40 protein-coding genes and 1 pseudogene (1 of these 41 running past the window's edge) are annotated in these 57,671 nt (G+C 58.7%); 24 read left to right on the forward strand and 17 right to left on the reverse strand.

Annotation, left to right across the window (positions count from 1 at the left end):
- Positions 1-176: 176 nt before the first annotated feature.
- The 6 genes from recC to BZL43_RS04295 all read left to right on the forward strand — a co-directional run bounded on the left by recC (position 177) and on the right by BZL43_RS04295 (position 11,888).
- The gene (gene recC, locus BZL43_RS04270) at positions 177-3,629 is read left to right on the forward strand and encodes an exodeoxyribonuclease V subunit gamma (RefSeq protein WP_095631158.1); all 3,453 of its coding nucleotides are present in this window, start codon (positions 177-179) and stop codon (positions 3,627-3,629) included.
- Positions 3,626-7,315 (forward strand): exodeoxyribonuclease V subunit beta, encoded by a 3,690-nt coding sequence (gene recB / locus BZL43_RS04275; RefSeq protein WP_095631159.1) that lies wholly within the window; start codon positions 3,626-3,628, stop codon positions 7,313-7,315. The genes recC and recB overlap by 4 nt, the downstream gene beginning before the upstream one ends.
- Positions 7,312-9,420, forward strand: coding sequence for an exodeoxyribonuclease V subunit alpha (gene recD / locus BZL43_RS04280; RefSeq protein WP_095631160.1), 2,109 nt, complete (start codon positions 7,312-7,314; stop codon positions 9,418-9,420). The genes recB and recD overlap by 4 nt, the downstream gene beginning before the upstream one ends.
- 118 nt (positions 9,421-9,538) lie before the next feature.
- The gene (locus tag BZL43_RS04285) at positions 9,539-10,114 is read left to right on the forward strand and encodes a YfiR family protein (RefSeq protein ID WP_095631161.1); all 576 of its coding nucleotides are present in this window, start codon (positions 9,539-9,541) and stop codon (positions 10,112-10,114) included.
- The gene (locus tag BZL43_RS04290) at positions 10,111-11,379 is read left to right on the forward strand and encodes a diguanylate cyclase domain-containing protein (RefSeq protein WP_095631162.1); all 1,269 of its coding nucleotides are present in this window, start codon (positions 10,111-10,113) and stop codon (positions 11,377-11,379) included. Before BZL43_RS04285 ends, BZL43_RS04290 begins: the two co-directional genes overlap by 4 nt.
- 5 nt (positions 11,380-11,384) lie before the next feature.
- Positions 11,385-11,888 carry an OmpA family protein gene (locus tag BZL43_RS04295; RefSeq protein ID WP_095631163.1) on the forward strand — a complete coding sequence of 168 codons (504 nt, stop codon included), beginning with the start codon at positions 11,385-11,387 and terminating at the stop codon, positions 11,886-11,888.
- On the opposite strand, the gene BZL43_RS04300 is transcribed toward BZL43_RS04295, so the two are convergent.
- The gene (locus BZL43_RS04300) at positions 11,885-12,832 is read right to left on the reverse strand and encodes a LysR family transcriptional regulator (protein WP_095631164.1); all 948 of its coding nucleotides are present in this window, start codon (positions 12,830-12,832) and stop codon (positions 11,885-11,887) included. The two genes, BZL43_RS04295 and BZL43_RS04300, sit on opposite strands and share 4 nt — an antisense overlap.
- Before the next feature lie 160 nt (positions 12,833-12,992).
- Between BZL43_RS04300 and BZL43_RS04305 the strand changes: the two genes are divergently transcribed.
- Together BZL43_RS04305 and mmsB are read left to right on the forward strand one after the other, a co-directional pair.
- The gene (locus tag BZL43_RS04305; RefSeq protein ID WP_095631165.1) at positions 12,993-14,510 is read left to right on the forward strand and encodes a CoA-acylating methylmalonate-semialdehyde dehydrogenase; all 1,518 of its coding nucleotides are present in this window, start codon (positions 12,993-12,995) and stop codon (positions 14,508-14,510) included.
- A gap of 10 nt (positions 14,511-14,520) precedes the next feature.
- The gene (gene mmsB, locus BZL43_RS04310; protein WP_095631166.1) at positions 14,521-15,408 is read left to right on the forward strand and encodes a 3-hydroxyisobutyrate dehydrogenase; all 888 of its coding nucleotides are present in this window, start codon (positions 14,521-14,523) and stop codon (positions 15,406-15,408) included.
- A gap of 207 nt (positions 15,409-15,615) precedes the next feature.
- On the opposite strand, the gene BZL43_RS04315 is transcribed toward mmsB, so the two are convergent.
- The gene (locus tag BZL43_RS04315) at positions 15,616-15,960 is read right to left on the reverse strand and encodes a cupin domain-containing protein (RefSeq protein WP_095631167.1); all 345 of its coding nucleotides are present in this window, start codon (positions 15,958-15,960) and stop codon (positions 15,616-15,618) included.
- A 212-nt stretch (positions 15,961-16,172) separates the two neighbouring features.
- Complete coding sequence (locus BZL43_RS04320; protein ID WP_095631168.1) at positions 16,173-17,057, reverse strand: LysR substrate-binding domain-containing protein; 885 nt, start codon at positions 17,055-17,057, stop codon at positions 16,173-16,175.
- Between the two features lie 217 nt (positions 17,058-17,274).
- Here BZL43_RS04320 and BZL43_RS04325 point away from each other — a divergent pair, with 217 nt between their 5' ends.
- Positions 17,275-18,039, forward strand: a complete 765-nt coding sequence (locus BZL43_RS04325) for a sulfite exporter TauE/SafE family protein (RefSeq protein WP_095631169.1) — start codon at positions 17,275-17,277, stop codon at positions 18,037-18,039.
- Here BZL43_RS04325 and BZL43_RS04330 read toward each other — a convergent pair.
- A complete protein-coding gene (locus BZL43_RS04330; protein ID WP_095631170.1) occupies positions 18,029-18,343 on the reverse strand; it encodes a putative quinol monooxygenase in 315 nt (104 codons plus the stop codon). The two genes, BZL43_RS04325 and BZL43_RS04330, sit on opposite strands and share 11 nt — an antisense overlap.
- 160 nt (positions 18,344-18,503) lie before the next feature.
- Here BZL43_RS04330 and BZL43_RS04335 point away from each other — a divergent pair, with 160 nt between their 5' ends.
- From BZL43_RS04335 to BZL43_RS04345, 3 genes are all read left to right on the forward strand, one after another.
- A complete protein-coding gene (locus BZL43_RS04335; RefSeq protein WP_095631171.1) occupies positions 18,504-19,094 on the forward strand; it encodes an NAD(P)H-dependent oxidoreductase in 591 nt (196 codons plus the stop codon).
- 223 nt (positions 19,095-19,317) lie between these two features.
- On the forward strand, positions 19,318-20,229 hold the full coding sequence (locus BZL43_RS04340; RefSeq protein WP_095631172.1) for a LysR family transcriptional regulator: 912 nt from the start codon (positions 19,318-19,320) through the stop codon (positions 20,227-20,229).
- Positions 20,230-20,440: 211 nt separating this feature from the next.
- Positions 20,441-21,886, forward strand: coding sequence for a SulP family inorganic anion transporter (locus BZL43_RS04345; protein WP_095631173.1), 1,446 nt, complete (start codon positions 20,441-20,443; stop codon positions 21,884-21,886).
- A 252-nt stretch (positions 21,887-22,138) separates the two neighbouring features.
- Here the strand turns inward: BZL43_RS04345 and BZL43_RS04350 are convergent, their stop codons facing one another.
- Positions 22,139-24,058, reverse strand: coding sequence for a methyl-accepting chemotaxis protein (locus tag BZL43_RS04350; protein WP_095631174.1), 1,920 nt, complete (start codon positions 24,056-24,058; stop codon positions 22,139-22,141).
- Between the two features lie 332 nt (positions 24,059-24,390).
- Between BZL43_RS04350 and BZL43_RS04355 the strand changes: the two genes are divergently transcribed.
- The gene (locus tag BZL43_RS04355) at positions 24,391-24,918 is read left to right on the forward strand and encodes a GNAT family N-acetyltransferase (RefSeq protein WP_095631269.1); all 528 of its coding nucleotides are present in this window, start codon (positions 24,391-24,393) and stop codon (positions 24,916-24,918) included.
- 337 nt (positions 24,919-25,255) lie between these two features.
- Here BZL43_RS04355 and BZL43_RS04360 read toward each other — a convergent pair whose 3' ends face one another.
- A complete protein-coding gene (locus BZL43_RS04360; RefSeq protein WP_095631175.1) occupies positions 25,256-25,621 on the reverse strand; it encodes a DUF6124 family protein in 366 nt (121 codons plus the stop codon).
- A gap of 405 nt (positions 25,622-26,026) precedes the next feature.
- Between BZL43_RS04360 and BZL43_RS04365 the strand changes: the two genes are divergently transcribed.
- Positions 26,027-26,494: a MarR family winged helix-turn-helix transcriptional regulator gene (locus BZL43_RS04365; RefSeq protein ID WP_095631176.1), complete on the forward strand. Its 468-nt coding sequence runs from the start codon at positions 26,027-26,029 to the stop codon at positions 26,492-26,494.
- A gap of 5 nt (positions 26,495-26,499) precedes the next feature.
- On the opposite strand, the gene BZL43_RS04370 is transcribed toward BZL43_RS04365, so the two are convergent.
- The 4 genes from BZL43_RS04370 to BZL43_RS04380 all read right to left on the reverse strand — a co-directional run bounded on the left by BZL43_RS04370 (position 26,500) and on the right by BZL43_RS04380 (position 28,853).
- Positions 26,500-27,513, reverse strand: coding sequence for a zinc-binding dehydrogenase (locus BZL43_RS04370; RefSeq protein WP_095631177.1), 1,014 nt, complete (start codon positions 27,511-27,513; stop codon positions 26,500-26,502).
- Positions 27,514-27,517: 4 nt separating this feature from the next.
- Positions 27,518-27,751 (reverse strand): PaaI family thioesterase, encoded by a 234-nt coding sequence (locus BZL43_RS28460; protein ID WP_256582805.1) that lies wholly within the window; start codon positions 27,749-27,751, stop codon positions 27,518-27,520.
- Positions 27,711-28,280, reverse strand: coding sequence for a nuclear transport factor 2 family protein (locus tag BZL43_RS28465; protein WP_256582802.1), 570 nt, complete (start codon positions 28,278-28,280; stop codon positions 27,711-27,713). Before BZL43_RS28465 ends, BZL43_RS28460 begins: the two co-directional genes overlap by 41 nt.
- Before the next feature lie 135 nt (positions 28,281-28,415).
- Positions 28,416-28,853 carry a GFA family protein gene (locus tag BZL43_RS04380; protein WP_095631178.1) on the reverse strand — a complete coding sequence of 146 codons (438 nt, stop codon included), beginning with the start codon at positions 28,851-28,853 and terminating at the stop codon, positions 28,416-28,418.
- Between the two features lie 97 nt (positions 28,854-28,950).
- Here BZL43_RS04380 and BZL43_RS04385 point away from each other — a divergent pair, with 97 nt between their 5' ends.
- On the forward strand, positions 28,951-29,865 hold the full coding sequence (locus BZL43_RS04385) for a LysR family transcriptional regulator (protein WP_095631179.1): 915 nt from the start codon (positions 28,951-28,953) through the stop codon (positions 29,863-29,865).
- Here BZL43_RS04385 and BZL43_RS04390 read toward each other — a convergent pair.
- The 7 genes and pseudogenes from BZL43_RS04390 to BZL43_RS04420 all read right to left on the reverse strand — a co-directional run.
- Positions 29,862-30,442: pseudogene (locus BZL43_RS04390) on the reverse strand (transposase); the annotation flags it as partial. The gene BZL43_RS04385 and the pseudogene BZL43_RS04390 sit on opposite strands and share 4 nt — an antisense overlap.
- A gap of 178 nt (positions 30,443-30,620) precedes the next feature.
- Entirely contained in the window at positions 30,621-31,436 is an 816-nt protein-coding gene (locus BZL43_RS04395) for an alpha/beta fold hydrolase (RefSeq protein ID WP_095631180.1), read from the reverse strand.
- A 102-nt stretch (positions 31,437-31,538) separates the two neighbouring features.
- Positions 31,539-32,417, reverse strand: a complete 879-nt coding sequence (locus BZL43_RS04400) for an alpha/beta fold hydrolase (RefSeq protein WP_095631181.1) — start codon at positions 32,415-32,417, stop codon at positions 31,539-31,541.
- A gap of 115 nt (positions 32,418-32,532) precedes the next feature.
- Entirely contained in the window at positions 32,533-33,180 is a 648-nt protein-coding gene (locus tag BZL43_RS04405; protein ID WP_095631182.1) for a ferric reductase-like transmembrane domain-containing protein, read from the reverse strand.
- 213 nt (positions 33,181-33,393) lie between these two features.
- Positions 33,394-34,707: an ATP-binding protein gene (locus tag BZL43_RS04410; RefSeq protein WP_095631183.1), complete on the reverse strand. Its 1,314-nt coding sequence runs from the start codon at positions 34,705-34,707 to the stop codon at positions 33,394-33,396.
- On the reverse strand, positions 34,704-35,444 hold the full coding sequence (locus tag BZL43_RS04415) for a response regulator (protein WP_095631184.1): 741 nt from the start codon (positions 35,442-35,444) through the stop codon (positions 34,704-34,706). The genes BZL43_RS04410 and BZL43_RS04415 overlap by 4 nt, the downstream gene beginning before the upstream one ends.
- 1,085 nt (positions 35,445-36,529) lie before the next feature.
- The gene (locus BZL43_RS04420; protein ID WP_095631185.1) at positions 36,530-37,255 is read right to left on the reverse strand and encodes a hypothetical protein; all 726 of its coding nucleotides are present in this window, start codon (positions 37,253-37,255) and stop codon (positions 36,530-36,532) included.
- 385 nt (positions 37,256-37,640) lie between these two features.
- Here BZL43_RS04420 and BZL43_RS04425 point away from each other — a divergent pair, with 385 nt between their 5' ends.
- From BZL43_RS04425 to drmA, 9 genes are all read left to right on the forward strand, one after another.
- Complete coding sequence (locus BZL43_RS04425) at positions 37,641-37,847, forward strand: AlpA family transcriptional regulator (RefSeq protein WP_095631186.1); 207 nt, start codon at positions 37,641-37,643, stop codon at positions 37,845-37,847.
- Positions 37,848-38,202: 355 nt separating this feature from the next.
- Positions 38,203-38,862: an inovirus Gp2 family protein gene (locus tag BZL43_RS04430; RefSeq protein ID WP_095631187.1), complete on the forward strand. Its 660-nt coding sequence runs from the start codon at positions 38,203-38,205 to the stop codon at positions 38,860-38,862.
- A gap of 750 nt (positions 38,863-39,612) precedes the next feature.
- On the forward strand, positions 39,613-42,744 hold the full coding sequence (gene drmD, locus BZL43_RS04435) for a DISARM system SNF2-like helicase DrmD (RefSeq protein WP_095631188.1): 3,132 nt from the start codon (positions 39,613-39,615) through the stop codon (positions 42,742-42,744).
- Between the two features lie 479 nt (positions 42,745-43,223).
- Entirely contained in the window at positions 43,224-44,486 is a 1,263-nt protein-coding gene (locus BZL43_RS04440) for a hypothetical protein (RefSeq protein ID WP_095631189.1), read from the forward strand.
- A gap of 393 nt (positions 44,487-44,879) precedes the next feature.
- Entirely contained in the window at positions 44,880-48,005 is a 3,126-nt protein-coding gene (gene drmD / locus BZL43_RS04445) for a DISARM system SNF2-like helicase DrmD (protein WP_095631190.1), read from the forward strand.
- The gene (locus BZL43_RS04450; protein WP_095631191.1) at positions 48,002-52,345 is read left to right on the forward strand and encodes an Eco57I restriction-modification methylase domain-containing protein; all 4,344 of its coding nucleotides are present in this window, start codon (positions 48,002-48,004) and stop codon (positions 52,343-52,345) included. Before drmD (BZL43_RS04445) ends, BZL43_RS04450 begins: the two co-directional genes overlap by 4 nt.
- A gap of 75 nt (positions 52,346-52,420) precedes the next feature.
- On the forward strand, positions 52,421-53,836 hold the full coding sequence (locus BZL43_RS04455; protein ID WP_095631192.1) for an ATP-binding protein: 1,416 nt from the start codon (positions 52,421-52,423) through the stop codon (positions 53,834-53,836).
- A gap of 3 nt (positions 53,837-53,839) precedes the next feature.
- Positions 53,840-54,835 carry an O-methyltransferase gene (locus tag BZL43_RS04460; RefSeq protein ID WP_095631193.1) on the forward strand — a complete coding sequence of 332 codons (996 nt, stop codon included), beginning with the start codon at positions 53,840-53,842 and terminating at the stop codon, positions 54,833-54,835.
- Between the two features lie 138 nt (positions 54,836-54,973).
- Positions 54,974-57,671, forward strand: partial view of a DISARM system helicase DrmA gene (gene drmA, locus BZL43_RS04465; protein WP_095631194.1) — the 5' portion only. The gene runs 1,337 nt beyond the window's last position; the window shows 2,698 of its 4,035 coding nt (coding positions 1-2,698); the start codon lies at positions 54,974-54,976; its stop codon lies off the right edge, out of view.

The following is a 57,671-nucleotide window of genomic DNA, read 5'->3' on the forward strand; positions in this document are numbered from 1 at the left end:
AGAGTAGGTCATCGTCAAGATCAAATTCCGAAACCCCTATCTGCATCTGCAGGTAGGGGTTTTGTTTTGTCCGCAGGAAAGTTCGTACGGCATTATCGGACTGCTCCTGGCTGTCACAGTCTGACGACAGTGCTAAGGTTCGGCCCTAGCTTTTGTATTTTTCCAAGGAAGCCTTTATGCCGGACGCTACGTCCCTCAGTGCTGGTTTTATGGTGGTTCACGGCAACCGCCTGGATGAGTTACGCAGTCTGGTGGTCAGCTGGATGCGGCGCTACCCGCTGGCTCCCTTGGAAAATGAAATCGCCCTGGTACAGAGCAATGGTATCGCCCAATGGCTGAAGCTGGCATTGGCTGAAGACCCTGAAGATGACGACACGGGCGGCTGCGGAATCGCGGCAGCCATCGACGTGCAATTACCGGGCAGCTTCATGTGGCAGCTCTATCGCATGGTGCTGGGACGTGACGAAATCCCGGTCAAATCCCTGCTCGATAAAGCTCCGCTGACCTGGCGTCTGATGCGCCTGCTACCGCAGTTGATCGACCAACCGCACTTCGAACCCCTGCAACGCTTTCTTACCAATGACACCGACTTACGTAAGCGCTATCAATTGGCGGAGCGTCTGGCTGACCTGTTTGACCAATATCAGGTCTACCGCGCCGATTGGCTCGAAGACTGGGCAGAAGGCCGTCATCAGTTACGAAATGGCAGAGGCGAAGCCAAAGTCCTGACCTCGGCCAACTGCTGGCAGGCAGAACTGTGGCGTGCGCTGTTGCTGGATGTCGGTGAACAAGGCATGGCGCAAAGCCGCGCAGGCGTCCATCAACGCTTTATCGAGCGCATCACTAGCCTCGATGTAGCGCCCAGTGGATTGCCTTCGCGGGTGATCGTTTTCGGCATTTCTTCATTGCCTGCTCAAGCCCTGGAAGCGCTTGCCGGGCTTGCTCGATTCAGCCAGGTCTTGCTGTGCGTACACAATCCATGTCGTCACCATTGGGCGGACATCGTCGCCGATAAAGATCTGTTGCGACATCAATACAAGCGTCAGGCTCGCAAGAGCGGCATGCCAGTTGTGCTCGACTTGCAAACGCTCCATCAGCATGCCCATCCACTATTGGCTGCGTGGGGCAAGCAGGGGCGGGATTACATTAATCTTCTCGATAGCTACGACGATCCCAATAGCTATCGCTCGGCATTTCGCGACGGTCGCATCGATCTTTTCAGCGAAAGCCAGCCACAGAACATGCTCAATCAGTTGCAGGACGATATCCTGGAATTGCGTCCCCTGAACGAGACACGCGAGCGTTGGCCTGCTGTCGATCTGAAAAACGACGAATCGATCCGTTTTCACATCGCCCACAGCGCTCAACGTGAAGTGGAAATACTTCACGATCAGTTGCTCGCGCGATTCAGTGCTAACACAGACCTGAGGCCTCGCGACGTAATCGTGATGGTCCCGGACATCGACAGTTATGCGCCGCATATACGTGCTGTTTTTGGTCAGATCGATCGCTTTGATCCGCGCTTCATTCCTTTCACACTGGCGGATCAAGGCCAGCGCGGGCGTGACCCATTATTGATCGCTGTCGAACATCTGCTCAAATTGCCCGATAGCCGCTTCCCCGTCAGCGAAATTCTCGATCTGCTCGACGTTCCGGCGTTACGCGCCCGGTTTGGTGTAGAGGAACGAGATCTGCCGACCTTACATCGCTGGATCGAAGGCGCAGGTATTCGCTGGGGGATGAACGCCGAGCAGCGCGCGCGCCTGGGTCTGCCTGACGAACTGGAGCAAAACAGCTGGCGTTTCGGTCTGCGACGGATGTTGCTGGGTTATGCCGTGGGCAGTGCCGGTGCCTGCGAGGGGATCGAACCCTACGACGAAATTGGTGGCCTGGATGCCGCGCTCATAGGCCCTTTGGTGGCGTTGTTGGATGCGTTGGAAGTGGCCCATCAGGAACTCACTCAACCCGCAGCGCCTAAACAATGGGGAGCGCGGCTGCAAGCGTTGGTGCAGCTATTCTTCCTGGCCAGCAACGAACATGACGATTATTTGTTGGCTCAACTTGAAGAGCTACGTGAGACCTGGCTTGAGACCTGTGAGTCTGTAGGTTTGCACGATGAATTACCGCTGACCGTCGTCCGTGAAGCCTGGCTTGCAGGTCTTGACCAAGGTCGCCTGTCTCAGCGTTTTCTTGCCGGGGCCGTTAACTTCTGTACCTTGATGCCCATGCGAGCGATCCCCTTCAAACTGGTCTGCCTGCTTGGGATGAATGACGGCGATTACCCTCGCGCGCAGCCACCGCTGGATTTCGACTTGATGGGCAGTGACTATCGCCCCGGTGATCGCTCTCGACGTGAAGATGATCGCTATCTGTTGCTGGAAGCATTGTTGTCGGCACGTGATCAACTCTATATCAGCTGGGTCGGCCGCAGCATTCGGGACAATAGCGAGCGCCCTGCTTCGGTATTGATAGGGCAGTTGCGTGATCATCTAGGCAGCGGCTGGCGACTGCACGATGATAATGATGACCTGCTTGAGTCCATGACTGAGGAACACCCGCTGCAACCTTTCAGCGCTCGTTACTTTCATGAAGGCGACGATCTATTCAGCTACGCCAGCGAGTGGCAGGTTCTTCATCAAGCCAATGATCTGGCAACTGATATCGAAGTGCTTGAGCCCTATATCCAGGACGAGCCGCTGAGCCTGGCTCAGCTACAGGATTTTCTGCGCAACCCTGTACGGCATTTTTTCAGTCAGCGGCTCAAAGTATTCTTCGAGGCTGCCGAAGTCCCTTTGGCTGATGAAGAGCCATTTGTACTCGACGCGCTGCAACGCTATAGCCTCAGCGACAGCTTGCTTGAAGCGGCACTGGGGCAACTGGATCAAACCGATCAGGTACTGGAGGCGCAGGCAAAACGACTGCAAAACAGCGGGCTCTTGCCCATGGCCGGTTTCGGTGAATGTCTTCAGCGAGAGTTGATCGAGCCGCTGCCGGATCTGCTGCTGCGCTATCAGCAACTTCTGGCGTTATGGCCGACCCCGCTCACCAGCGCGTTGCCGGTGAGTCTGGAACTACAAGGATTGCGTCTGGAAGGCTGGCTCAGTGGCCTGCATCAACGCGCAGATGGCGGGTTGTTGTCGGTGACTACGATTCCCAACAGCATCGGTTCGATCAAGGCCCGCAAATGGCATCGCCTGACCCGACCTTGGGTCAATCACCTGGTTGCCTGTGCCAGCGGCATGCCGATGACCACTGCGTTGGTGGCCAGCGACGACAGCTTGTTGCTCGGTCCGATGGAGGAGGCCGCCGCATCCCGGGTTCTGGGCGACCTGTTGTTGGCTTGGCAAACGGGCATGCGCCAGCCGCTGCCGATTGCAGTAAAAACAGCGTTCGCCTGGCTCGCTCAAACCGACCCGGTCAAAGCTGACGCCGCTGCCCACAAGACCTATGAAGGCGACGGCCAGACCACTGAAGGCGAGCGCAGCGAAAGCCCGGCACTCACTCGGCAATATGCCGATTACGATGCACTGATTGCCGACGAGACCTTCCCCGATTGGTGCAACGCTTTGTATCGGCCACTGTTTGAGGCCCCCTGGCGTTCATCGACCAGCGAGGAGGCGCGCTCATGACCACGAAAACACCGCTGGCCCTGGCATTTCCCCTGCGTGGCAGCCAACTGATCGAAGCCAGCGCCGGTACCGGCAAGACCTTCACCATTTCAGCGCTGTACTTGCGTCTGGTCCTTGGCCACGGCGGCGAATCGAATGGTTTTGGTCGTGAATTGCTGCCGCCGCAAATCCTCGTGGTGACCTTCACCGATGCGGCGACCAAGGAGCTGCGCGAACGTATTCGTACCCGACTGGCTGAAGCCGCTCGGTTTTTCCGCGATGAGACGCCGGCACCGGATGGCCTCATTGCCGAATTGCGCGAGCAGTACTTCCCTGAACAGTGGTCCGGCTGTGCAAACCGCCTGGACATCGCCGCCCAGTGGATGGATGAAGCGGCCGTTTCGACCATTCACGGCTGGTGCCAGCGCATGTTGCGCGAACATGCATTCGACAGTGGGAGCCTGTTCACCCAGACCCTGGAAACCGATCACAGCGATTTGCTCGGCGAAGTCCTGCGCGACTACTGGCGACTGTTCTGCTACCCGATGCAAGGCGATGCGTTGAACTGGGTTCGCGGCAATTGGGGAGGGCCAGCGGCGTTGCTGCCGCGAGTGCGTGGGTTGTTCGCCAGCGAGCGTGACAGCGTTCAAGGTAAAGAGCCTGCCGAGTTGATTGCCGAGTGCCTGCAAGAGCGACGGGCTGCTTTGCTGGAGCTCAAGATGCCATGGCGCCAATGGGCGGATGAGTTGCTTGCCATCTGTCACCAGGGTGTCGTGAACAAAAGCGTCGATGGCCGCAAGATGCAGCCGCGCTACTTCGAACCCTGGTTCGAAAAGCTACGGGCCTGGGCCGAAGATGAGTCTATCGAGCAACTGGACCTTGGCACCGGTTTCACTCGCCTGACCCCCAATGGCATCGCTGAAGCCTGGAAGGGTGAGGCACCTTGTCATCCCGGTCTCGATGCGATGGCCAGCCTCAAGCGCAGTCTTGATGGTTTGCCGACCCCCGATGCCGCGGTGCTGCAACACGCCGCTCATTGGGTCGGTGCACGGTTCGAGGAAGAGAAGCGTCGCCGCGCGGAAATGGGCTTCGATGACATGCTCCTGCGTCTCGATACGGCTTTGCAATCCGAAGGCGGTGAGCGCCTGGCAACCCTGATCCGCGAGCAATTCCCGGTCGCGTTGATTGACGAATTCCAGGACACCGACCCGGTGCAGTATCGAATCTTCGAGAGCATTTATCGCATCGAAGACAACAATCCTCAAACCGGCCTGTTTCTGATTGGCGACCCGAAGCAGGCGATCTATGCCTTCCGCGGGGCCGACATCTATACCTACTTGCGTGCTCGTCAGGCCACCACTGGCCGCTTGCATACCCTGGGCACCAACTTCCGTTCCAGTCATGGCATGGTCAGTGCGGTGAACCATGTATTCGAGCGCGCCGAATCTCGTGAGCAGGGGCGCGGAGCGTTTCTGTTTCGTGAGAAAAACGGGGAGAACCCGGTACCGTTTCTATCCGTCGAATCCCAGGGGCGCAAAGAAGTTCTGCACATTAATGGTCAGGTTGTACCTGCCCTGAATATCTGGCATCTGTCCGCCGATCAGCCATTGTCTGGCGCGGTGTATCGACAACAACTGGCTGCCGCCTGCGCCAGTGAAATCACCGCGCTGCTCAATAGTGGTCAGCAAGGCCGCACGGGTTTCATCCAGGATGGCAAGGACTTCAAAGGTCTGCTGCCATCGGATATCGCAATTCTGGTGCGTGACGGCAAAGAGGCCCAGTCCGTGCGTGGCGAACTTTCGGCCCGCGGTGTGCGCAGTGTCTACCTCTCAGACAAGGATTCCGTGTTCGCCTCACAGGAGGCCCATGACTTGCTGACCTGGCTCAAGGCGTGTGCCGAGCCGGATGTCGAGCGTCCCCTCCGTGCCGCGCTGGCCTGCATCACGCTGAACCTTTCCCTGGCTGAGCTGGAGCGGCTGAATCAGGACGAACTGGCCTGGGAAGCACGGGTCATGCAGTTCCGCGGTTATCGCGAGCTCTGGCGCAAACAGGGTGTGCTGCCGATGCTGCGACGTTTGCTGCACGACTTCCAGCTGCCCCAGGCGCTGATCACGCGCAACGATGGCGAGCGGGTGCTGACCAACTTGCTGCACCTGTCCGAGCTGTTACAGCAGGCCGCCGCCGAGCTTGATGGCGAGCAAGCGCTGATCCGGCATTTGGCCGAACATCTGGCATTGTCCGGTCAGGCTGGCGAAGAACAGATCCTGCGCCTGGAAAGCGACGAACAGCTGGTCAAGGTCGTGACCATTCACAAATCCAAAGGGCTTGAATATCCGTTGGTGTTTTTGCCATTCGTCTGCTCGGCAAAACCGGTGGATGGCAGCCGTTTGCCGTTGTATTACCACGATGCAATGGGCAACGCTCAAGTGAGCTTGAAGCCGACGCCGGAGTTGATCGTCCAAGCCGATGATGAGCGCTTGGCCGAGGATCTTCGCCTGCTCTATGTCGCATTGACCCGGGCACAGCATGCCTGCTGGCTTGGTGTGACTGACCTCAAGCGCGGCAATAACAATGGCTCGACGCTGCATCTTTCCGCGTTGGGTTACCTGTTGGGCGGTGGTGCGCCATTGGCCGAGTCGGCAGGGTTGCGGCATTGGCTGGAAGATCTGCAGCAAGATTGCCCGGCGCTGAACTACGGTGAAATGCCTGAAGCGAACGCCGAGCATTACCATCCACCGCGCAATGGCGCGACCTTGCTTGCGCCGCTGATACCCAAGCGCAAGGCCAGCGAAAATTGGTGGATCGCTTCCTACAGCGCTTTGCGCATTGGCGACCATCTGAGCAGGGGCAGTGACGAAGCGCCGGAGAGTCCGCAAGCACAAAAGCTTTTTGACGACGAACGTCTCGATCCGCAAGCGCCGCGGGAAGTGATTGCCGGCGGCGCGGATATCCATCGATTCCCTCGCGGGCCGCACCCCGGCACTTTTCTCCATGGATTGCTCGAGTGGGCCGGTGATGAAGGTTTTGCCGCTGCACCACAAACTGTGGAAGACGCCATCGCTCGCCGCTGCAATCGCCGTGGCTGGGAAGGCTGGATCACGACGTTGAGTGACTGGCTACAGCACTTGCTCAAATCCCCGCTGCACATCGGTGGCGGGCAAGCACCGGTGGTGTTCGAGCAACTGACCCAATACCGGGTCGAGATGGAATTCTGGTTCGCGAGCCATAAAGTCGATGTGCTTAAACTCGATGAACTGGTGCGCCAGTACACCCACAACGGCGTGGCCAGGGTGGCCGCCGAACCGGTGCTCCTCAATGGTATGTTCAAAGGCTTTATCGACCTGACGTTCGAGCACGACGGTCGTTATTACGTCGCTGACTACAAATCCAACTGGCTGGGCGTCGATGATGCGGCCTATACCGAGCAGGCCATGGAGCAGTCGATTCTGGATAATCGTTACGACCTGCAATATGTGTTGTACCTGCTCGCCTTGCATCGCCAGCTCAAGGCGCGGCTGGTCGATTACGATTACGACCGGCATGTCGGCGGGGCGTTGTACCTGTTCCTTCGCGGTACTCGCGCGATCAGCCAAGGCGTGTACTTCGCCCGTCCGCCACGGGAGCTGATCGAGCGTCTGGACCGCTTGTTCCAGGGCAAGCCAGAGCCCAAGGCCGAACCCGCCTGGGAACAGGGAGTACTGCTATGACTCGTTCCTTCGCCGATTTGCTACCCATGCCATTGGTGGCCGAAACTCTGGCGGATCTGGCCCCGCTGAGTCGCGCAGATGACTTGTTGCTGCTGCTCACGCGCTGGGTCGAACGCGGTTGGCTGCGGGCGCTGGACAAGGCCTTCGTCGCCTTTCTCCACGAGCTCGCCCCCGACGATGATCCACTGGTGCTGCTGGCCGCGGCGTTGACCAGTCACCAGTTGGGGCACGGCCATGTTTGCCTGGATCTGTTCGAAACGCTGAAAGAACCGGACTTCGCCCTGTCGCTGCCGCCGGAAGGTGATCTGCAAAGTAATACGATGTTGCTGCCGTCGCAATTGCTTGAGGCGCTGGAGGGAACTCATTGGTGCAAGGTGCTGGCGTCCAGCCGTCTGGTAGCGCTGGCCGTCGACGGGCGTGAGGCCGCGCAGCACCGGCCGTTGGTATTGTCGGGTAAACGCCTGTACCTGCGCCGCTACTGGGCTTACGAACGGCGCATCGACAACGCCCTGCGTCAGCGTCTGGCGGCACACGAAACAACACCGAATGATTTGCCCCAACGCCTGACCGGCCTGTTTGGTCCAGCCCGGCCTGATGAAATGATCGACTGGCAGAAGCTGGCTTGCGCCCTCGCTGCTCGTAGCGCATTCAGCATCGTCACCGGCGGCCCGGGGACCGGCAAAACCACCACGGTCGTGCGCTTGCTCGCGTTACTCCAGGCGCCCGCGGTGGAAGCCGGAAAACCGCTACGCATTCGTCTCGCGGCACCCACTGGCAAAGCTGCCGCACGATTGACCGAGTCCATCAGCCAACAGGTTCAAACCCTGAAAGTTGCTGAAACGGTGCGGCAGAAGATCCCGTCGGATGTGACCACTGTGCACCGTTTGCTAGGCAGCCGTCCCGGCACCCGGCATTTCCGGCACCACGTCGGCAATCGCTTGCCACTGGATGTATTGGTGGTGGACGAAGCCTCGATGATCGACCTGGAAATGATGGCCAATCTGCTGGACGCATTGCCGGCCCATGCTCGTCTGGTGCTGCTCGGTGACAAGGATCAATTGGCGTCGGTTGAGGCCGGTGCCGTTCTGGGTGATCTGTGTCGCGATGCCGAAGCCGGTTGGTACAGTCCGCAGACGCGCCAGTGGCTGGAGTCAGTCAGCGGAGAAAACCTTGGTGCCAGCGATTTGCACGAAGACCTCAACGGAGCGCATCCCTTGGCTCAGCAAGTGGTGATGTTGCGTCACTCACGGCGCTTCGGCGAGGGCAGCGGCATTGGCCAGTTGGCCCGTTGGGTCAACCGGCAGCAACCGGACGAAGCTCGCAAGTTATTGGCGGCTGGAAGCCATGACGACGTATTTTCCCTGCCTCTCAAGGGTGAGCAGGATCGGGCGCTGGAGCGGTTGTTGCTCGAAGGCCATGGCGAGGGACCACAAGGTTATCGTCATTACCTGAATCTTTTGCGCAGCCAGCGGCCGCCGTTCGACAGCCCGCTGGATGATCCATGCTGGACCCACTGGGCTCGCGTGGTGCTGCAAGCCTTCGATGCTTTCCAGTTGTTGTGCGCGGTACGCAAAGGGCCTTGGGGTGTGGAAGGCTTGAATCAGCGAGTGACCGACGCGCTGCTCAAGGCTCGGCTGATCGACAGCGATCACCAGTGGTATGAAGGTCGGCCCGTGCTGATGACCCGCAACGACTATGGCCTGGGTTTGATGAACGGCGATATTGGTATTGCCCTCAAGCTGCCGGAGCGTGATGGCCCCGACGCGGGACGGCAAGTGTTGCGTGTGGCCTTTCCGCGCAACGATGGTCAGGGCGGTGTGCGCTTTGTCCTGCCAAGTCGGCTGAACGATGTCGACACCGTGTACGCCATGACTGTACACAAATCCCAAGGCTCGGAATTTGCCCATACGGCGTTGATTCTGCCGGACGCCTTGAACCCGGTGCTTACCAAGGAATTGATTTATACCGGCATAACCCGGGCCAAACACTGGTTTACCCTGATTGAACCGCGTGCCGGCGTCTTCGAAGAGGCCGTGCGGCGCAAGGTAAAACGCTTGAGCGGGTTGATGCTGGAGCTGGAGGAGGGGATCGAGCCGGGTCACTGAACAGAAGCGGGCAGACGCCGGAATCTGTCGGAGCTGCCGCGGTCCGTGGCCTCGCTGGTGTTTCGGTGCTGTGCTATCGTTGCGGCATCATTTCGTTGCGATCGTAGAGAATCCGTTCATGAAGGTGGCTGTCTGGACGACAGAGCGCGTAGTTGGCTGCAAGCAAGTGCTGCTTGCCGGCCTTCTCTGTTTGTTGACGGGCGTTGCCTTCGCTCAGCCGGCAACCGATGTGAGCAAGGCCGACCAACGTGCCAGATCGGTCACTCAGGTGGTACTCGGGATCCTCAGCTATGCCCGGTGGCCTGTTGAGCCTCAACAGTTGCGTCTGTGCGTGGTCGGCCCTACCGAGTACACCGACGATCTGGTCAAAGGCACAACACAGGCCACTGGTCGGCCAGTCACCGTGCGACGGCTTTTGGCCGACAACCCGGCGATTGCCGGCGAATGCGACGCGGTGTACATCGGCAAGCTGACCCGCGATGAACGCAGTCGATTATTCGCCTCGCTGACAGGACGGCCGGTGGTGAGCATCAGCGAGGATGGCGATCAATGTACCGTCGGCAGCCTGTTCTGCCTGCGGGTCGGCGATGAACAAGTGTCCTTCGAGGTCAACCTCGACTCGGTCGCCCGCAGCGGTGTGCGTATTCATCCCAGTGTGCTGCAACTGTCGCGCCGCAAGCCGGCGGCATCATGAGTCTATTCAAATCCCGCATGCGTCCGACGCTGGGGTCTATTATCGGCCGTGGACATTTGACCGTCGCCCTGGTGGGCGTGGCCATGGCCAGTGTTTCGTTGACCCTGCTGGGTGTGCTGGCCTTGCGGGTTTACGCCGATCACAACCTGCATCTGATCGCCCGCTCGATCAACTACACCGTAGAAGCTGCGGTAGTGTTCAACGATAAGGTCGCCGCCACCGAAGCGCTGGCACTGATCGCGTCGACCGAAGAAGTGGCCGATGCGCAGGTGATCGATAAGCAAGGCGAGTTACTCGCACGGTGGCAACGACCGGAAACGGGATTGCTCTCCGATCTTGAAATGCAGATCGCCCGGGCGATTCTGGAAAAACCCATCAGCATGCCGATCGTCCATCAAGGTCAGGCAGTCGGCAGCATCGTGCTCACCGGTCACGGCGGCAGCCTGATGCGTTTTTTGCTCAGCGGCCTGATGGGGATTGTGTTGTGTACCGCTGTCAGTGCCTGGGTGGCGCTCTATCTGGCGCGCCAACAATTGCGCGGGATCATCGGCCCGTTGCGCAGCCTGGCTACTGTGGCTCACGCGGCCCGCAGCGAGCGAGCTTTCGATCAACGCGTGCCACCGGCCGACATTGCCGAGCTGGACAACCTGGGCAATGACTTCAATGCCTTGCTCGATGAACTCGAATCCTGGCAGACCCACCTGCAAAGCGAAAACGAGACCCTGGCCCACCAGGCCAGTCATGACAGCCTTACCGGACTACCGAATCGGGCGTTTTTCGAAGGCCGCTTGATGCGTGCCTTGCGCAATGCCGGCAAGTTGGACGAGCGAGTGGCCGTGCTGTTTCTCGACAGTGACCGGTTCAAGGAGATCAACGACAATTTCGGCCACGCCGCCGGCGATGCGGTGCTGATCGCCGTCGCAACCCGGGTTCGTGCACAACTGCGTGAAGAGGATCTGGTCGCGCGTCTGGGCGGCGACGAGTTTGCAATCCTGCTTTCACCACTGCACAAAACTGAAGACGCAGAACGGATTGCCGACCAGATCATTGCCAGCATGGAAGCACCAATCCCCTTGCCGGGCACTTCTCAAGTGCTGACTTCACTCAGTATTGGCATCGCCGTGTACCCGGATCATGGGGTCACACCGGGCGCATTGCTCGATGCTGCCGACGCTGCGATGTACCAGGCCAAACGCCTTTCCCGAGGCGCGCAGCAAACGGCAGGGGCGGAGTTCCCTGCCGCTCATGTTCAAACCAGGAGCTAATTTCTGTGTTCACCTTCAATCAGCATTCGCTACGGCTTTTCACGATCTCTCTGGTCCTGGGCTTGCTGGCCTTGACCGGCTGCCAGACAGCACCGCAAAAGGGCCTGACCCCGGCGCAGATCGCTGTGCTCAAGCAGCAAGGTTTCGAAATGACGGATGATGGCTGGGCCTATGGCCTGTCAGGCAAAGTTTTGTTCGGCAGCGATGTCGAGAGCCTCAATCCTGCCAGTACCGAGATCGTGGAGCGCATTGGCAAGGCGTTAGTGAGTGTGGAAATCGAACGGGTGAGGATCGATGGCCACGCCGATGCTTCGGGCAAAGAATCCTATAACGAGCAGCTTTCCCTGCGACGGGCGAAAAGCGTCGGCAAGGTGTTGGCCGCAGTCGGTATAAAAGAAGAAAACATCCAACTGCGCGGCCTGGGCAGCAGTAAGCCCGTCGCCACCAACGACACTGCGGACGGACGCACTGAGAACCGTCGCGTATCGATCGTGGTCAGCGCGGATTAATCGGCGAACACCATCTCCCGACTTTCCCCCATCAACAGCGCTTGGTTCTGCTCGGTGACGCCACGGATGTAATCCCACAACAGGGTAATCCGCTTGAGCTTGCGCAGGTCTTCGCGGCAGTACATCCAGAACTGCCGGGTGATAGTGATCTCTTGCGGCAACACCGGCAACAGTCGCGGATCCTGAGCAGCCAGAAAGCACGGCAGAATCGCCAGCGACCGTCCTTGCTGAGCGGCTACGAACTGGGCAATCACGCTGGTGCTGCGCAAATTGGCAGTGGCACCGGGCAACACATTCGCCAGATACAGCAGCTCCGAGCTGAACGCCAGATCGTCCACATAACTGATGAATTGATGCTTGCCCAAGTCTGCCGGGCGGCGGATGGGTGGGTGCTTGTCCAGATAATCCTGGGTCGCATACAGCTGCAACCGGTAATCGCACAGTTTGCAGCAGACATAGGGGCCATGTTCCGGTCGTTCCAGTGCGATGACGATGTCTGCCTCGCGCTTGGACAGGCTGATGAAGTGCGGTAGCGGCAGGATGTCCACCGAGATCGCCGGGTAGGCGTCGACGAAATGACTCAGCTGTGGCGTGATGAAAAAGCTGCCGAACCCTTCGGTGCAGCCCATGCGCACATGCCCGGACAACGCTACGCCAGAGCCCGAAACCTGCTCGCAGGCCATGTGCAGCGTGCTTTCGATTGACTCGGCGTAACCCAGCAGACGCTGGCCTTCGGCAGTCAGGACGAAACCGCTGGTCCGGGACTTTTCGAACAGCAACGTGCCCAACGAGGTTTCCAGTGAGCTGATGCGTCGCGACACAGTGGTGTAGTCCACCGCCAGGCGCTTGGCGGCGGTGCTGGCCTTGCGAGTACGGGCAACCTCGAGGAAAAACTTGAGGTCATCCCAGTTCAACGAGCCTAGAGACGTGATGTTTTTTTGCATGATGGACCGGCTTTTATGTGCGTTCTTGTTAGAAGTTTGCACATCTATACTCCAAAAACAGTCCGATCACCAATCGCGACACACGTCTCATCTCAAGGCGACTTTCTCGCCTTGGCCACAAAGATCGCTCTCTAAATAAGAACAACGTCCGGAGACCAATATGAACGCATCGCTAGAAACCACCGTGCAAACGGTCAAGCTGTTGATCGATGGCGAGTGGGTCGAATCCCAGACCACCGAATGGCACGACATCGTCAACCCGGCGACTCAACAAGTGCTGGCCAAAGTGCCCTTTGCCACAGCCGCCGAAGTTGATGCCGCCATCAGCGCCGCCCATCGCGCCTTCCAGACCTGGAAGCTGACGCCGATCGGCGCGCGGATGCGCATCATGCTCAAGCTTCAGGCGCTGATTCGCGAACACTCCAAACGCATTGCCGTGGTGCTGAGCAATGAGCAGGGCAAAACCATCGCTGACGCTGAAGGCGATATCTTCCGCGGCCTGGAAGTGGTGGAGCACGCCTGCTCCATTGGCAGCCTGCAGATGGGCGAATTCGCCGAGAACGTCGCTGGCGGTGTCGACACCTACACGCTGCGTCAACCGATCGGCGTCTGTGCCGGCATTACCCCGTTCAATTTCCCGGCGATGATTCCGCTGTGGATGTTTCCGATGGCCATTGCTTGTGGCAATACCTTCGTGCTCAAGCCGTCCGAACAGGACCCGATGTCGACCATGCTGTTGGTGGAACTGGCCATCGAGGCCGGCATTCCGCCAGGTGTGCTCAACGTCGTTCATGGCGGCAAGGATGTGGTGGATGCGCTGTGCACCCACAAAGACATCAAGGCTGTTTCGTTCGTCGGTTCGACCGCGGTCGGCACGCATGTCTATGACCTGGCGGGCAAACATGGCAAGCGCGTGCAATCGATGATGGGCGCCAAGAACCATGCCGTTGTGCTGCCCGATGCCAATCGCGAGCAAGCGCTCAATGCCTTGGTCGGTGCCGGTTTCGGCGCGGCGGGGCAACGCTGTATGGCCACTTCGGTGGTCGTGCTGGTTGGCGCGGCCAGACAATGGCTGCCAGACCTGAAAGCGCTGGCGCAGAAACTCAAGGTCAATGCCGGCAGCGAGCCGGGCACTGATGTTGGCCCAGTGATTTCCAAGCGAGCCAAGGCGCGGATTCTTGATCTGATTGAAAGCGGTATCAAGGAAGGCGCCAAACTCGAACTGGACGGCCGCAACGTCAGCGTTCCCGGCTACGAGCAGGGTAACTTTATCGGCCCGACCCTGTTCTCTGGTGTCACTCCAGAGATGCAGATCTATACCCAGGAAATCTTCGGACCGGTGCTGGTGGTGCTGGAAGTCGATACCCTCGATCAAGCCATTGCACTGGTCAACGCCAACCCGTATGGCAACGGCACGGGTTTGTTCACCCAGAGCGGTGCGGCGGCGCGTAAATTCCAGGCGGAAATCGACGTTGGCCAGGTCGGCATCAACATCCCGATTCCGGTGCCGGTGCCGTTCTTCAGCTTCACCGGCTCTCGTGGCTCCAAGCTCGGCGACCTCGGTCCTTATGGCAAGCAAGTGGTGCAGTTCTACACTCAAACCAAGACCGTCACGGCACGCTGGTTCGACGACAACAGCGTCAACGACGGTGTGAACACCACCATCCACTTGCGTTAAGGAGCCGGACATGAAAATCGCTTTTATCGGTCTCGGCAACATGGGCGCGCCGATGGCGCGCAATCTGATCAAGGCCGGCCATTCACTGCGCCTGGTCGATCTGAACAAAGTTGTGCTGGCGGAGCTCGAGCAACTGGGCGGCAGCATCAGTGCTTCGGCACGTGAAGCGGCTCAAGATGCGGAGCTGGTGATCACCATGTTGCCAGCCGCGGTGCATGTGCGCAGCGTCTGGTTGGGCGAGGAGGGCGTGCTGGCGGGCATTGCCAAGGGCGTGCCCGCGGTGGATTGCAGCACCATAGATCCGCAGACGGCGCGCGATGTCGCCGCCGCTGCCGCCAAACAAGGCGTGGCCATGGCCGACGCACCGGTCTCTGGCGGTACCGGCGGTGCCGCGGCCGGGACGCTGACCTTCATGGTCGGCGCCACACCTGAGTTATTCGCGACCCTGCAACCGGTACTGGCGCAGATGGGCCGCAACATCGTCCATTGCGGCGAAGTCGGCACCGGGCAAATTGCCAAGATCTGCAACAACTTGCTGCTGGGGATTTCCATGGTCGGCGTCAGCGAAGCCATGGCCTTGGGTGATGCGCTGGGGATCGACACGACGGTGCTCGCAGGGATCATCAACAGTTCCACCGGGCGATGCTGGAGTTCGGAGATGTACAACCCGTGGCCGGGAATCGTCGAAACAGCGCCGGCTTCGCGTGGGTACACCGGCGGTTTCGGTGCTGAACTGATGCTCAAGGATCTGGGGCTGGCCACTGAGGCGGCACGTCAGGCGCACCAACCGGTAATGCTCGGCGCGTTGGCACAGCAGTTGTATCAGGCGATGAGTCAGCGTGGGGAAGGGGATAAGGACTTCTCGGCGATCATTAACAGCTATCGCAAACCCCAATAGGGTTTTTCCGGAAACTGTGGCGAGGGGGCTTGCCCCCGTGGGAGTGCGTAGCGCTCCCTCTGCATTCCTTCATTCATACCGCATAGGCAGGTTTGACGACGGCTTCGCCGCCGAACGGGGGCAAGCCCCCTCGCCACAAAACCACGGGTATTGCGTATTCCAGTATTTACCGAGGGACCACGTCGGGTGGTCTCTCGGTTTTTTGCATCAGGCAAACACGAAATACTTGCGCACAGTCTCAACCACTTCCCATGTGCCCTTCATCCCTGGCTCGATAACGAAAATGTCACCGGCCCGCAGATGGATCGGCGCCATGCCTTCCGGTGTGATGATGCAGTAGCCTTCCTGGAAATGGCAGTATTCCCACTTCACGTATTCCACATACCACTTGCCTGGCGTGCAGATCCAGGTCCCCATGATTTTGCTACCGTCTTCGCTGGTGTAAGCGTTGAGATTGACGGTGTGCGGGTCGCCTTCGAGTTTTTCCCATTTGCAGGCGTCGAGCACGGGCAGTGGGTGGGTATCGCGTAGGACGGTGATAGGTGCGGGCATGTCAGCTCCAGGCTAGCGGCAGGATTGAAGGACCAGCCTATTCCGAGAGGGGGCATCCCGGATGTCTGGGGTCGACATTCAGTTACCTGTAAACGCTGAGAACAAGAGACTGTGCAAAGCTGTTTCGCCCCATTGCCGTGCCTAAGTGAAGGTTTTATAACAACGCACGATCAATAATTTTCTGGACGTTGTTGGTGGGTAAAGTCTGCCCCTCAGGGGAGAGTCAAGACGTTCAGCAAGGCCTGGGCATAACCAGGCAGCACGGTGAAGTCCCGGGCGCACAGCAACAGTTTGCGGCGGGCCCATGGCTCTTTCAGTTCGATGCTTTTGAACGGCGTTTCCATCGGCCAACGTTCGACTGCCGCCAAAGGCACGATCGCCAGCCCGGCACCTCGGCCGACCATGCGCATCACCCCATCGAAGCCATCGGCACGGATGCGAATCTGCATCCGTAAACCACTGTGCAGGGCTTGTTCTTCCAGGTACACGGCCAAGGCGCTGTTGGCGTTCAGGCTGACGTAATCGTGCTGCAAAGTGGTGCTGAAACTTAATGGCCTGGTGTCGCCCAAAGGATGATCGAGCGGCAGAATCAGCACCAGTGGATCGTCCCGGAAATAGCGGGTCTGAAGGCCGTCGGTATCCACCGCGTCCGACACAATGCCCAAGTCCGCCGCACCTTGGCGCAAGGCGTGGGTAATGCGCGTGCTGGGCAGCTCTTGCAGGTCGATGTCGAGGTTCGGATGGTCGCGCAGAAAGTCCGCCAGCAACTCCGGCAGGTATTCGGTGATCGCTGTGGTGTTGCACAACAACCGCACTTGGCCTTTGACCCCTTTGGCGTATTCGGCCAGGTCCTGCTGCATGCGCTCGGCCTGTTGCAACAGGACTCGGGCATGCTGCGCCAGGGCCTTGCCGGCCAGGGTGGGGCTGACACCGCGGCGACCTCGCTCAAGAAACTCGATGCCCAGTGACGCTTCCATGGCGCGGATTCGCGCACTCGCCGCCGCCAGCGACAAATGACTGCGAACGGCGCCGGCGGTGATGTTGCCGGTGTCGAGGATGTTCAGGTAGAGGCGCAGGTCGGTCAGGTCGAAGTGCATCGTTACAGCCTCGGGAGGTTTGTTGTCTGAACGGGGCCCTTCGCGGGCAAGCCTCGCTCCTACAGGGACTGAGTGATCGACACATCCTTGTAGGAGCGAGGCTTGCCCGCGAAGACGTCATCAGCCGCCACGAAAACTTTAGCCTCTATCAAATCAAGAGGCAGCCTCAGTATATGGCAGATGTTCAAGGCAACCTTCAGGGCTCACCATAGCCCCCATGAATACACTCGCCGCGTTCTACCAACATCTGGGTTTGGCCCTGTCTTTATTGGTTATCGCCACCTTTCTACTGGCCGGGATGATCAAAGGTGTAATCGGCCTCGGCCTGCCGACCATTGCGATGGGCTTGCTCGGTCTGGCTATGGCACCGTCGCAGGCTGCGGCGTTGCTGATAATTCCCGCGACGCTGACCAACGTCTGGCAACTGGCCTTCGGCGGTCATTTGCGCGGGCTGCTGAACCGGTTGTGGCCGATGCTGCTGACCATTTTCATCGGCACGGGCGCCGGTACACTGTGGATCGGCATGGCCGACGGGCATTGGGTCGTGCGGGGGCTGGGGGCGGCATTGTTGATATACGCCTTGAGCGGGTTGTTCCTGCCGACCTTGCGGGTCGCAAGTCGCAGCGAGCGTTGGCTCGGTCCGCTGTGTGGTGTGCTGACGGGCATCATCACTTCGGCCACCGGCGTCTTCGTGATTCCGGCGGTGCCTTATTTGCAAGCGTTGGGCTTGAGCAAGGATGAACTGGTGCAGGCGCTGGGCCTGTCGTTCACCGTCTCGACCCTCGCGTTGGCCGCCGGCCTGTTATGGCGCGGCGCCCTCGGCGCAGGTGAGGTGAGCGCGTCGTTGCTGGCGCTGGTTCCTGCGGTGCTCGGCATGTTGCTGGGGCAATGGCTGCGCCAGCGGATCAGTGCCGTGTTGTTCAAGCGCGCGTTCTTCATCGGCCTCGGCCTGCTTGGCGGCCACTTGCTGATCAGCGGCTAGCGGACGAAGTGCTGAGCATCTCGATCGGCCGGATATCAAAATCCCGTTCCAGGTATTCCATGCGCATGTCGAGGAACTGCTTCATATGTGGCAGGTTCGAGTGCACGTCCAGATGGGCCCGGGATTGCCAGATCTCGTAGAAGATAAACAGCGTCGGGTCCTGTTTGTCTCGCAGCATGTGGTACTCGATGCAACCGGGTTCGGCGCGACTCGGTTCGACATAAGCACGGAAAAACGCTTCGAAGGCCTCGGCCTTTTCCGGGCGGGTCTTGGCGTGCAGGATGAAGCCTTGCATTTCGTTCATCAGGTTCTCCTTGAAAATCAGAATCGGCGCAAGTTTACGGCAACAATCTGCTGTCGATTCGTGCGTATTAGTCAAATGAATTTTGCTGAAGGAGGGCTTATTCCACGCGAGGCCGATCTCTATTCTGCCGTCATCGAATTTCAACCTTGCGAGACTTCTCATGAAAAAAGTCCTGTTGCTCAATGGCGGCAAAAAATTTGCTCACTCCGATGGTCGCTACAACAAGACCCTGCACGAAGCGGCGCTGAGCGTGCTGGATCGCGGCGGTTTGGATGTAAAAGCCACGTTCATCGACGAGGGCTACGACGTCGCGGAGGAAGTCGCCAAATTCCTCTGGGCCGATGTGATCATTTATCAGATGCCCGGCTGGTGGATGGGCGCACCGTGGACCGTCAAGAAGTACGTCGATGAAGTCTTCACCGAAGGCCATGGCAGCCTCTACGCCAGCGATGGCCGCACGCGTTCCGACGCGTCGCAGAAGTACGGCAGCGGCGGTTTGCTGCACGGTAAAAAATACATGCTGTCGCTGACCTGGAACGCGCCGCAGCAAGCTTTCGACGACCCGACCGACTTCTTCGAAGCCAAAGGCGTGGACGCGGTGTACTTCCCGTTCCACAAGGCCAATACCTTCCTTGGCATGACCGGTTTGCCGACCTTCCTGTGTGTCGATGTAATGAAGCGCCCGAATGTCGAAGCTGATGTGGCGCGTTATGAACAGCATTTGAGCGAGGTGTTTGGTCTTAAGGCATAACGCTCGGCTACTATCGATAGCTGAAGCGGGACTGAATCTGTGACGCAGACAACTCTGTGGCGAGGGGGCTTACCCCCGTTGGTGCGCGAAGCGGCCCCAAGACTTGCCAACGAGGTGGTTCAGATAGTCCGCAGGCACTTATTTTACGACGGCTTCGCCGCCGAACGGGGGCAAGCCCCCTCGCCACAGTAGAGCCGCGCAGGACTATCGATAAGGGACACACGTGAAAGCCAGATCCGATGAATTGCAGATTTTCGTCTGCGTGATTGAATGCGGGTCGATTTCAGCGGCGGCCGAACAGGTCGGGCAAACGCCTTCGGCGGTCAGCCGTACGCTGTCGCGACTGGAGGCCAAGCTCGACACCACGCTGATCAACCGCACCACGCGGCGCATGGACCTGACCGAGGAGGGCAAGTATTTTTTCGAGCAGGCCAAGCTGATTCTCGATCAGATGGACCAACTCGAAGAGCGCCTGTCCTCACGCCAGCAAACCCCCTCCGGGCGTCTGCGAATCAATGCTGCCTCGCCGTTCATGCTGCACGCCATCGTGCCGTACATCGATGAGTTCCGCCGTCTTTACCCGGACATCCAGCTCGAACTCAACAGCAATGACCTGATCATCGACCTGCTTGAACAAAGCACCGACATCGCCATCCGCATCGGCACACTGGCCGATTCGACCCTGCACGCCCGCTCACTGGGTTGCAGCCCGCTGCACATCGTCGCCAGCCCGGCATATCTGGAACAACACGGCGTACCGACCGCCGTTGCCGACCTGGCCGAACATACGCTGCTTGGGTTTACCCACAACGAAGGCCTCAACCAATGGCCGCTGCGCTATGTCCACGGTGATCGCTGGCCGATCCAGGCGTCGATCAGTGCGTCCAGCGGCGAGACGATCCGACACCTGGCGCTGGCGGGGCAGGGCATCGCCTGCTTGTCGCACTTCATGACCATCGACGACATACGTGCCGGTCGTTTGCAGGTGCTGCTGGCGGAGTTCAACAGCGGATATCGCCAACCGATCAACGCGGTGTATTACCGCAACTCACAACTTGCCCTACGGATTCAGTGCTTCCTTGATTTCATCCAGGGCAAATTGGCGGCGTATGCGATTGGGGATTTCAAGGGCTGATTCGCAGATTGCGTCATCGTTCATCGTTCATCGCGAGCAGGCTCGCTCACACGGGGTTTGTGTTGATCCCATTATTGTGAAACGGCACAAGTCCATTGTGGGAGCTCGCCTGCTCGCGATTGCGTTTCCGGCGTCCCATTCACTGGCCGGCCCGCCTTCGATTCCGTAACATCCGCCCTCTCTTCTCCCGCCTGTATTTTTTAGGTAAGCCATGAAACCCAAACGTCTGCGCGCCGATGTCCTGGCCGGACTCACCACCTCTTTTGCCCTGATGCCCGAATGCATCGCCTTCGCGCTGGTAGCCCACCTCAATCCATTGATGGGGCTGTACGGCGCTTTCATCATCTGCACCCTGACGGCGCTGTTTGGCGGACGGCCGGGGATGGTGTCCGGTGCCGCCGGGTCAATGGCCGTGGTGATCGTCGCGCTGGTGGTGCAGCATGGCGTGCAGTACTTGCTGGCGACGGTGCTGCTGGGTGGGTTGATCATGCTGGCGTTTGGTCTGTTGAGGCTGGGCAAGCTGGTGCGCATGGTGCCGCACCCGGTGATGCTCGGTTTCGTCAACGGCTTGGCGATCATCATTGCCCTGGCGCAACTGGAGCATTTCAAGAGCGGTGAAACCTGGCTCACTGGCGAGCCGCTGTACATGATGATCGGGCTGGTGGCGCTGACGATGGCCATCGTCTACCTGATGCCGCGCCTGACGCGTGCGGTGCCGCCTGCGCTGGTGGCGATTCTGAGCGTCGGGCTGGCGGTTTATCTGCTCGGCCTGCCGACCCGCACTTTGGGTGACATGGCGCACATTGCCGGCAGTTTGCCGAGCTTCGCGCTGCCAGACATCCCCTGGAACCTGGAAACCCTGCGCATCATCGCCCCTTACGCGATATTGATGGCGCTGGTCGGCCTGCTGGAGACCCTGCTGACCCTGAACCTGACCGACGAGATCACCGAAAGCCGTGGCTACCCCGATCGCGAGTGCGTGGCGCTCGGTGCTGCCAACATGGTGTCTGGCGTGTTCGGTGGCATGGGCGGCTGCGCCATGATCGGGCAAACCGTGATCAACCTCAGCTCAGGCGGTCGTGGCCGGCTGTCCGGGGTAGTGGCCGGTGTGATGGTTCTGTTGTTTGTGCTGTTTCTTTCGCCACTGATCGAGCGCATCCCGCTGGCCGCATTGGTCGGCGTGATGTTCGTGGTATCGCAGCAGACCTTTGCCTGGGCTTCGTTGCGGGTGCTGAACAAGGTGCCGCTCAATGATGTTTTGGTGATCCTTGCGGTTACGGTGATTACGGTGTTCACCGACCTGGCCACCGCCGTGTTGTGCGGGATCATCATTGCGGCGCTCAACTTTGCCTGGCAACAGGCTCGCGAGCTGTATGCCGACAGCTATCAGGAAAGCGACGGCAGCAAGCTCTACCGCCTGCATGGCACACTGTTTTTCGCCTCTACCACGCCATTCCTCAATCAATTCGATCCCGCCAACGACCCGCCCCAGGTGACCCTTGATTGTCGTCACCTGAGCTTCGTCGACTACTCGGCCATCGCTGCGCTAAGGACATTACGCGAGCGCTACGCCAAGGCTGGCAAGCAGCTGCGCGTGCTGCATTTGTCTGAACGCTGCAAGAAACTGCTCAAACGCGCCAGCGAGCATCATGATTAAAAACCGATCTGTTCGGGAATCGGTTGATGTTTACCCATGCGATCAAGGGTCTGGGGCCGTTCGGTAGTTTCGCAGGTTTTGATGGAGCAAGTTGTGTTAGCCTCAATCAATGATTTCATTGATTGCAGGAGCCCATCATGGCCAGCATCACGATTCGAAACGTGATCGGTAGATAGCCTTCGCGGGCAAGCCTCGCTCTTGTAGGAGCGAGGCTTGCCCGCGAATGAATCTGTCTTCACCACGGACTTAACGTCACACCCGGAAATGGCTCACCATCATCTGCAACTGATTACCCAACCGTGCCAGTTCAACACTGGACGCCGCGGTTTCGTCGCTGGCGGCGGCAGTCTGTTCGGACACATCGCGTACGTTGATGATGCTGCGGCTGATCTCTTCGGCCACGGCGCTTTGTTGCTCGGCGGCGGCAGCGATCTGCTGGTTCATCGACTGGATGTTGGACACTGTGCGGGTGATGTTTTCCAGTGACACGCCGGCTTTGCGCGTCAACGCCACGCTGCTGTCGGTCAGGGCGCGGCTGTTGTTCATCACCACCGACACTTGTTGAGTACCGTTTTGCAAGCCGGCCACCAGGCCTTCGATTTCCTCGGTGGATTTCTGCGTGCGCTGGGCCAGGCCACGCACTTCGTCGGCCACGACGGCAAAGCCACGACCGGCTTCACCGGCACGGGCTGCTTCGATGGCGGCGTTGAGCGCCAGCAGGTTGGTCTGTTCGGCCACGGCCTTGATCACGTCCATGACACTGCCAATCTTGTCGCTTTCCTGCTGCAGCACACTCATGGCTTCGGTGGAGCGCGCTACTTCGTTGGCCAGGCGCTCGATCTGGGCGATCGCTTCGTTGACCACTTTGTCGCCTTCGCGTGCTTCGCCATCAGCGGCGGCTGCGGCCTGGGACGCTTCTTCTGCGTTGCGCGCGACTTCCTGCACGGTGGCGGTCATCTCGTGCATGGCGGTGGCCACCTGATCGGTCTCGATTTTCTGGCTGTTGACCCCGGCGCTGGTTTGCTCGGTCACGGCTGACAATTCTTCGGCGGCGCTGGCGATCTGGGTGACGCCATCGCGGATACCGCTGATCAAGTCACGCAGGGTCACGCCCATGCGAGCGATGCCTTGTTGCAGCACGCCAAGTTCGTCGCGGCGAGTCACTTTGACGTCTTGGGACAGGTCGCCGCTGGCGATGCGCTCGACCACGGCCAGGGTATCGCGCAATGGGCCGGTGATCTGGCGGGTGATGATCACGGCGGCGATGACGCCCACCAGCAATGCCAACAAGGTGCTGATCAGTTGCAGCGTACGGGCCTGGGCGCTTTCGGCGTCGCGGCGATCGAGCTGGATCTGGTACAGCTGATCGCTCAGAGTCACGATGGTGGCGCCCTGTTCGGTCATTTCCTTGCGCGCCTGCACCGCCTCGGTGTTGGCGGCTTTATACGCTTGCAAGGCGCTGCGGTAGTTGCTCAGCGCGGTTTCCAGCTGACGCAGCGTATCTTGCCGGGTCTCGGCGAAATGCACATTGAGCTGTTTCAGGCTGGCGATGGCCGTGTCCAGTTGGGCGACGGCTTTTTGCTCCGTTTCGGGGTTGGTGCTGGCCGTGTAGCCACGCACTTCGTAGCGCGCCAGGATAAACGCTTCCTTGGCCGCGGTAATGGCCTGGAACTGTTCGAAGCGCTGGTCGCTCAAGGGCATTTGCTGCACGCCGGTGCTGATCGCCTCAATCAACGTGCTGGCGGTTTCGGCATTGGCGCCCATGGCGTCGCGGGCGCTGTTACCGGTGCGGTAGGCACTGCGCATTTTGTTCAGGGAAATCTGGTAGGCACTGATGGTGGCGCTCTGCTCTTTGAGCAGTTTGACGTTTTCCGGGCTCTTGAAACTCGACAGCAACGCTTGTTGCTGAGCGACGAAACCGTCGAGGGTGGTCTGCACATTCTGTGCGGCGGTTTCATCACCGTTGGTTAGCATGTACTGCAGGCGAACCACACGCAGTTTGGTCAGTCCGGCGTTGAGCTGAGTGATGTCGCTCATCCAGTTGCTGCGGTCAATCAACCCGCCCAGGCTCGTCCAGCCGGTGAGGGCGAGGACAAAGGTCAGTGCCAGGACCAGGCCGAATCCCAGGCCCAGTTTCAGGTTCACGCTGATATTACCGAACCAGCTATTCATCAATATTCCTCCAGGAACGTTGTGCTTCTTGATCGTCGGTTGGCTGGAAGATTGTTGTTTTAAGAGCCAGCAAGGGGTGGTTAGCAGGTTTGTATCGGCAGCAAACCCGGGAGCTGAAAGGTTTTTGTCAGGCGATGTTTGTAACAAGGTTTTCACCGGCTGCCGACAGTGGCGCATGCCGGCAAGGCGGCCGTCTGTTCGAGCAAATCACCCATAAATGGGGCGGGCTCATCCCGAACAGGACCGCTGAAGTGGCAATTACCTGAGTAGCCGTGTCCTTCCTGACGCTGTTACTGTCTGAGCTGACGGAGTTTGAATTCAAGGAAGATGCAATGGAGTTTTCGCTGACGCTGGGCACTCACACATTGAGATTGAGTGCCCCCGACCCGCAATGGGATAAAGCGTTGCAGCACGCGCTGAACGTCAGTTTTACCGCCCATTGCGAATTTCTACCCTGGGCCAAACCCCACACCACCGAGGAGGAAGCCCGATCATTCCTGGTGCGGGCAGTCGATGAATTCCAAAGCGAAACCGGTGAGCGGCGTCTGTTCATCGTCGACGATGAAGCGCGCGCGATCATCGGCTGCATTGGTTTGAAGCCCCGGCGCCGCAACCGCTATGTTGTCGGCTACTGGGCCAACACCGAGTACTCGGGCAAAGGCTATATGCGCGCCGCACTCGAAAAGTTGATCAAAAGCCTGCCCGGTTTCACCTTTTACCTGACCACAGACGTGGCCAACGTGGCGAGCCAACGGCTGGCCGAAGCGGCCGGTTTTGGTTTGATCAGGAAGTGTTATCAGGCGCGGTGTTCGCAGCAGCCTAGGGAACAGGAATTCTTGTATCGACTCAAATGCCTGTAGGAACTGCCGAAAGCTTCCCATACGCGGGCTACATGAACTGACCGGCAACAAAACCGCAGACAAAAAAAGCCCGCGGGGCGCGGGCAAACTGTAGTTTCTTGAATGAGCGAGGGCAATGTACAGGTTGGGGAGAAGGGGTGGGGTGAAGAAAAATTCATGCGGATGGAAGGCCTTCGGTATGGCCACTGAGTGAACGAAACCCGGGGAGTCGCAAGTGTGTATTTCATTTTCCACGATGTAGCAACGACGGCATCAGCAAAAATGGGCGACCTCAAATGAGGCCGCCCATTTTGCTTTTCTACGCCGAAATCTGCGCTTGTAGTCGTCGCTCGATCACTCAGTGAAAAACAGGAGGCTTGCCAGCCGGCACCGAAGCGTTCGGATCGACGTTATCCCGCGCTCGGTTGACCAAAAGCTCGGTCAGCATCGTCAGTTGCTGAAGCGCCAGCGCCACATTGCGCTGTGGGCCATCGAGTTTGTTGGCAAAGTCCAGCGTCATGACATTGAGAGACGCCAGGTTTTCGCTGGCATGAGTGAGCAGCGTAAGCGTGTCGACATCGGGGCGGACGGTGAAGATGTTCCTGTTCACGTTGCGCCGGCGGGCGTTAGCGCGCTCGGTGGTTTGGGGAAGTGGGGTTGGGTCGAGGGTTTCAGGCTTTGAAGTGGCCGGATCTTCAACTAAATGCAGGGTGATTTTTTTCATAAGGGTGTTCCATGAGGTGAGGGATCCTTACGCTATTTCGGGCTTGTCAAACCGTCCGCAGGGTTTACAGCGAAGCGTGAAGACTATCTGCCGCAAATGTTGTTCGCCAGTTCATGGAAGTCGCTACGGTTTGCGGGAAATTTCCCAGGAGGACGTGGTTCTGATCTGTCAGTGAAAACCTTTTTTTACACAAGGGCGAAAGCGTGGCGTTCTGCGTCCATTGGGTCGACATTATGAAACCTGTGTTGAGCCATCTAGTGCCGCTCAATCCCAAAAAGCACCTGCGATATGTTTGTCAGGTGCGTGGATCAGTTGCATGCCAAGCACCTGAGCTGGACGGGTTGATGTTGTTCGCCGCGGGCACAAAGGCTTAGGCTTTGCGGCATTCAATCGGGAAGGGATGGCATGGTCATAGACAGAAAGATCAATTCGGCATCGGTGCGAATGAACGCGTTGGACCCGCTCGACCACGCCCTTGAGCTGTTGCATTTCGGCTTTCGCGGGCTGACGGTGGAGGCCGATGCGTATCTGCAAACCGAGGGGTTGTCGCGGGTGCATCACCGCATGCTGTATGTCATCGCCCGCGCCGAGGAACTCAACGTCGGTGAGCTGGCCGCCACATTGGGGGTGAGCAAGCAAGCGGCGCACAGGCCCTTGACCCACCTGTTCGAGCGCGAATTGGTCTGCTACAGCCGTCAACCGCAGCGCCACCGCTTCAAGCTGCTGGCGCTCACTGAGCAAGGGCGGGCGCTGGAGCAGCGGGCCACCGAGCTGGAGCGGCAGACACTGCGCGAGGCGTTCGCCCTCACCGACACGCTGGGGCAGGAAGCCTGGACCCTGATCATGCGGGCATTGGCCGAACGCCTCAATTGAGGCCATCAGGTGATGCGCTCACGGACCACGATGCACTTGGCCAGCGGTTGCACCAGCGCGTCGGTGGCTTCGTCGCACGAGACCACGGTCGGGCTCACCATTAGCGGATCACAGCGGCCGCTGCCGACCAGGTCGAACACCTTGCGAATATGCGGGCGGACGTTGCAGGCGCCCACTGACAGGGTGACGCCGCGCATGTACAGGCCAAACAACGGGATCTTCGGATCGTCGAAAATGATGCCGATGCATGAGCAGTGACCACCCGGCGCCAGGGCCAGCAAGCCGCGGTGCAGGGCGTGGGGGTCGCGGGTGGCAGAGACAACCACGTCGTAGCGCTCATCCAGCACCTGGCCGGGCTCAATATTGGCGCCGCTGCGCCGGGCCAGGTCGCGGCGGTAGTCGTTGTCATCGAGGTAGTCGACGCTGCCCGCGCCAGCGGCAACGGCCATCTGCACCGCCAATACCCCGAGGCTTTCGGTACCACCGACCACCAGCACGCGGGCGTCCTGCCGTGTCGCAATCGGGGTGCTGGCGGCAACCCAGGCGTCGGTCAGGTTGTCGCTGGCGCTGGCCACGGCCAATGGGTTCAAACCGGGGGGCAGCGTCACCAGCATGGCGTCGGCGAACGGCACCTGAACCACTTCGGCAAACAATCCGCCCCAGTTTCCACCGGCCGGCACTCCGTAGGCCGCATGGCGCGGCACCGTGGTGCAGGCGGTGGCGCGACCGGCCAGACACTGGCGGCACTCGCCACAGGCGATTTTCCACGGCACCGACACCAGGTCGCCACGTTTCACGCTGCGTACGTCGGCGCCCACTTCCAGCACCTCGGCCACGCATTCATGGCCAAGGGCGAATGGCGGTTTGAACGGCGTGAGGCCGGCGATCAAACGTCGGTCCAGGTCGCACGAAGCCGAGGCGATGGGGCGCACCAATGCGCTACGCGGGCTGGTCAGCCTGGGCGTGGGGACTTCCACCCAAGCAAGATGGCCGGGGTCACGAACAATAAGCTCCTGCATGACGCTAGCCCCTGACCAGGAAGGTAGTGGTGGCCTTGGCGTAGAGCTTGCCGGCGCCATCCACCACCTGGGCGTCGCAAATTGCCAGGCTGCGCGTCCGTTCCACCAGCCAGCCCTGCACCTGGTAAACCTCACCGACGCGTAGCGGGCGCAGGTACTTGACGTTGAGGTCGACCGTCGAGTGCGGGGTATTTGCCTCAAGGGTGGAGAACAGCGCGAGCGCCGCTGCACCGTCCAGGCAGGTGGCCGCAAAGCCGCCGTGTACAGTTGAGGTGGCGTTCGTCGGGACGGGCTTCGAGAGTAATGCGGCCTGGCTCCACGGCCACTGCGCTGAGGCCCATGGTGTGGCCAATGGAAGGGCCTGGCAGTTCACCGCGGATCAGGGCGCGCAGGGCCTGCAGGCCTGATGGAGTCGGCTCAGTCATGACGGATTCCTCGGGTGCCGCGGCACTGTTGAGAGCGGGATGAATGGCGGCCAGTTGGGCCGCGGTATCGGGATATTCACGGAAAGCGCCCTGAACGACGTCCACCACCAGCGAGCTGGGCGTAAAGCCGAGGAACTCCAGGTGCTGATCCAACTGGGCGATGAACGCCAGCACTCCGGCATGGCCATGATGCTCGCCCACCCAGGGCATGAATGCCGAGAGCCCAGGCGCCTGCCAGCAACAGTCCTGGGTGCAGAGCGGCAGCAACTGCTGCGGTTGGCGAGCGGCGAAGGCGGCATAGGCGGCCTCTACCACTTGGGTCAGCGCGTGACGATCAGGCATGCGAACCTCGCAAGGTAGCGACCGGAAAACAAGGTCTGGTGGCTAACCTATACGGGCGCTACTAATCACGTCAACATTGTTGATTTGACAATGGACAGGCCATTTTTGCCATCGCTCAATAACGCTGAAATGACTTCAGCGTTTGCTCAAGGCACTGGCAAACTGCTCGGGCGTCGGGCTATGTGGCCAGCTTGGAACGCCGTCGGGAAGGGCCAGCCAGGTCTGTTTGCTGTGCGTCCAGATATGCGCCGCAGGCACCAGATCAACTGCTCGCGTCAGTGTGCCGGCACGTAATACAAGCAAGCCGGGCGCGGCACTGGTGGTGTTGAACAGCCGCGTGTGGCACACCGCGCAACAGCGCTGGTTAGACACCTGGCCTTGATGCTCATGGCTGTACTCGGTCAGCGGCCCGGTTATGCGCAGCGCCCCCTCTGGCAGCAGCGCATGCAGGGCAAAGGCGCTGCCACTCCAACGTTGGCAAATGGTGCAGTGGCAGGCGTAGACGGTTGGCAGGGTGTCCTGAGCGAGGCTGTAAGTGACGGCGGCGCAGTGGCAATGGCCGGTGATGGGCATGTAAGGCTCCAGAGCTATGACAAAAGGCCGGGCAGGATGGCGCATTTGGCAACCTGCTCAAATCGGCAAAAGTAAACCAGCGGCTAGTAGGAAATGTATGAGCGTCGATGACCTGGAATGGGAAAACCAACGAGTCTTTCTGGCCGTGTTGCGCAGTGGAAGTTTATCCGGTGCGGCGAGAATGCTGGGCATTGCCCAGGCCACTGCGCGCCGACGTGTTGAAAAACTGGAAGCCGCACTGGGCACTAGTCTGTTCACCCGCACACCCTCGGGGCTGGTGCCGACTGAGCAGGCCCATGCCTTGGGCGAACATGTGGACGCCATGGACACCGCTGCCCGCGCCTTCAACCGCCGGGCCAACGCTGGCGCCAGCAGCGTGCGCATCACCAGTAGCGAACTGCTGGGTGTGCAAGTGCTGCCGCCGCTGTTGGCTGGCGTGCGCCAGGCATTGCCGGAGTTGCGTCTGGAACTGAGCGTCAGTGATCGCCTGGAGGCGCTAGCGCGGCAAGAGTCGGATATCGCTGTGCGCCTGCAGCGGCCCACCGAGGCCAATGTCGTGACCCGCAGGGTGGGCGCGTTGCAGGTGGGCCTGTATGCGACCCCGGCGTGCATCGAGTGCCATGGCCTGCCGCTCTCGTTGGCCGCGTTGAAGGATATGCCAGTGATTGGCCCGGACCGCCGTCTGGCCGACCATCGCCGTCTGGTGCAAGAGGGTGTATTCACGCCGGAGCAGACGTTTCTCATCTGCAGCGACAGCCACCTGGCTCAATTCGCCGCGTTGCGTGCCGGCCTGGGTTTCGGCCTGTGCCCGCAACAGTTGGCTGAGCCGGCGGGGTTGGTTCAGGTGCTGGCGGCCGAGGTGAATATGGCCGTTGATATTTGGATTGCCATGCACCACGACCTGCGACGGGTAAAACGCGCAGCGACAGTGTTCGATTTACTGGCGGCGGCGCTGGAAGGCTTCCTTGCCGGAGCCTTGAACCAGCCACCAAGCTCAGCGCACCAGCCTTAGCACGGCATGCATACCGCAGCAGCCAGCGTGAATTCATCGGTCGCGCCACTCATGCCACGTAGTCGCAAGCGATCCAGTTTCAGGATGCGCTTGAGGTGGGCAAACAACATTTCGACCTTCTTACGTTCGTGGCGAGAGCGCACGTACTCCAGCGTCGCCGCGATGCGTCGAGCCACATCACGAGCGGCTTCATGGACGCTGCGGACGATCTTGCGAATCGAAGTGTTCGGGCAGCACTTGGCTTTCATCTGACATGTCGCGCAGTCGGTCTGTCTGGATCGGAAGACGATGGTGTTGGCTTTGGTGACGTGCGAACGCTCGTTCTTGAAGGCTCGCCATTCGCTGCGTAATACATTGCCGGCTGGGCAGCGGTATTCCTCAGCCTCTTCATTCCAGTGGAAATCGTTACTCGAAAAGCTGTCGTTCTTGCGCTCAGTTTTGTCCCACACCGGCACGTGAGGTTCGATGTCTTTTTCCTCCACCATCCAGGCCAGCATCGGCGCGGTGCCGTGTCGCCAATGAGGCGCTCCGGCTTGCTGTCGAATTGCGCTTCGACCCGATCGATCATCGTCTTGGTGCAAATCTATCGAAGTGAGAATCTTCGTTGGGGCTTGGTGCATCAGACGGAACATATTGATCGTATTGGGTAGGCTCGCGCATTTAAGCGGGAACAAACCCGGCGCCCTGCGCCGGATCTGGTTCTTCTCGAAGCAACAAACTTGTGTGCAAGCCGGGCTTTCGGGCGATCACATCGTTTAGCGCGATGATCCGGCGGAGCTGGCTTGGGCAGCTTCAATGATGAGCGCTGTAACTTTCTGCGGGTTGGACGTCATCACCACATGGGATGCACCTTGGACGGTAATCGTCTTTTTCGAACCCGCGCGATCGGCCATAAACTTCAGCGCAGCCTCAGGAATGTTTTTATCCGCCGAACCGTATATGAACCAGGACGGCAGTTTTTTCCAGGCCGGTTCGCCAGACGCTTCCTTCAATGCAGCCTCGCTGATAGGGCGTTGTGTGGCGGCCATCAGTGCAGACTCTGCCGCGGGTACATCGGCGGCAAATTGTTGGCCGAATTTGTCCTGCAGAATATAGAAATCTTTAGTGCCGTCCTTCAGTTGCACCGGAGCGGCCAAGGTCGGACCAAGGGTCCCTCCCGGATAGCGACCGGAGAGTTCGATGGCGGTTTCGCCTTTGTCCGGTGCAAAGGCCGCGACATAAACAAGCGCCTTGACCCTCGGATTGTCGTGAACTGCGTTGGTGATCACGGAGCCACCGTAGGAATGGCCGACGAGGACTACCGGACCGGCGGTATGCTCGACAATATCTGCGACATAATCAGAGTCCTGCTTGACTCCACGCAATGGGTTAGCCGCGGCAATGACTGGATATCCCTGTTTCAGCAACTGAGCGGCAACACCACTCCAGCTGGACGATTCGGCGAATGCGCCATGCACCAACACTACGGTGGGCTTGGCGGCGCCGGGTTCAACGGCAGCCGCGCTATGCAGAGATGTCAGTGCCAATGCAGCGGTGATGGTGACAGCCAAGAGAGATTTGATATTGAGCATGATCTTTCCTTTTTCATTTACTGGAGACTGCTGGAGAGCAACATTCAGATGTACCCGTCGTCATGTGCCGTCCTGAACGGAACATGAACGACCGGGACTGGCTTATTTGCCCAGGAACGCCAACAGATCCTGGTTGAGACGATCCTTGTGAGTGTCCGTCAGACCGTGTGGTGCTCCCGGATACACGATCAACTCGGCGTTCTGCACAAGCTTGGCAGCGGCATGGGCGGAGGCGTCAATTGGGACGATCTGGTCATCGTCGCCATGCACGATAAGTGTCGGTACGTCGAACGCGACCAAGTCGGTGCGAAAGTCCGTTGCCGAGAACGCCGCGATACAGTCATAGGTGTTTTTGTGGCCTGCTTGCATGCCCTGCACCCAGAACGAATCGATCAGCCCCTGAGAAACTTTTGCCCCGTCACGGTTGAATCCGAAGAACGGACCGGACGCGATGTCACGGTACAGCTGCGAGCGGTTGGCTAGCGAGGCAGTGCGCAGGCCGTCGAAAACCTCGATCGGCAGGCCGCCCGGGTAGTCTTCGGTCATTAGCATCATTGGCGGAACAGCGCTGATAAGTGCGGCTTTCTTCACTCGATCGGTACCGTGACGGCCGATGTAGCGTGCGACCTCTCCACCGCCAGTTGAAAAACCAACCAAGGTGACGTCTTTAAGATCCAGGGTGGTGATCACAGTGGCCAAGTCATCGGCATAGTGATCCATGTCGTTACCCTCCCACGGCTGGCTGGAACGGCCATGGCCGCGTCGGTCGTGGGCGATCACCCGATAGCCTTTGTCAGCCAGGAACAGCATCTGGGATTCCCAGCTATCCGAATTCAACGGCCAGCCATGGCTGAAGGTGACGACTTGTCCATCTTTCGGGCCCCAGTCCTTGTAGTAGAGCTGTACCCCGTCCTTTTTGGTGATATAGCTGCCGGCCTGGGCTTGATTGGCTGCCTGAGCGGCGTGGTTGCTATTGCTCATTGTTGCTTCCTTGTTTTTAGGCAATCGGAATGAATGCCGCTGAAAATGTATTGAAGAAATATGTCGTACTGGAGAAGGCTGCTTCGTTTACTGCGGGCGCTTCCTGTTTGGTAAATCAGCAGGCGCCCGCCTCTCGGTGCATCGACGCTTGCCTGGTTTGGCTGCGCTTGTTGGCTATGGCCAGCTTGCCCATCAGTCGAATCGCGACGCCGGCGCAGGTCATGCCGAAAGGAAGCACATACCAGTCGCTCATCGGGATGCGTTTGAAATTGGAGAAGGCGAATACGGCGGCGATGACCCACATGCCGGTAACGTGCAATGTCTTCCATGCCTTGGGTCCCAGCAGTCGGGCGGGCCCTTTGAATGACGTCAGTGCCATCAGCAGGATGAAGGCGTAGGCGGTTCCGCCTGGAATGTTGTTGGCAACGGTGCGGGCTGGCCAGAACTCGGTATTGAGTTGCCCATATGCGTAGATCAGCACGGCATGGATCAAGTGGGAGAAAGCAAAGGCGAGGCCGATGAAGCGCCTCTCGCGAACCAGTGCCTTAGAGGCAGGCGAAGGCACCAGTACGGCAAAGGCCGACGCGGTGAACGCGATCAGAAACAATGCGAAGGAGGAACGGGCGGTGGCGCGGATGGCGCTGCGCAGTCCCTCAACGAGGTCGGGTTGTACCGCGACAGCCGTGATGCTCATCGCTACCACCAAGGCGGCAATCAGGCCGAACAGCTGCCAGCCCTGAGGGCGGTAGAATTGGGTATTCATGGCAAGAACTCCTGTAGTAAGGGCTCGCCATTCGGGGATCCGGTGGCGAGTCGATGGGGAGAATTCTTGCAAGGGCATGTATACCGGCTATGTTCGACAACCGGCGGTTATGCGTCTTTTTGAGTATGCAAATGCGCTGGATACAGTGGCTTACAAATGCAGGCCACTGTATCCGGCCGATAGAGGCCGCAGTCGATGTGCAGCCCGCGCGGCCTAGTGATAGGCGCCGATGTCGAGGGTCACGCACAGACCGCCACCGTCGCGGTTGCGCAAAGTCAGTGAACCACCAATCGCGATGGCCAGCTGCTGAGCGATCGCCAGCCCCAGACCGGTGCCGCCCGTGCTGCGGCTGCGTGAATTTTCCACCCGATAGAACGGCTTGACCACTTCTGCCAGAACCTCCTCTGGAATGCCTTGGCCCCGGTCAAGCACACTGATCGAAACGCCAGTGCTTGCGTTTGCGCAGATTTCCACTTCGGCGGTGCCAGCGTATTTCAGAGCATTGTCCACCAGGTTCACCAGAATACGGCGCAGGGCATGGGGTCTTGTTTCGATGATCGCGCCGTTCTTGCCGCGCAGGCTGACCTCTCGACCGGTGTCCTGGTAGTCGCAGACCAGACTGTCGAGAAAGGCGTCCAGACTGATGCGGCAACTGGCCTCGGTCGCGCCATGGACACTGCGAGCGTATGCGACACCCTCGCGCACCAGGTGCTCGATTTCGTCGAGGTCGTTGCCCAGTTTGTCTTTTTCTGCCGAGTCCTCCATGAACTCAGCGCGCAGCTTCATACGCGTAATGGGCGTCTGCAGGTCATGGGAAATGGCCGCCAACAATTGCATGCGCTCTTTCAGGTAAACGGCGATACGTGCCTGCATGCTGTTGAAGGCACGGGCGGCATAGGCCACTTCACGCGGACCGCTTTCATCCAATTGCATAGGATGTGCGTTCGGATCGAGGTTCTCCACCGCCTCGGCGAGGCGGCTGAGCGGGCGTATCGCGATTCGCACGGCAAGCCAGGTGCAGCCGATCATCAACACCAACTGAGCAACCAGGGCGAAGGGCAACCAGGGCGACAACGGCCTGACAGAGGGGCGTACGTCGATGGTGACCGGACTACCGTCAGACAGTCGCACCTGTGCCTGAAAATGCGGGCGTGGACCCGGGATTTCGACAAAGGTCAGATCATAGTGGCGGCCCAGGGAGACTTGAAGTGATTGCGCCGCAGTCCCGGCGAGATCGTTCGAGGTGAGAGGACTTCCGGAATCATGCTCGCGCAGCAAATAGTCATAGTTGCGACGCTGCAGGCGCTTGGTCCACTCCGGACGCTCGCCGGCAGGCAGACGGTCGAGGATCGCGATGGAGGTCGCGGTGTCATGTTCGAAATTGCCCAGCATGGCCGTCTTGGTGCTTTCGTAACGTTCGTAGTACTGGGCTGCGAACGTCAGGGACTGGGCGAGTATCAGGCCGACAAGGAACACCAGCCACAGGCGCGAGGCCAGCGTGTGAGGCCATTGCAGCGCGAGTTTCATGCTTGCTCCTCGAGCACTTCGACCGCAAAGGTAAAGACGTACCCTTCATTGCGCACGGTCTTTAAGTAAAGAGGTTCGCGTGCGTCATCGAGCAAACGCTGACGCACGCGACTAACCAGCAAGTCAATGGACCGGTCGAAGATGTCTGCGTCACGGCCCTGGGTCAGGTTGAGCAGTTGGTCGCGACTCAGTACTCGCTGAGGATGATCGAGAAATACCCGCAGCAGCCTGTACTCGGCGCCGCTCAGCGAGACGAGCGTATCGTCCTCATCGAGCAGATGGCGGGCGGTGGTGTCGAGGCGCCACCGCCCGAACTTGAGCCGTCGGCCACTTTCACTGACAACAAAGTTGGGCGGTAGCATGCGCGTACGTCGAAGAACGGCATTGATACGTGCGAGCAGTTCGCGAGCAGCGAAAGGCTTGGCCAGGTAATCGTCGGCGCCCATTTCCAGACCAATGATACGGTCGGTCTCGTCGGTGCGCGCCGTCAACATCAGCACGGGTGTTGCCTTGTGCTTTCCGGCCCGCAGTTGACGGCACAGCAGCAGTCCGTCGTCCCCCGGCATCATGATGTCGAGCACGATCAGGTCCGCCTGATTGGTTTCCAGAAAAGCCCGCATCTGACGGCCATCCGCGACCACGGTGGTGCGCAGACCATTCTTGTTCAGGTAGTTGCCAACCAGTTCCCTGATCTCGCGATCATCATCCACGATCAATACATGATCGACATGTTCCATTCCCTGCTCTCCAAAATGAGCGCAACTATTGCGCGGCTTGGCGATGCCCTATTGCCCGTCGGAAGGGGCCCGTATGCGAACTACTCAAGTCCGGCGAGGCGCCAACTGCAACAATGGAGGTCGCTAATTCACAGCGCGCGTATTACGCCTTTAAACGCCGATGGCAGTCCAGCTTTTTGGGGAACACTGCCGTTTTCTTGTTTGCCTCTTTGGACTCGGCGAAGTCGAGCGCGTCCTCCCGGGTTTAGCTTGCTGTCGAATGGTGGATAGGCCCAAGTGGGCGTCCACCAGCAATTCCAGAATTTGAATTGTGGGTCGCGTTTGGTGCAGATTTTATGTTGGTCGGCGAAACGCAAAAGTCGCTATTAGCGTGCGTGTGTTGCACTGACTGAAAGAAATTCAAATGAGAACGATTGAAGCGGCCCACCTATCGAAGGCAAAATTTGAAAGTCCGATTCCGGCCGGTTTCTACCCTTAGGAACGACTGCTTCTGGCCGATTCTGCCTGTCACGAAGGGCAGCAACCGACCCAGGCTGTGTGAAAACGCACTGAATACGTCGAAAGTTGAGAACTACGGGCGTTGTCTGCGACAACCAGCAGACGGAAATGCGAATTGCCTTAGTCAGCTACATAGACGTTCGTAATGCTGTTTGGGCCGCGTCAGCGGCCCAAACGGCTACTAACTGGCGAGCCAAGCGGTTGGATTCACGCCCTGATCGCCTCAAGCAATCCTGCGATGCCGAAGATGCTCATCATTCGTTTGAGGTTGTAGGCGAGCACATGAAGGCTCATTTCGGTACTTACCCGGCGACGGGAAGGCATTCATTCTTCCTGATTTGGGATTTTCATGTCTGAAAGGCGTGTAGCTTGGGCTCCCATGGGTACTCCAATGGATCTGCGTGAAGTGCTATGGATCTCGATGGCGCTGAAAGCCTCGTATTTACTGGATTTGGCACAAAAAAAGACGTCCGTGGACGTCTTTAGATGATGAAGTGGTGGGCCGGGGTAATTTGAATTGATTCTGTATCAGTATGAATTATATAAAAATTACCGTGGAATACCCTTGGAATACCCATGTAGAGCCTTTACGTCTCAAGGGAAGTATCGCTCGGTTGATTATTGCTAATCACTTTTTGCCAAAGCTCTTCAGTGTCCGGAAATCTGACGGTTAGCCCGTGAGCTAGAAGGCCCATACCTTTCATTGTGTCTTGTCGGGCAATATGAAAACGCAGTAATGCTTCCTCCTTGAGCGCATCTGGAGGAACGTGTTGGGCGAACCGGTTTTCAAGCTGCAGTTGGGAAAACACTGACTTCATTGTCTGTAGGTAGAGCGCCTCCTCTGTTGCTTTCAGCACTTGCCTGATGTCGCTAATGGTCTGCGCAGTGTTGCTGAGCTCTTTAAGTCGTCGGGCCTCATCTTTGACTTCCTGTAGAGCATTTTTGTGCACTTCAATTCTTTGGTGCTCTAGCTCAATAACGTTTCTCAGTGCATCAGTAACTGTGCTGCGCATATCCTGAGCGATCGTGTCCAGTTTTTTTTTGGACGAACTGGTCAAAATGAAATTGTAAGCTTTTCGTCCTGAAAGCTTTCTTCTGGCTTTTCTTTGGCGCCAAGCGTTTCTTAATTGTGAGTCAATTTCTCGATGATGCGCATCATCGGGATAAGGGATGTCGGCACTGAGCACTTCGAACGCGTTGGCTTGAACTGATAAGCCTTTTCGCTGCAGATAGACTCGCGCCCAGTGCCTATCCACCTGGGGGATCTTCTTGATCCAGGAAAACAGAATGCCTCGCTGTAGGTAGTCATACATTTCGTATTTCGTAATCCTGTTTTGGTAAGCAGCTGTCGTTACTTGTATCGTTACGTAGAAACGTTACTTGTGGCGTTACGTGGTAGCATTACTTGTACCATTTACTCCGTAACACGGTGCCAGGACTATCTTATTTTTAGCGGGTGTTTTCGCGCTCAGTGGCGCGACTTTTCTCGCAGGTGATTGTCATGGTTTAGGTAGGTAAGGCGGCAGAATTTATCGGCAGGACGTATGAGGCAGACAGGCGCATCAGAGCCGCAGAAGACTCGGCGTATGCCTGCATGATGATGCTCTCGACAGTTCTATTACGACTGAGCCAGACCGGACTCCAGGTGAAAAAATACTCAGCTCGCTGATCCTCTGAACAAATGCGAGGAGCCAGTTCATGAGGATAATTCGCCTGAAAGAGGTCATGAAAATGACGGGCCTGGGTCGGTCCACTGTGTACAAGTACATTGCCGAAGGCACATTTCCTAAGCCAGTGTCGCTGGGGGACAGATGTGTAGGTTGGCTGGAAAGCGAGGTGCTTGGCTGGATCGTCAGTAAGGTTGAGGAGCGAGATTTGCTGGGAGGTATTCAGCTGAGTGAATGAGCTTTTGAGGAGCCGTACCGGGTGCCCGTCTACTTAGTTAGATGCCAAGCAAGGTAGCTGGGAAACCTGCATTCGCCATATTTCTTTTCCGGTGCGGGTTTGATCACGCAAGCACGCTCTAGCCCGCGTCTGGCGTTGCTGGGCAGCTCAATAGCCTTTCTGTGTGGGTATTATGTTTTAGATAAGCATTATCTATCAAATGGAGGGCGGCCAAACATTGGATAACACAGCTACTGAATAGTCAGGCCTAGGGGTACCAACTCCTAGGCCAGGGAACGATGGTGCACCCAAGTGCATAAGTTAAGAAAATACTCAGCTTGTTGTTGATATGTAAATCAACAGCGGAGTAGTAACCATGCAGCGTCATCCATCCAACAGAAACCTGAGCATTCATTGCGGTGAGACCTTTGAGGGTCTCCCGGTCATGGTCAGCAAAGGTCCTTTCATATACGAACATCTGGCAAAGCTGAAATTGACTATGGAGCGTGCTCTCGGTCAGTACCCACGAGTATTCGCATTTCGGTGTGATCTACGATTCCCTACTCACGTTCAGTTGAGTGAACAGGCCTACTCGAATGCTGCGATTGGCGATTTCATGGAGTCGTTCAAATTCCAGATTGAGAGTAACCGTAATATGGCAGTCCAACTGAACAAGCATGCACATACCAGCGAAGTACGCTACGTATGGGCTAGAGAGCAGGGGCAGGGCAGTCGAGTGCACCATTACCACTTGCTCATCCTGCTGAATCAGGATGCGTTCTATACAGTCGGAAGGCTTGGCTCTGCAAACTCCAACATGTTTCACCGACTGGAAGAGGCTTGGGCCAATGCGCTGAGGTTGTCGGTGGCTGAAGTGCAGGGTCTGGTCGAAGTGCCTGACAATGCTACGTACCGCATACAGCGTAATGACCCCGTTGGGCAGGCGGCGTTATTCGAGAGGGCAAGCTATCTCTGCAAAGCGGCAACCAAGCCATTTGGTAATGGCTATCACGTGTTTGACAGTAGCCGTAACTGAAAAAACAAACCCCAAACAGACTACAGCCGAACCCATGATGATAGGGTTCGGCTGTAGTCGACTGGCGTTAGGTTTACTGTTGGCGACAGGCCTTTGCAGCAGCCATCACGTCATGCAACACGCTTTCAGGTGTACTTCATTGTTCAGCCGCCAGCGCCTGGCTTTGCTACTGCGTTTTGCGCTCGTCTAGCCGCTCGGACTTCACTGACTGCTCGGATGCAAACAGATCCGGCGCGTACTCATCTCGTCAACAAAGATCTAGGAGTAACACTTGGGCTTTGGCGTAGCTGAAGCCCTCCTGATACTCCTGCTTCGGGCCAGTTTGTACAACGCGGATGATCACGCGAGGGGAGTTCAAAGAGTATGCCGTTGGCGCTCTTGGCCTCGTCGGGGCTGAAAATCCCCTGCGAAGGCTCACGCGAACCTGCTGGTCAAAAGGTGTCTTGCTGCGGCTGGGCCAGTTTCTATGCGGCTCGGTCGCGTAGGCCGTGATTGCATCCCAGATGGGAGCAAGTTCTCGTACTGATCTCCCAGGCATTCTGAGGCTTGTAGTGCTGACAGCTACGAGGAGATACATCGCTGCTACAGTTGGATGTGTCTGCAATAGGGTGCTTAGGTAAGGAGAATATATGCACGTTCTGACCCGGGAGCAGGGAACATTCGAGTTGGTCTTGCTAAATGCGGAATATGCACAGGAACGTTTGTATGAGGTTCTGTTACCGGTTCATCGAATAGTGACGGGAGCCTGATATGCCATGGAGTCCAGGACAACTCGTCCGCCATATAGACGACCCGGCGAAAACCGGCACGGTCACCGATCAGACCCGGTTGCGCGCCTCCGGCTCCCAGTGCCGGGTAAACTGGAGTGGCCGCCTGGACTGGCATTATGAGGAGGAGCTCGTCGCGGCTGAGTCGGGTGACAACGACGTCTACGAGCTGATCCAGGAAGGGCGCTACGGGCGAGTGGACGACCTGCGAAGGCTGCTCACGCATGTCCACCTCGCGGGACGGCTGGCGAACGTCGTCTACGCCATGGGGTTAACCCAGACTGACTTCTATCCGCACCAGTACAAGCCGCTGCTGACCCTGCTGGATTCACCGGTAAACGGCCTGTTGATTGCTGACGAGGTGGGACTTGGCAAGACGATCGAAGCCGGCTTGATCTGGACCGAGTTTCGTGCCCGTTACGACATGCGCCGGTTGCTCGTGGTTTGTCCCGCGATGCTGAGGGAGAAGTGGCGGCTTGAGCTGTCGTCGCGGTTCGGTCTCGAAGCGCGCGTCGTCGACGCGGCCGAGCTCCTGCAGGAGCTCGAGTCCAGCGAGCGCCGAGAACGGGCATGGATCATTAGCTACCAGGGCATCCGTGTTCCTGGAGGTTGGGATCCCGCCGAGAGCGACGCGTCCCGGCGATCAGTCCGGGCCAGGCTCGCCGATCTTCTCTATCGCCATGCCGACCGGGAGCCCCTGCTTGATATGGTGACCTTCGACGAGGCGCACTACATGCGCAACGAAGGGACAGGTGCGTGGCGAACCGGTAGTCTGCTGCGCGACGTCAGCACGCATCAGGTGATGCTGTCGGCGACGCCGATCAACCTCGGCTCGGACGACCTGTTCAACGTGCTGCGTTTACTCGACCCAGACCACTTCGAATTCCCGGACGATTTCAGGAACGTCGTCTCGGCCAACAGGCCGGTAATCGCGGCCAGCGACATCGTGCGCAACCCATCGAGCGACGCTCTGGACATCGTGGAGGCGATTCACAAGATCAAGTCGTCGCGTTACTTCGAGAGATCCGAGCGCGTCGACCGCCTGATCGAAGAGGCCGAGGCGGTCGACGAATGGACGAACGAAAGACGTGTCGAATTCGCGGCCAAGATTGAGAGGCTCAACCTGATCGCACACATCGTCACCCGAACGCGAAAGCGTGAGGTGGATATGAAGAGGGTCTTGCGCGACGTCACCGTGTTCGAGGCGGAGATGTCGCCCATTGAAGCCGAGCTTTATCAGGCGATCACGGAAGGTACGCGGGAATACGCGCTGATAAACGGCATCGAACACGGTTTCCTCCTCAGTACGCCCCAGCGGATGGTCGCCTCCAGCCCTGCCGCACTGCTACGCACTTGGCGCGAGGATATGGTGGACGCGGACGCAATGGCCGTCGCGTCGGACGAGGCGGACGAGGACGAAGACCGGGTACGGGACGCGTCGTCGGGGCTCAAGCGGTATCTGGCCGGTCGAGTACTCCGCGAGTTCGATGCGGGCGAACTCACTTGGCAGGATTCGAAATTCGCGGAGTTGAAGGATGCTTTGAGAAGGTTCCTGGCCGAGGATCGTGAGGACAAGGCGATTGTGTTCACGACCTTCCGGGGCACGGCCCGCTATCTCGTCAATCGACTTTCCGTCGAGAACGTCGAGGCAGGTTTGCTGATGGGGGGAGAGGAGTTCGACAAGGAGGCCGTGGTCAACGCGTTCCGGGAACATCGCACCTGCCGTGTGCTCGTCTGCACCGACGTGGCGGCAGAGGGTGTCGATCTGCAGTTCTGCAGGCTCGTGGTCAACTACGACCTGCCGTGGAACCCGATGCGCATCGAGCAGCGTATCGGCCGTATCGACCGTATCGGGCAACAGTCGAACCGTATCCTGGTCTGGAACTTCGTACACAAGGAGACCATCGACGCCCTGATCCTCACCCGTTTGGCCAAACGAATCGGGGTCTTTGAGAGCGCGCTAGGTGAAACGGAAGAGATCCTTGGCAAGGTCCGACGTCTCGAGGATGTTCTGCTGTCCAAGCACCTGACGGCCGATGAAGAAACGCGCCTGATTGAGGAAGTGGCACTCGCGATTGAGAACTCCAAACGCAAACAAGAGGAGCTGGAGCGTGAGGCGATCCAACTGGTCGCCCACGGCCAGCAGTTGCTGGCACAGATTGAGGCGGCGCGTGGTGAGGGAAAAACAGTCACCCGGCACGACTTGATTCGATACGTGGACGGTTACCTCAGGACTGTTCCTGGCTGCCGGGTCGTTGCTGCACGTGGCGAGCCAGACACCTTTGACATAGGTCTGAGCCCGAGTTTGGCGGCGGAGTTGGATGAGTTCGTCAGAAAGGAGAATCTGGTCGGAAAGACCGGACTGGGCTCGGGGCAGACAAGGCGTTGCCGCTTTACCGACAGAATCACCGAGAAGCCGAAACCCGGTGAAGAGATCGTCCATCGCTTCCATCCGATCGTCCGTTTCCTGTCACACAAGGCCGAAAACTGCGAGGCTCGCTTTCCGCTCTATGCGTCCAGAGTCACCGCCAATTGCCTCACGGCGGGCCGCTACGCCGTGATGACCCGATTTGCAAGTTTTTCGGGCGTGAAGGAGGAAGAACATCTCCTCGTCGCCGCCATACCGCTAGATCGGGACACCCCCTTGGATGTTCGTGTAGCGGAAGCTCTACTCGATACGGTCAGGAAATCGGGCGTCGACTGGCCGACGGTTGCGCTTGATGTCTCTTCGGAGTCCGGTGTGGCCGCCGTAGAGCGATGCGAGGAAATTCTCAGAGATCGCTACAGGGCACTCAATGGCGAGAAGCGGCGCGAAAACAGTGATCGTGCCGACGTGCTATCGCAGCTATTGGAGGACCACGTCCGCAAGAAGCGTGACGGATTCGAGAAGCGCATCGCGGGTCACGAGACATTCGCTTCGCTGTATGGGAACAGTCCGGATGGCAAACGACGCAAAGGTCTGGCGAACGCGGAGCGCAAGAAAATGGAGGATTTCCTGGCGAGGATGGAGACGCGCCGGGCAACGCTGATCAGGAAGAGCCAGACCTTTTCGGCGGAAACGCGCGAGATCTGCGTCTTACTCGTGGACGTAATGCGGGAGGGGGAAAGGCCATGAAGAGTTGGAAGGAACAGCTACGGGACGTGAAACGAACGTTGCAGGGGGAGCATTCGAACGAGACGCGGGAAGAAAAGCCGACGATAGTCGACTTCATTCCCCCTACTTCTTGGTTAGAGGCCTCCGACAACAGCGGGGACGACACTCTACCTTCTGGCTCCAAATCATCGGTTACCCATGGGCATCGAGATTCCTGCAAGCCGAGTCGGCCCACTGCCGCAGGGACAGCTTCCGCTCCCGCCGGTTCGTGGTCCAAGGGAGGAGGCGGTGCGAATAACCAAAAGGAAGATGCAGCGAAGAATTTGCCGGGTAATTCCCAGATATCAGATGACGCGCGATCAAGCACGCAGAACCATACGGCGCCGACGCCAGTCTTTCGGCCACATATCGATGGGGGACGCTCTTTGGCCATGCCCGGCTGGGCTGACGCCAGTAGCTCGTTGCAGCATCCCGAGCACCAAGGTGGGAGAACAGCGCCCATGGTGGTCAGAATCGGGGTGGATTTCGGAACCGCCTTCACGAAAGTAGCGATTCGGGCGGGCGTCGACCTGGTCCCAGTCGACTGGTCCGCGGTCACCGGTGACGAGTCGACAACCGGGCGATATGTGATACCCGGCTTCGTCCACCGTGCACCGGATGGTGAGTACTTCTGGCGGCGACTCGCGGAGACCGATATCCAGGGCAACCTCAAACTCCCGCTCATCGAGATGGCAGGTTCCGATGAGTGCCCGATGTCCGCCCTGGCTTATCTCGCATTGGTCATTCGCTACGCCAGAGCGTTTCTTTATCAGCACCCCGAGGTCGGGCGGAAACTGGCGGCCCGTTCGCTTCGTTGGGAGTTGAACGTCGGATGCCCCACCGAGCCACACGAGCGACCGGAGGTCGTGGACCTTTTCCGGCGCATCGCTCGGACTGCTTGGCAACTGGCGGGAGTAAGCCATCTTCAGGAGTCTAACATCACTGCCGCGTGGAGGAGTGGCGAAGCGGACGTCGGCCTCGAGACGGAGCCGGGCGTCGTGCCGGAGTTCGTGGCGCAGATCGCCGGTTACCTCGGTTCGCCCCAGGTGAGCGAAGGATTGCACGTGCTGATCGATATTGGTGCGGCTACTCTCGATGTGGCGACGTTTAACGTCGTTTTGCCAAATGATCTCGACTCCTCGCCGCGAATTCCAATCTTCTTCTCCGCCGTCCGTCCACTCGGAACCCACTACCTGTACCACAACCGTCATTCCAGGCTCGACCTTGATTTTGCATGGGACGATGCGGCGCCTGTCGAGCCTGCCGATGGCTTCGCGAAACGACACGACAAGCGTCGGGATGATGTCGATACTGTCGACTCGGAGTTCGCGAATCGAGTCGCGAGATGCATCGCCGGGGTGACCGATGGCACCCGTACCAACTCACGGGGAGATCCGCGAAGCTCTGCTTGGAGTGAAGGGCTGCCGATATTCGTCACCGGCGGCGGATCCAGTTGTGAACTCTATCGCCGGGCAATCGAAACCGGAGAGCTCAATCTGAAGCGAAGGATGTACTTACCGAGCAGCTTCCGGTTCATCGAACTGGATCCACTCGGCGCGAAGTTCCCGCACTTCGGTATCGAAATCGGAGGCCGGCTCAGCGTCGCGATCGGTTTGACGGAGGATGCGGAAAGCATCGCCCGTGTCGTTCCACATCGCGATATCGGGCCGATTATGCGGTCTGTGACGGAGCGTATCGACCATACGGAGCTCTATGACGACTGATGAATCGGTGTGAAGCCTTTTTGAATCGCCGAGCTCTAGCAGGGCATGCGCATCAGCCTGATCTGCAAAGGGCGCGGCGATGTAGCCAAAACGCCGATGTCCGACAAGTGCGCGCCCGCAAACTGACCATGCTGGCAAAAAGCATTGAGTATGGCTTTACCCATGTTCAGGCAGTGGATAAGGTGACGGACATCGCATCATGGCAGGCCGTGGTACCCCAGGGTTGGCCAATCTACAGCGTTATCTGCGAGCACGAACGCTGCCGTTTCAGCCCTCGAACTCCACATTTGTACCCAAGTGAATTAGTGCTTTGCGCCCATAAAACGCGCCGGGCATAGGCTTTTGCTCATCCGTATCCATCAGTTAGATGATTACGGTGCTAAGGAGTTAAGAATGACCGCAATGGCGGAAGACAGCAGCTACCGTGATATCCCGGAACCGGGCCAGCTCGTTGAAGTTAGGCGCCGGCAGTGGGTGGTGGCTGAAGTGGATGCTTCCAAGTTGGGCAGCGTGCAGCAGCATGCCGTCATGCTGGCTTCCATCGATGAGGATGCTCTGGGCGAAGAGCTCCAGGTGATCTGGGAAATTGAGCCGGGCGCGCATGTTATCGAGCGTGCTGGTTTGCCCGCCATCACCGGGCAGGACGACTCCAATACCCTGGAAGCCTTTCTCGATGCCGTGCGATGGGGAGCCGCTACCAACGCGGATCGTGGTTTTCTCCAAGCACCGTTTCGCAGCGGCGTGAGCCTTCAGGACTTCCAGTTGGACCCGCTGGTGCGCGCGATCGACATGGCTCGCGTCAACTTGCTGATTGCCGATGACGTAGGTCTCGGCAAGACGATCGAAGCAGGTTTGGTCATCCAGGAAATGTTGTTGCGCCATCGTATCCGCACTGTGCTGATCGTTTGTCCCGCATCGCTGCAAGAGAAGTGGCGTGTGGAGATGATGGAAAAGTTCGGCTTAGAGTTCCGCATCGTCGACAGTACTTACATTAAGGAGATGCGACGCGAACGAGGAATTCATGCCAATCCATGGACCTCGTTCCCGCGCCTGATCACGTCAATGGATTGGGCCAAAGCTGGGGATGGTCTGCGTGCCTTCCGCGATATCCTGCCGGCACATGTCAGCTATCCACGCAAGTTCGACATGCTGGTCGTCGACGAGGCGCACAACGTCGCGCCGGCAGCGAGTGCGCAATACGCCATCGAGAGTCAGCGCACCCGTTTAATCCGCACCATTGCCCCGCATTTTCAGCACCACCTGTTCCTGACCGCTACGCCGCACAACGGCTACACCGAGTCCTTCACTTCGTTGCTGGAACTGCTCGATGACCAGCGCTTCGCACGTAACATCATGCCGGAAGAGAAACAGCTGTCCCAGGTGATGATTCGCCGCCTCAAGAGTGAAATTACCGACAAGGATGGGCAGCTGATCTACGCCCAGCGCAAGCTGGAAGCATTGCCTGTCAACTACACCAACAGAGAAAGAGAGATCCATCGCAAGCTGCAAGAGTTCTGTGCCTGCAGGGAAACTGCGGATGAGGAATTGGGCGGCGTGACAGGGGCGTCCTTCGTCAATCAGCTGCTGCGCAAGCGCTTGTTCTCATCGCCGGCTGCCTTCGCGTCGACCCTTGAAAAACATGTCGCGACTTTGGAGAGCGGCGGAAACGGTAAGGCACGGACGGACTTGTCCGAGCGCATCTTGCTCAAGGCCATTCAGCGTGCGGAAGAGGATTACGCCAACGACGCCGATGTCGAGGTTGCGCAGCAAGAGGCCGTAGAGGAAGCCACGCGCCACTCGCGCCCCTTGAACGCAGAAGAGCGCATCCTGCTTGACGAGCTCAGGCATTGGGCTCAGCAGGCGATGAATCAGACCGATTCCAAGGCCAAAGCTCTGCTCGCCTGGATTGATCGGCATCTGAAGACCGATGGAGTTTGGAACGGCAAGCGCGTGATTCTCTTCACCGAGTACCGCACCACGCTCGATTGGTTGCACCAGATTCTGGCGACTCATGATTTGGGTGGGGATCGCCTGATGATCCTGCACGGCGGCATGGATCATGATGATCGAGAACAAGTGAAGGCGGCATTTCAGGCTGCTCCGGATATTTCCCCCGTGCGTATTCTGCTGGCCACCGATGCTGCTTCCGAAGGTATCGACCTGCAGAATCACTGCAACTACCTCATCCACCTGGAAATCCCGTACAACCCCAACGTCATGGAGCAACGTAATGGTCGTATCGACCGTCACGGTCAACGCGAAAAAGAGGTGTTGATCTGGCACCCGGTCGATGCTCGCGAGGACGAGGGGGCTGTCGGTGGTCACAAGGAAGACATCCTCCGTGCGCTGCGCAAGCTTGACTCCATGCGCGCCGACATGGGCAGTGTGAACCCAGTGATCGCACCGCAGATGTCCGGGCTTATCGAAGGATCTCTGCGCGATCTGGATACCCGCCTGGCGGACGCGAAGATCGCTCAGGCTCGTCGCTTCGTCCGTACCGAAAAAGACCTTACTAATCGGGTGGCCAAGCTGCATGAGCGCCTGGTCGAGACGAGGGAGGACTTTCATCTTTCTCCCGAGCACATCCTGAAAGCAGTCGAGACCGGCCTGGCGCTGGCCGAGAAGCCGGCTCTCAAGCCATTGACGATGGCAGGTATCGCACCGGGGAAAGTCTTCGAACTGCCACCTTTGGGCGGAGCTTGGGAACGTTGCCGCGAAGGGCTAGAACATCCCTTCACCGGTAAGACTCGCCCGGTGACCTTCGACCATGAAGTCGCCAAGGGACGAGATGACCTAGTGCTCATTCATCTCAATCATCGCTTGGTACAGATGTGCTTGCGTTTGCTGCGCGCCGAGGTCTGGGCTCAGGAGGACAACAAGCGGTTGCACCGTGTGACGGTGCGAGTGCTGCCTGACGATCGTCTCGAGGCCCCGGCTGTCGTGGTCGTGTCACGCTTGGTGATCACTGGAGGTAACCATCATCGCCTGCATGAAGAGCTGACTGTATCTGGCGGCTATCTGCGCGAACAAGGCTTCAAACGCGAGGATGGCGTCACTCGGGTGCAATCCTGGCTGGACGAAGCGGAGCCGTGTCTGCTTGACGCCTCAGCGTTCGACAAACTGCGCTATCGCTTCGCCGCTGCCGTAGAGGCCATCCAGCAAACACTCACGACACGATCGCGTAACCGCCTCGAGTTTTTGAGCAACACCTTGGAGACCCGCAAGAAGAAAGAAACGGAAGACATTCTTGCTGTGCTCGACGAATTGGATAGCGCCATTCGCAAAGAGCTGGGCAAGGACGAGCTGCCTGAGCAGTTTTCCTTGTTCAGTGAAGATGAGCGCACCCAAGTCCGCCGTGACAACTCGGCATTGCAGGCACGTCTTGCGCGCATTCCAGCCGAGCGGGAGCAGGAAACCAACGCCATCGAAACACGTTACGCAGAACCACAGGATCGCACCTTCCCGGTAGCCGTCATTTTCATCGTACCCGCATCATCAGCCCTGGGAGGCCGCCCATGAAACCCCTCGATATCCACGATGAATGGTTGTCGCTGATCGAGGTCTCCGGTCCTTTTCTCGCCACGCCCGTACTGAAGCGCGTCTTCTCCACCGGTCTGCCGGCAGTCGAGCCGCGAATTCGACAATATTTGCGCCAGGCCTATGACGAGTGGTGCGAGGCTCGTGACAACGGCGATCCCCGGTTCGCCGAACTGCACCGAGCCTGGATTCACGAAGTGCTCGCCCGTGGCCTTGAGTACGACGAGTCCGATAGCGGTGAGCTTCTCCTGCGTGGAGAGCGCATCCCTGCGGAACTACGCGTCGCTCTACCTGAGCATGGCGTCACCTTGGCGCCTGACTATGCGCTGGTTTCGGGCGGTAAAAGCCAGCTGCTTGTCCAAATCTATCCAGCTGGTACGGAGCTCCAAGCTGCCCTGAAAATCGATGGATGGATCGCCAACCCAGCCGAGCGCATGGAGCGGCTCTGCCGGGCCAGCGGCTGCCGCCTCGGCCTAGTCACTGATGGCGAGCGCTGGATGCTGGTCGATGCTCCTGTTGGAGCGGTATCGACCTTCGCCAGTTGGTATGCACGCCTCTGGGGGCAGGAGCGGCTGACGCTGCAAGCCTTCCTCACCTTGCTGGGTATCAGACGCTTCTTCGGACCTGATGATGAGACCCTACCCTTGATGCTGGACGAGTCTCTCCAGCACCAAGAAGAAGTTACCGATGCCTTGGGTGAGCAAGTTCGCCGTGCGGTCGAGGTCCTGATCCAGGCGCTGGACAAGGAAGACCGCGAGCGCTCGCGGACGCTGCTGCAAGGTGTCGAACCGACCGAGCTCTACGAAGCGGGCCTGACCATCATGATGCGTCTGGTGTTCCTATTGTCAGCTGAGGAGCGTGGACTCTTGCTGATGGGGGAAGAGGCGTACGAGAGCAACTACGCCATTTCCACTCTGCGTATGCAGCTGCGCCAGGAAACCGAGGAGGTGTTGGAGCGGCGCAACGATGCATGGTCCCGGTTGCTGGCTACCTTTCGCGCGGTATACGGCGGCATTGAGCATGAAACGCTGCGCCTTCCGGCGCTGGGTGGTTCGCTATTCGACCCCGATCGTTTTCCTTTCCTCGAAGGTCGCGCCAAGGGCTCCGACTGGAGGGTCGATCCCGCCCGCCCGCTACCGATCGATAACCGCACTGTGTTGCTCCTGCTGGAGGCCATCCAGCAGTACGAGGGGCGTACGCTCTCCTACCGTGCGCTAGATGTAGAGCAGATCGGTTACGTCTACGAAGGCTTGCTGGAGAGAACTGTCGCTCGAACCGAATGGGTGACAGTGGAGCTGACCGGTGGCAAGGGGGCGAAGACCCTTTACGCTCTGGAGAAGCTCGAAGTTTTACACCGTCGGGGTGACGATGCTTTGGTTAATGAGCTTTCCGGTGCCGATGCCATCAAGCGTGGCGCAGGACCAATCCGCAAAGATATCGAACGCTCGGTCGATGCCGCCCTGGCCAACCGCCTGCTCACAGCTTGTGCTGGAGATGAAGAGCTGCGTGATCGTGCTTTGCCGTTCCTCAATCTGCTGCGCACCGATCCTTGGGGCTACCCGCTGATTTACCCTGAGGGAGCCTTCATCGTTACCACCGGCACCGATCGGCGTGAGACTGGCACTCACTACACCCCGAAGTCGCTCACCGAGGCCATCGTCACCGAGACGCTGACGCCGATCGCCTATATGGGGCCGGCAGAGGGAACTCCACATGAGCAGTGGGTGCTCAAGTCATCCGCCGAGCTGCTGGATCTGAAAATCTGCGACCCGGCCATGGGGTCGGGGGCCTTTCTGGTGCAGGTTTGCCGCTGGTTGGCCGATCGTCTGGTTGAGGCTTGGTCACAGGCTGAAGATGTCGGAAAGACAGTGAGCGTGGATGGAGAAGTCCTGGAGGAGCCGGACACCAAGGAGCTGCTGCCTCGCGACAGCGAGTCGCGCACCACCATTGCCCGCCGCCTCATTGCTGAACGCTGCCTTTACGGTGTGGACCTTAATCCATTAGCGGTCGAGCTCGCCAAGCTCTCCATCTGGCTGGTGACGCTGGCCAAGGGGCGCCCCTTTGGTTTCCTCGACCACAATCTGCGCTGTGGCGACAGCCTTCTCGGTATCCATCGGCTGGATCAATTGACTCAGCTTTCGATAAATCCTACCGGCCAGAAGCAACTACGCCTGTTCGGCCAGAACATTGAGCAGGCCGTGCGCGAGGCCATCGAACTGCGCATGCGTCTGCGCGAGATGCCCATCCGCGACATTCGCGATGTAGAGGCGATGGTGCATTTGGATGCCGACGCACGCCGCAGGCTCGAAGTTCCGGAATGCATCGCCGATGCGTTCATCGGGGAAGTGTTCGCATCGGTCGGCAATGGCATGGGGCTGTCGAACATTCAGGCGTCGCTGACAATCCAAGCTGGACAGGCTATCGAGGGCGATCGTGCCGTGCTCACGTCGATGCGTCAGCGATCGATTGCTGCACTCTCAACCGACCTGCCTGCTGACAAGCCAGCGCGCCGGCCTTTCAATTGGCCGTTGGAGTTCCCAGAGGTGTTCGCGCGCGAGCGCGGTGGCTTCGACGGCATCATCGGAAATCCCCCTTTTCTGGGCGGCCAGCGCATCACCGGCGTCGCGGGCACTGCCTTTCGCGATTGGCTAGTCGCGCACATTGCCGAGGGGCGTCGCGGTTCTGCTGATCTGGTCGCCTATTTCTTTTTGCGGGTTTGGAGCCTCCTGCGCGAAGGTGGGGGCTTCGGGCTGCTCGCGGTCAACACCATCGCGGAAGGTGACACGCGACAGGTCGGGTTGGAGGCCATGGTCGGCGCGGGTGCCGTCATCCATGCGGCCTACCCGAACGAACCCTGGCCCGGAAAGGCGAACGTCGTCACTAGTCGCGTGCATGTGCGAAAGGGGGGCTGGGACGGCGAGCACTCGATCCACGGACGCCCCGTCTGCGTGATCTCCGCGTACCTCTCGGATCGTGAGGAATTGAGTCCCAAGAGGCTAAAAGTGAATGCGATTCGCTGCTTCCAGGGTTCGGTTGTTCTTGGGATGGGCTTTGTCCTCACGCCTGACGAGGCCGCACGCCTGCTCAACGACGACTCCAGAAACGCCGACGTTGTTTTTCCGTACTTGGATGGTGATGATCTGAAGTCCGTTCCGGAACAACGCCCAACTCGATGGGTAATCAATTTTTGGGATTGGCCTGCGGAACGCGCTCGCGACTACATGCTCCCGTGGCAGCGCATCGAGGAACAGGTCAAACCGGAGCGGGCCAATAACAGCCGCCGCGAACGACGGGAGAGATGGTGGCAGTTCGGTGAGAAGACACCTGCCCTCTACCATGCGATCGGACTCGGGCGTCATTTCGAGCAGCACCCCGATGACTGGCGCACAGACGCTCCGCCCCCTAAACGCGTGCTCGTCGCCGGGCGCGTCGGAAAGTACTTCAACCCGTCCGTCGTCGAGAACAAGGCCATCTTTCATGAGAAGTGCGTCGTATTTGCAGTGGACGAGATCTACGCCTACGCGGCGCTTTTCAACTCGTCTCCGGTCGACGCATGGGTGTGGAAGCACTCATCGCGGATGAAGCTTGATCTGAACTTCTCGCCTTCCGACGCCGTCGAGACCTTTCCCTTCTTGGAACCCGCCGAGATCACGCGCTTTGACAAACTCGGTCGCGAGTACCTGCAAGCGCGCCACGAGGTGATGATTGATCCGGCCAACCCGATCGGCCTCACGAAGCTCTATAACCGCTTCCACAACGCGGGCGACGCCGACCAGCCCATTGAACGTCTGCGTGAGCTGCACCGCGAGATTGATGCGGCAGTCATGCGTGCCTACAGGTGGGAGGACATCGACCTCGGGCACGGCTACCACGAGCAGCCGAACCTCGCGGAGAATGACCGCGTGCGGTTTACCATCTCCGACGGCGCTCGTGCCGAGGTGCTGCGCCGATTTGCCGAATTGAACCGTCAGCGTTACGAAGAAGAAGTTGTCCAAGGACTGCATAGCGTCAATGCGAGGCGAGCTTCAACCCGCGCTCCGCGTGCTAGTCGATCTACTAGCGCCACTCCAATCCAAGCAGGGCTCGACTTCGATGCTGTGATAACACCCTCTAAGAATTTCGCAGCCTCGGCAGCGGAAATTTTCGGATTTCTTCGAACCAACCAAGGCTGGCACGCCAAGTCCGATATCCTCGCAGCAACAGGTATTTCGGATGGGCAATGGAATTTCGCTATCACCGACTTGATTGCGGGCAATAAGGTCGAGCGCCAAGGTGAAAGGCGCGGTGCTCGTTACCGAGTCAGGAGAGAGGGGAGGCTATGAGTAGAATCCCTCTCGTACCGAGAATAAGAACTTTGCCGTATCAGTGAAGAAAAGCCGAACAGAAAGGACTTGTATATGACCAAACCTAGCGAAGATCGCGCACAGGCGAGCCCAACCAAACAGTTCTTCGTGTCGATGCTGACGCGCGACATTAGTCTTGCCGACGCCATCCTCGATTTGCTCGACAACTGTTTGGATGGTGCATTGCGGCTTGTTCACGGCGCCCAGGTCGACTATGCCAAGCATTTCGTGAAAATCGAGATCGCCGGAGATCATTTCTCCATTGTCGACAATTGCGGCGGAATCCCTCGTGATGTCGCCAAGAACTATGCGTTCAAGATGGGCCGCGAGCCTGACGACGACCGTGATTCGGACGCTGAAACTATCGGGATGTACGGGGTAGGCATGAAGCGCGCCATCTTCAAGATGGGGCGTAACGCGCTGGTGCGGACGCGGCACGGCGAGGATACGTTCGAGGTGCCGATCACCTCGGAATGGCTCGATGCGAAGAACTGGGATCCCCTTCCGATCAATGAGCCAAGCGAGGCGAACGAAAATCTCGACGAGCCGGGTACTACCATCCTGGTTCACGAGCTGCATGAGGGCGTCGCAAGACACTTTGGCAACGCGGCTTTCGAGAACGAGGTGCGTACCGCGATCGCCGAGCACTTCACGATGTTCCTCCAGTGGGGACTCAGAGTGGAGCTCAACGGTGAGCCTGTTTTGCCTGTACGGGTCGAGGTGCTCGTTTCGGAGGATGAGGACCGTCCCGCTCCGTATGTTTTCCAGAAGACGATTGATGACGTGCTCGTTTCCATCACTGTTGGATTGAACACTTCCAAGGGGCTTGGCGATGACGACGAGGATGACGCTGGCTTTGAAGGGGATCGCTCATCTTCGACCTCTGGTTGGACGGTGCTTTGCAACGACCGCGCTGTCATCGTGGGCGACAAGAACCGTTTGACGGGATGGGGAGACGGTATTCCGCTTTACCACCCGCAGTTCTCCATAATCACAGGTATCATCGAGTTCAGGTCGCATCGCGCTGATAGGCTTCCGGTCACCACGACGAAACGTGCCCTAGATACATCATCGAACGTTTGGTTGGAGTCCCTCGTCAAGATGAAGGAGGGGATGCGGATATGGATTTCCTACACCAACCAGTGGAAGAACCACCCACGCGCCGACCAATCTCGCTACTGGGTAGATGCTCGGCCGATGCCACTTGGCAAGGTCATAGAAGCTGTTGCATCACGCAAGCTCGCCAAAAAGTCGAACGGCTTTATCGAGTTCAACCCTCAAAAGGCGAAGGTGTTGCCAATGCCTGATGAGAAGAAGCCTTCTTCCCGAAAGATAGTGTTCTCGCGTCCTATTGAGGAGGTACGTCTTGTCTCGAAGATGCTGTTCGATGACCAAGATGAAAAGCCTGGCATCGTTGGAGAAGCTTGCTTCGAGATGCTGCTCGTGAAGGCCAGGAAGCAGGGGGACTGAGTTATGAGTGCCGGTTCTTCGCTTCCTTATAAGTTGCGGCCCAACAAGGCTGTGGATCGTGAGCTTTTCCTGTCGCTGCTGATGCGGCTTGCTCCAAAACTCGGACTTGAAAAGTATCACTATGTTGGCTTGGGTGGTCCATTCCTTGAAGACTTTCGGCTGGTCCACGCACGATTGGGCATCGAAAGAATGACCTGCATCGAGACCGAAGAGGAGGTTCATAAGCGCCAGCTTTTCAACCGTCCGATAGCTTCAATCGAGTGCATTCATAGCAGCCTTGAAGACTATCTTGACGAGACTGATTTCGACTCGCCCGCCATCATCTGGTTCGATTACACGGAGCCTAGTGGCATCACCTCGCAGATAGAGCGTTTTGCGCGAACAATCGGAACTGTGCCGAGCGGGAGCATTCTCCGCGTTACCCTCAACGCCAATCCGGCGTCGTTGGGCAGGCCAGATCCCAAGGAACTGTCCGTCGAGGCCGATGGTGAGGTTTCGGGGGATCGGGCACAGAAGCCAACGATCCAGGAGTGGCGGCTCGCGCGCTTCAAGTCGCGTCTGGGTGGGCTCTTTCCTAGTGGGCTGAGCGCTGACGGTATGAATTTCAAAAGCTATGGTCCGAGCCTGCTTCGTGTACTCAAACTGGCGGTCGATAGAGAGGCTCTTAGCTTCAAGGACCGACAGGTCGTCTGGGCATTGGCTACTCACTACGCCGACGGTCAACCGATGGTTACGGCTTCACTCGTCGTTTGCCAGAGTGATGACGAGACAACCAAAGAGCTGATCAAGAACTGGGGTTTTTACTCCACGACCGATGTCCCGCACCGGCTGGATTTACCCGCTATCTCGACGCTTGAGCGTTTGACGATGGAGTCAGTGAAGGAACCACAGAAGATAATGGGGTTTGACCTGCCGCGCTCTGATATGGGGGAGGATCCTTTCGGTGTTTTCAGAAAGTTCTACAGAATTTATCCGCATTTCTCGCGGGTCGAGCTATAGGGCTGCTGTGAATATGAAGGCTGGTCGCGTCAAGCACGTAATCGGCTGATGCTCTGGGCTCAGGTGGCTTACTCGGCATACGTCGAGACAACTGGGGCGCTCGATAAGCTGGAAGATATCGTGAATGGGATTTGAAGAATGAGCATAGAAGAGCGACAGCAGAACAGTACCCCAGAGGCTTGGATCGTCGTCGATCGAGACTCTGAGCATGACGCTCGTTTAGCCGACAAAGGAGTCCGGCTGAAGGGGCTGCACCCCGCCGTGCACGAGGGCGCCTGGGTACTAGTGCTTAACTCGAACGGTGGAATCGTGCGTATCGGACGTGTATTGCGTATCCGCGTCGATGCGAAAGGTACCTCGTTCTACTTCGACAAGACCAAAGCGATCGAACCTGCAGTGGGGATCGGTCGCACCGACTTGCTGCCGCCGAACGCTGGCAGCATCGTGCGTACTTCTTGGGCCGAGTTCGCGGAGGCGATTCCGCGTGCGCTTGGCGTCACTCTCGCCGACATTCCACTGATCGAGAATGAGGCTTACGTTCGCGAGCTGCTGCAGTACGCCATCATGGACGATCTTTTGGGGCCGGCCGGTGGACCGGAAGAGCTCATCGTCGATATGAGCGTCCGCGATCGTTACCTCGTCGGCAAGCTTGCGCCGATGGAAAACACCGAACGCGGTGAGGATGTGGCTCCCCCGGAAAAGAATGAGGAGGACGAGCCTGCGGATCTGGAGCCGAAGGCCCAGTCGAACAAAGTCGACTCTCCTCAGAAAACTGGTGGTGGGGATTCCGAAGCCGAAGAGGAAGTGGATACGGCCTCGAACCAATCTCTCGCGCCGTCGAGTATGGGCTTCACTTTTTGCGTCGATGGAGATGCGGAAAGTCTCGAGGTGGTGGTGAGTTGGGGGCGCTATGAGCGCTTCGACTCCGATGACCCCGCACATGCCAAGGTGGTCAAGAAGGCGGTACGTGACGCCGAGGGCCGAGTGATCAAGACCACTGATCAAGTTCTCAAGGCCAAAGTCTGGCGGCGCAAGCCTTCTGGCGGAGCTTTTCAGCTGGCGCTGAAGGATGGAGTGATTTCTCCGGTCATCCCAGATTCGACCTGCCCAGAAGTGCTCATCCAGGGGACGGTGCGTTCACCGAACGAGAAGGGTGAGCGATTGGTGACGCTATTTCTGGTGAACGGCCAAACGGAACCCGATGAAAATCGTGATACCGCCTGGGTGTTCCAGCCGGAAATCCTCGTGCGGGCCAATGACGAAAGTTCGGTGAAAGATATATTCCGTCGCCGTCCTGCTTTGGAGGCGGATGCTGGCGCTGCGGATGATGACGATTTACGCGAACGCTTGGCGCTGGAGATGATCTATCGCGATCGGGTCGAGTTCGCCGTGGGCCATGGCGTCGCAGTGCATGCGGTAGTTGGCCAGGATGTGGCCAAGGCGGTAGAGCTGCGCACGGCGGTGATGCCGCACTACGAAGTGCCGGTCACCGAAACGCCGGGCTTGGATCCGCAGGATCGGCCAGCGATGCGCAGATTGGTCGACGAAGGTCAGCTGGATATGAAGCGACTGGCAGAACTGGAGAGGGGCCAACTCGTCGCTGCACTCGGGATACTGACCGAGGACTATGCAACATGGATCGAAGATCAGCGCGCACGCATCGAGAGCGATGTGGCCGGCTATGCGCAGCAGGCCGATGAGGCGCTGAGCCGCTGTGAGTCGATCCTTATTCGTCTGCGCGAGGGCGTGGGGCTGCTGGCGACGGATGACAAGGCCCTGGCGGCCTTCCGTTTCGCTAACCGAGCGATGGCGATCCAGCGGGTGCATAGCGCGTGCGCTTTGCAGCGTCGTCGCGGGCGTGCTGTCGAGCTGGCGGAGTTCGATGTACCGAAGAACCGCTCCTGGCGTCCTTTTCAGTTGGCATTCTTGCTGCTGTCCGTTCCTGGGCTGACCGATCCGAAGCATACAGATCGCACTCAGCCTCTGCAGGCCCATGCGGATCTGCTCTGGTTCCCAACGGGCGGTGGCAAGACCGAGGCCTACCTGGGCGTGGCTGCATTCACCATGGCGATTCGCCGCCTACAAGGAAACTTGGGGGGCTACGATTCGTCTCGCGGGCTGGCAGTGATCATGCGTTACACCCTGCGTTTGCTGACTTTGCAGCAGTTCCAGCGAGCTACCGCGTTGATCTGCGCGATGGAGCATATTCGTCGGGAAGCTCTGGCCACGGGCGACAAGTCCCTTGGCGAGAGCGCATTCACCATCGGCCTTTGGGTCGGTAACAAGGTGACGCCAGGTACTACGGCGGATAGCCACAAGTTCATTGAGGTCATTCGTACCCCGGGAAGAAACCCTACCGGAATGGCTTCGCCGGCACAGCTGACAGGCTGCCCTTGGTGCGGAACCGAGATAGATCCGCGCAGAGACATTGAGGTCGACAAGATAGCTGGGCGTACGACGATCTACTGTGGTGACAAGCTCAGCGCTTGCGACTTCTCTCGCGGCCGTTCGAGCAAGCAGGCACACCCTGGTTTGCCGGTGATGGTCGTGGATGAGGAAATGTATCACCGCCCACCATCGATGATGATCGCCACGGTGGACAAGTTCGCCATGATGGCGTGGCGTGGTTCGATAAGGAACCTGTTCGGTCGGGTATCGAAGGAGTGTTCCCGGCATGGATTGCTCTGGCCTGGCTCGGATTGCAATACCGGTCACAGGGCTGTCGCGGGTAGGGCGGTTGCGACGGTCAAGACTATCTCTCCGGTGCGGCCTCCGGATCTGATCATCCAGGACGAGTTCCACCTGATCAGCGGTCCCTTGGGAACCATGGTGGGTC

This window comes from Pseudomonas sp. PICF141 (assembly GCF_002286815.1).
In the GTDB taxonomy this organism is placed as follows: Bacteria; Pseudomonadota; Gammaproteobacteria; order Pseudomonadales; family Pseudomonadaceae; genus Aquipseudomonas.

Excerpts from the sequence above, each read along its gene's own strand:
- BZL43_RS04380 (WP_095631178.1), bottom strand. The coding sequence starts at position 28,853 with ATGCCCATCACCGGCCATTGCCACTGCGCCGCCGTCACTTACAGCCTC.
- BZL43_RS04405 (WP_095631182.1), bottom strand. The coding sequence starts at position 33,180 with ATGAATACCCAATTCTACCGCCCTCAGGGCTGGCAGCTGTTCGGCCTG.
- BZL43_RS04355 (WP_095631269.1), top strand. The coding sequence starts at position 24,391 with ATGGAGTTTTCGCTGACGCTGGGCACTCACACATTGAGATTGAGTGCC.
- BZL43_RS04330 (WP_095631170.1), bottom strand. The coding sequence starts at position 18,343 with ATGAACGAAATGCAAGGCTTCATCCTGCACGCCAAGACCCGCCCGGAA.
- BZL43_RS04430 (WP_095631187.1), top strand. The coding sequence starts at position 38,203 with ATGCAGCGTCATCCATCCAACAGAAACCTGAGCATTCATTGCGGTGAG.
- recB (WP_095631159.1), top strand. The coding sequence starts at position 3,626 with ATGACCACGAAAACACCGCTGGCCCTGGCATTTCCCCTGCGTGGCAGC.
- mmsB (WP_095631166.1), top strand. The coding sequence starts at position 14,521 with ATGAAAATCGCTTTTATCGGTCTCGGCAACATGGGCGCGCCGATGGCG.
- BZL43_RS04450 (WP_095631191.1), top strand. The coding sequence starts at position 48,002 with ATGAAACCCCTCGATATCCACGATGAATGGTTGTCGCTGATCGAGGTC.
- BZL43_RS04325 (WP_095631169.1), top strand. The coding sequence starts at position 17,275 with ATGAATACACTCGCCGCGTTCTACCAACATCTGGGTTTGGCCCTGTCT.
- BZL43_RS04410 (WP_095631183.1), bottom strand. The coding sequence starts at position 34,707 with ATGAAACTCGCGCTGCAATGGCCTCACACGCTGGCCTCGCGCCTGTGG.
- drmD (WP_095631188.1), top strand. The coding sequence starts at position 39,613 with ATGCCATGGAGTCCAGGACAACTCGTCCGCCATATAGACGACCCGGCG.
- BZL43_RS04335 (WP_095631171.1), top strand. The coding sequence starts at position 18,504 with ATGAAAAAAGTCCTGTTGCTCAATGGCGGCAAAAAATTTGCTCACTCC.
- BZL43_RS04385 (WP_095631179.1), top strand. The coding sequence starts at position 28,951 with ATGAGCGTCGATGACCTGGAATGGGAAAACCAACGAGTCTTTCTGGCC.
- drmD (WP_095631190.1), top strand. The coding sequence starts at position 44,880 with ATGACCGCAATGGCGGAAGACAGCAGCTACCGTGATATCCCGGAACCG.
- BZL43_RS04365 (WP_095631176.1), top strand. The coding sequence starts at position 26,027 with ATGGTCATAGACAGAAAGATCAATTCGGCATCGGTGCGAATGAACGCG.
- BZL43_RS04455 (WP_095631192.1), top strand. The coding sequence starts at position 52,421 with ATGACCAAACCTAGCGAAGATCGCGCACAGGCGAGCCCAACCAAACAG.
- BZL43_RS04285 (WP_095631161.1), top strand. The coding sequence starts at position 9,539 with ATGAAGGTGGCTGTCTGGACGACAGAGCGCGTAGTTGGCTGCAAGCAA.
- BZL43_RS04345 (WP_095631173.1), top strand. The coding sequence starts at position 20,441 with ATGAAACCCAAACGTCTGCGCGCCGATGTCCTGGCCGGACTCACCACC.
- recC (WP_095631158.1), top strand. The coding sequence starts at position 177 with ATGCCGGACGCTACGTCCCTCAGTGCTGGTTTTATGGTGGTTCACGGC.
- recD (WP_095631160.1), top strand. The coding sequence starts at position 7,312 with ATGACTCGTTCCTTCGCCGATTTGCTACCCATGCCATTGGTGGCCGAA.
- BZL43_RS04440 (WP_095631189.1), top strand. The coding sequence starts at position 43,224 with ATGGTGGTCAGAATCGGGGTGGATTTCGGAACCGCCTTCACGAAAGTA.
- BZL43_RS04370 (WP_095631177.1), bottom strand. The coding sequence starts at position 27,513 with ATGCAGGAGCTTATTGTTCGTGACCCCGGCCATCTTGCTTGGGTGGAA.
- BZL43_RS04360 (WP_095631175.1), bottom strand. The coding sequence starts at position 25,621 with ATGAAAAAAATCACCCTGCATTTAGTTGAAGATCCGGCCACTTCAAAG.
- BZL43_RS04315 (WP_095631167.1), bottom strand. The coding sequence starts at position 15,960 with ATGCCCGCACCTATCACCGTCCTACGCGATACCCACCCACTGCCCGTG.
- BZL43_RS04420 (WP_095631185.1), bottom strand. The coding sequence starts at position 37,255 with ATGTATGACTACCTACAGCGAGGCATTCTGTTTTCCTGGATCAAGAAG.
- BZL43_RS04320 (WP_095631168.1), bottom strand. The coding sequence starts at position 17,057 with ATGCACTTCGACCTGACCGACCTGCGCCTCTACCTGAACATCCTCGAC.
- BZL43_RS04425 (WP_095631186.1), top strand. The coding sequence starts at position 37,641 with ATGAGGATAATTCGCCTGAAAGAGGTCATGAAAATGACGGGCCTGGGT.
- BZL43_RS04400 (WP_095631181.1), bottom strand. The coding sequence starts at position 32,417 with ATGAGCAATAGCAACCACGCCGCTCAGGCAGCCAATCAAGCCCAGGCC.
- BZL43_RS04350 (WP_095631174.1), bottom strand. The coding sequence starts at position 24,058 with ATGAATAGCTGGTTCGGTAATATCAGCGTGAACCTGAAACTGGGCCTG.
- BZL43_RS04415 (WP_095631184.1), bottom strand. The coding sequence starts at position 35,444 with ATGGAACATGTCGATCATGTATTGATCGTGGATGATGATCGCGAGATC.
- BZL43_RS04290 (WP_095631162.1), top strand. The coding sequence starts at position 10,111 with ATGAGTCTATTCAAATCCCGCATGCGTCCGACGCTGGGGTCTATTATC.
- BZL43_RS28465 (WP_256582802.1), bottom strand. The coding sequence starts at position 28,280 with ATGCCTGATCGTCACGCGCTGACCCAAGTGGTAGAGGCCGCCTATGCC.
- BZL43_RS04305 (WP_095631165.1), top strand. The coding sequence starts at position 12,993 with ATGAACGCATCGCTAGAAACCACCGTGCAAACGGTCAAGCTGTTGATC.
- BZL43_RS04395 (WP_095631180.1), bottom strand. The coding sequence starts at position 31,436 with ATGCTCAATATCAAATCTCTCTTGGCTGTCACCATCACCGCTGCATTG.
- BZL43_RS04300 (WP_095631164.1), bottom strand. The coding sequence starts at position 12,832 with ATGCAAAAAAACATCACGTCTCTAGGCTCGTTGAACTGGGATGACCTC.
- BZL43_RS04460 (WP_095631193.1), top strand. The coding sequence starts at position 53,840 with ATGAGTGCCGGTTCTTCGCTTCCTTATAAGTTGCGGCCCAACAAGGCT.